General features: G+C 70.1%; 41 protein-coding genes (2 of these 41 only partly in view). 17 read left to right on the forward strand and 24 right to left on the reverse strand.

Annotated features, from left to right (window positions below):
* The 4 genes from alaS to ACQP2E_RS29335 form a co-directional block, all read right to left on the reverse strand.
* Positions 1–856: the 5' portion of an alanine--tRNA ligase gene (alaS, locus tag ACQP2E_RS29320; protein WP_433826173.1), read on the reverse strand. The gene continues 1,826 nt to the left of window position 1, outside the view; the window shows 856 of its 2,682 coding nt (coding positions 1–856); it begins with the start codon at positions 854–856; its stop codon lies off the left edge, out of view.
* The gene (locus ACQP2E_RS29325) at positions 853–1,143 is read right to left on the reverse strand and encodes a hypothetical protein (RefSeq protein WP_111654508.1); all 291 of its coding nucleotides are present in this window, start codon (positions 1,141–1,143) and stop codon (positions 853–855) included. Before ACQP2E_RS29325 ends, alaS begins: the two co-directional genes overlap by 4 nt.
* Positions 1,144–1,187: 44 nt before the next feature.
* Positions 1,188–1,637 (reverse strand): DUF948 domain-containing protein, encoded by a 450-nt coding sequence (locus ACQP2E_RS29330; protein ID WP_433826174.1) that lies wholly within the window; start codon positions 1,635–1,637, stop codon positions 1,188–1,190.
* Between the two features lie 79 nt (positions 1,638–1,716).
* Positions 1,717–2,331: a hypothetical protein gene (locus ACQP2E_RS29335; RefSeq protein ID WP_433826175.1), complete on the reverse strand. Its 615-nt coding sequence runs from the start codon at positions 2,329–2,331 to the stop codon at positions 1,717–1,719.
* Positions 2,332–2,526: 195 nt separating this feature from the next.
* Between ACQP2E_RS29335 and ACQP2E_RS29340 the strand changes: the two genes are divergently transcribed.
* A complete protein-coding gene (locus ACQP2E_RS29340) occupies positions 2,527–3,597 on the forward strand; it encodes a hypothetical protein (RefSeq protein ID WP_433826176.1) in 1,071 nt (356 codons plus the stop codon).
* Positions 3,598–3,876: 279 nt separating this feature from the next.
* A complete protein-coding gene (locus tag ACQP2E_RS29345) occupies positions 3,877–5,136 on the forward strand; it encodes a hypothetical protein (protein WP_433826177.1) in 1,260 nt (419 codons plus the stop codon).
* A gap of 488 nt (positions 5,137–5,624) precedes the next feature.
* On the opposite strand, the gene ACQP2E_RS29350 is transcribed toward ACQP2E_RS29345, so the two are convergent.
* From ACQP2E_RS29350 to ACQP2E_RS29390, 9 genes are all read right to left on the reverse strand, one after another.
* Positions 5,625–7,214 carry a replication-associated recombination protein A gene (locus ACQP2E_RS29350; protein WP_433826178.1) on the reverse strand — a complete coding sequence of 530 codons (1,590 nt, stop codon included), beginning with the start codon at positions 7,212–7,214 and terminating at the stop codon, positions 5,625–5,627.
* A 129-nt stretch (positions 7,215–7,343) separates the two neighbouring features.
* Positions 7,344–7,568, reverse strand: a complete 225-nt coding sequence (locus tag ACQP2E_RS29355) for a hypothetical protein (RefSeq protein ID WP_433826179.1) — start codon at positions 7,566–7,568, stop codon at positions 7,344–7,346.
* Between the two features lie 17 nt (positions 7,569–7,585).
* Complete coding sequence (locus tag ACQP2E_RS29360) at positions 7,586–8,848, reverse strand: MFS transporter (RefSeq protein WP_433826180.1); 1,263 nt, start codon at positions 8,846–8,848, stop codon at positions 7,586–7,588.
* Positions 8,845–9,432, reverse strand: a complete 588-nt coding sequence (locus ACQP2E_RS29365) for an ArsR/SmtB family transcription factor (RefSeq protein ID WP_433826181.1) — start codon at positions 9,430–9,432, stop codon at positions 8,845–8,847. The genes ACQP2E_RS29360 and ACQP2E_RS29365 overlap by 4 nt, the downstream gene beginning before the upstream one ends.
* A gap of 60 nt (positions 9,433–9,492) precedes the next feature.
* Positions 9,493–9,981 (reverse strand): GyrI-like domain-containing protein, encoded by a 489-nt coding sequence (locus tag ACQP2E_RS29370; RefSeq protein ID WP_433826182.1) that lies wholly within the window; start codon positions 9,979–9,981, stop codon positions 9,493–9,495.
* A gap of 169 nt (positions 9,982–10,150) precedes the next feature.
* Positions 10,151–11,953: an aspartate--tRNA ligase gene (aspS, locus tag ACQP2E_RS29375; RefSeq protein WP_433826183.1), complete on the reverse strand. Its 1,803-nt coding sequence runs from the start codon at positions 11,951–11,953 to the stop codon at positions 10,151–10,153.
* Positions 11,954–12,110: 157 nt separating this feature from the next.
* Positions 12,111–12,638 (reverse strand): hypothetical protein, encoded by a 528-nt coding sequence (locus ACQP2E_RS29380; protein WP_433826184.1) that lies wholly within the window; start codon positions 12,636–12,638, stop codon positions 12,111–12,113.
* A gap of 1,136 nt (positions 12,639–13,774) precedes the next feature.
* Positions 13,775–14,758 (reverse strand): 2-phosphosulfolactate phosphatase, encoded by a 984-nt coding sequence (locus tag ACQP2E_RS29385; protein WP_433826185.1) that lies wholly within the window; start codon positions 14,756–14,758, stop codon positions 13,775–13,777.
* 35 nt (positions 14,759–14,793) lie between these two features.
* Positions 14,794–15,984: an alanine racemase gene (locus ACQP2E_RS29390; protein ID WP_433826186.1), complete on the reverse strand. Its 1,191-nt coding sequence runs from the start codon at positions 15,982–15,984 to the stop codon at positions 14,794–14,796.
* A gap of 59 nt (positions 15,985–16,043) precedes the next feature.
* On the opposite strand from ACQP2E_RS29390, the gene ACQP2E_RS29395 reads away from it, so the two are divergent.
* Entirely contained in the window at positions 16,044–16,964 is a 921-nt protein-coding gene (locus ACQP2E_RS29395; RefSeq protein ID WP_433826187.1) for an aminoglycoside phosphotransferase family protein, read from the forward strand.
* Positions 16,965–16,981: 17 nt separating this feature from the next.
* On the opposite strand, the gene ACQP2E_RS29400 is transcribed toward ACQP2E_RS29395, so the two are convergent.
* Positions 16,982–18,616 carry a beta-N-acetylhexosaminidase gene (locus tag ACQP2E_RS29400; protein ID WP_433826188.1) on the reverse strand — a complete coding sequence of 545 codons (1,635 nt, stop codon included), beginning with the start codon at positions 18,614–18,616 and terminating at the stop codon, positions 16,982–16,984.
* 74 nt (positions 18,617–18,690) lie between these two features.
* Between ACQP2E_RS29400 and ACQP2E_RS29405 the strand changes: the two genes are divergently transcribed.
* From ACQP2E_RS29405 to ACQP2E_RS29415, 3 genes are read left to right on the forward strand one after another with little or no spacing between them, the layout of a single operon-like run.
* Positions 18,691–20,001 (forward strand): MarR family transcriptional regulator, encoded by a 1,311-nt coding sequence (locus ACQP2E_RS29405; RefSeq protein WP_433826189.1) that lies wholly within the window; start codon positions 18,691–18,693, stop codon positions 19,999–20,001.
* Positions 19,998–21,224, forward strand: coding sequence for an amidohydrolase family protein (locus ACQP2E_RS29410; RefSeq protein ID WP_433826190.1), 1,227 nt, complete (start codon positions 19,998–20,000; stop codon positions 21,222–21,224). Before ACQP2E_RS29405 ends, ACQP2E_RS29410 begins: the two co-directional genes overlap by 4 nt.
* The gene (locus ACQP2E_RS29415; RefSeq protein ID WP_433826191.1) at positions 21,224–21,604 is read left to right on the forward strand and encodes a RidA family protein; all 381 of its coding nucleotides are present in this window, start codon (positions 21,224–21,226) and stop codon (positions 21,602–21,604) included. Before ACQP2E_RS29410 ends, ACQP2E_RS29415 begins: the two co-directional genes overlap by 1 nt.
* A gap of 66 nt (positions 21,605–21,670) precedes the next feature.
* On the opposite strand, the gene ACQP2E_RS29420 is transcribed toward ACQP2E_RS29415, so the two are convergent.
* Both ACQP2E_RS29420 and ACQP2E_RS29425 read right to left on the reverse strand, forming a co-directional pair.
* Positions 21,671–22,057 (reverse strand): hypothetical protein, encoded by a 387-nt coding sequence (locus ACQP2E_RS29420; protein ID WP_433826192.1) that lies wholly within the window; start codon positions 22,055–22,057, stop codon positions 21,671–21,673.
* A gap of 2 nt (positions 22,058–22,059) precedes the next feature.
* On the reverse strand, positions 22,060–29,823 hold the full coding sequence (locus ACQP2E_RS29425) for a ricin-type beta-trefoil lectin domain protein (protein ID WP_433826193.1): 7,764 nt from the start codon (positions 29,821–29,823) through the stop codon (positions 22,060–22,062).
* Positions 29,824–30,281: 458 nt separating this feature from the next.
* Here ACQP2E_RS29425 and ACQP2E_RS29430 point away from each other — a divergent pair, with 458 nt between their 5' ends.
* The 3 genes from ACQP2E_RS29430 (at position 30,282) to ACQP2E_RS29440 (ending at position 37,064) form a co-directional block, all read left to right on the forward strand.
* Complete coding sequence (locus ACQP2E_RS29430; protein WP_433826194.1) at positions 30,282–33,401, forward strand: hypothetical protein; 3,120 nt, start codon at positions 30,282–30,284, stop codon at positions 33,399–33,401.
* A gap of 83 nt (positions 33,402–33,484) precedes the next feature.
* Positions 33,485–34,912, forward strand: a complete 1,428-nt coding sequence (locus ACQP2E_RS29435; RefSeq protein ID WP_433826195.1) for a serine/threonine-protein kinase — start codon at positions 33,485–33,487, stop codon at positions 34,910–34,912.
* A gap of 10 nt (positions 34,913–34,922) precedes the next feature.
* Positions 34,923–37,064, forward strand: coding sequence for an SGNH hydrolase domain-containing protein (locus ACQP2E_RS29440; protein ID WP_433826196.1), 2,142 nt, complete (start codon positions 34,923–34,925; stop codon positions 37,062–37,064).
* 87 nt (positions 37,065–37,151) lie between these two features.
* Here the strand turns inward: ACQP2E_RS29440 and ACQP2E_RS29445 are convergent, their stop codons facing one another.
* Positions 37,152–40,316 carry a bifunctional cytochrome P450/NADPH--P450 reductase gene (locus ACQP2E_RS29445; RefSeq protein ID WP_433826197.1) on the reverse strand — a complete coding sequence of 1,055 codons (3,165 nt, stop codon included), beginning with the start codon at positions 40,314–40,316 and terminating at the stop codon, positions 37,152–37,154.
* Between the two features lie 135 nt (positions 40,317–40,451).
* Here ACQP2E_RS29445 and ACQP2E_RS29450 point away from each other — a divergent pair, with 135 nt between their 5' ends.
* From ACQP2E_RS29450 to ACQP2E_RS29480, 7 genes are all read left to right on the forward strand, one after another.
* Entirely contained in the window at positions 40,452–40,934 is a 483-nt protein-coding gene (locus ACQP2E_RS29450) for a TetR/AcrR family transcriptional regulator C-terminal domain-containing protein (RefSeq protein ID WP_433826198.1), read from the forward strand.
* Positions 40,935–41,103: 169 nt separating this feature from the next.
* On the forward strand, positions 41,104–41,406 hold the full coding sequence (locus ACQP2E_RS29455; protein ID WP_433826199.1) for an urease subunit gamma: 303 nt from the start codon (positions 41,104–41,106) through the stop codon (positions 41,404–41,406).
* Entirely contained in the window at positions 41,403–41,822 is a 420-nt protein-coding gene (locus ACQP2E_RS29460; RefSeq protein WP_433826200.1) for an urease subunit beta, read from the forward strand. The genes ACQP2E_RS29455 and ACQP2E_RS29460 overlap by 4 nt, the downstream gene beginning before the upstream one ends.
* 55 nt (positions 41,823–41,877) lie before the next feature.
* Complete coding sequence (locus tag ACQP2E_RS29465) at positions 41,878–43,596, forward strand: urease subunit alpha (RefSeq protein WP_433826201.1); 1,719 nt, start codon at positions 41,878–41,880, stop codon at positions 43,594–43,596.
* A 49-nt stretch (positions 43,597–43,645) separates the two neighbouring features.
* Complete coding sequence (locus ACQP2E_RS29470) at positions 43,646–44,293, forward strand: urease accessory protein UreF (RefSeq protein WP_433826202.1); 648 nt, start codon at positions 43,646–43,648, stop codon at positions 44,291–44,293.
* On the forward strand, positions 44,283–44,996 hold the full coding sequence (ureG, locus tag ACQP2E_RS29475; protein WP_433826203.1) for an urease accessory protein UreG: 714 nt from the start codon (positions 44,283–44,285) through the stop codon (positions 44,994–44,996). Before ACQP2E_RS29470 ends, ureG begins: the two co-directional genes overlap by 11 nt.
* 267 nt (positions 44,997–45,263) lie before the next feature.
* Positions 45,264–46,199, forward strand: a complete 936-nt coding sequence (locus tag ACQP2E_RS29480; RefSeq protein WP_433826204.1) for an urease accessory protein UreD — start codon at positions 45,264–45,266, stop codon at positions 46,197–46,199.
* Between the two features lie 1,197 nt (positions 46,200–47,396).
* On the opposite strand, the gene ACQP2E_RS29485 is transcribed toward ACQP2E_RS29480, so the two are convergent.
* The 6 genes from ACQP2E_RS29485 to ACQP2E_RS29510 all read right to left on the reverse strand — a co-directional run bounded on the left by ACQP2E_RS29485 (position 47,397) and on the right by ACQP2E_RS29510 (position 56,559).
* On the reverse strand, positions 47,397–48,299 hold the full coding sequence (locus ACQP2E_RS29485; protein ID WP_433826205.1) for a sigma-70 family RNA polymerase sigma factor: 903 nt from the start codon (positions 48,297–48,299) through the stop codon (positions 47,397–47,399).
* A 180-nt stretch (positions 48,300–48,479) separates the two neighbouring features.
* On the reverse strand, positions 48,480–48,731 hold the full coding sequence (locus ACQP2E_RS29490; protein ID WP_433826206.1) for a hypothetical protein: 252 nt from the start codon (positions 48,729–48,731) through the stop codon (positions 48,480–48,482).
* Positions 48,732–48,897: 166 nt separating this feature from the next.
* Complete coding sequence (locus ACQP2E_RS29495) at positions 48,898–50,886, reverse strand: serine/threonine-protein kinase (RefSeq protein ID WP_433826207.1); 1,989 nt, start codon at positions 50,884–50,886, stop codon at positions 48,898–48,900.
* 531 nt (positions 50,887–51,417) lie between these two features.
* Complete coding sequence (gene cphA / locus ACQP2E_RS29500) at positions 51,418–54,213, reverse strand: cyanophycin synthetase (RefSeq protein WP_433826208.1); 2,796 nt, start codon at positions 54,211–54,213, stop codon at positions 51,418–51,420.
* Between the two features lie 257 nt (positions 54,214–54,470).
* Entirely contained in the window at positions 54,471–56,045 is a 1,575-nt protein-coding gene (locus ACQP2E_RS29505; protein WP_433826209.1) for an MFS transporter, read from the reverse strand.
* Between the two features lie 28 nt (positions 56,046–56,073).
* Positions 56,074–56,559, reverse strand: coding sequence for a winged helix-turn-helix transcriptional regulator (locus tag ACQP2E_RS29510; protein WP_433826210.1), 486 nt, complete (start codon positions 56,557–56,559; stop codon positions 56,074–56,076).
* Positions 56,560–56,615: 56 nt separating this feature from the next.
* On the opposite strand from ACQP2E_RS29510, the gene ACQP2E_RS29515 reads away from it, so the two are divergent.
* Entirely contained in the window at positions 56,616–57,134 is a 519-nt protein-coding gene (locus tag ACQP2E_RS29515) for a PaaI family thioesterase (protein ID WP_433826211.1), read from the forward strand.
* A 157-nt stretch (positions 57,135–57,291) separates the two neighbouring features.
* Here the strand turns inward: ACQP2E_RS29515 and hisS are convergent, their stop codons facing one another.
* A protein-coding gene (gene hisS, locus ACQP2E_RS29520; RefSeq protein ID WP_433834083.1) for a histidine--tRNA ligase crosses the window boundary here: on the reverse strand, positions 57,292–57,671 show its end. 892 nt of this gene lie beyond the right edge of the window; only the last 380 of its 1,272 coding nucleotides appear in the window; the start codon falls outside the window, past its right edge; its stop codon occupies positions 57,292–57,294.

A 57,671-nucleotide genomic window follows, 5' to 3' on the forward strand; every position in this document is an offset into this window, starting at 1 on the left:
GCCGCACGTCGTCCGGGTGCGAGGTGCCCGCCTCGTGACCCGAGTGCGCGCCGTACACCTTGCCGGCCAGCTCCGCCGCCTTGGCCAGGATCGGCTTGACCTCGTCGATCTCGTACAGGTTGTCGACACCCTGCAGGATCGACGCGACCCGCTCCAGGCCCATGCCCGTGTCGATGTTCTTCTTCGGCAGATCACTGACGATCGTGAAGTTCTCCTTGCTCTTCACGTCGGTGATCTCGTACTGCATGAAGACGAGGTTCCAGTACTCCATGTACCGGTCCTCGTCGACCTCCGGGCCGCCCTCCTTGCCGTACTCGGGGCCACGGTCGTAGAAGAGCTCGGAACAGGTGCCACCCGGGCCGGGGATGCCCATGTGCCACCAGTTGTCCTTCTTGCCCCGCCGGACGATCCGTTCGGCCGGCACGCCGATGGCGCGCCACATCTCGAACGCCTCGTCGTCGTCGAGGTACACGGTCGGCCAGATGCGCGACGGGTCGAGGCCGAAGCCGCCCTTCTCGACCGGGTTCGTCGACAGCTCCCAGGCGAGGCGGATCGCCTCTTCCTTGAAGTAGTCACCGAACGAGAAGTTGCCGTTCATCTGGAAGAACGTGCCGTGCCGGCTGGTCTTGCCGACCTCGTCGATGTCCGGTGTGCGGATGCACTTCTGCACGCTGACCGCGCGGGAGTACGGCGGCGTCTGCTGGCCCAGGAAGAACGGCACGAACTGCACCATGCCGGCGTTGATGAACAGCAGGTTCGGGTCGTCGATAGCCGGCAGCGGGGCACTCGGGACCACGGTGTGCCCGTTCGCCTCGAAATGCGCCAGATAGCGCCGCTTGATCTCCGCCGTCTTCATCGGTTCCCCTCCTGCGTGCCGTACTCCGCGTCCTCGCGCAGGTCGGCGAACTTGTCCTCGTAAAGCTCACCGGCGGCAAACGCCTGGTGGATCTGTTCTTCCCGCTCGGCCATACCGTCGCGGACGTCATCAACGAAGCTACGCAGTGACTCGACGAGCCCGCCAGCGGATTCCGACAGTGACGTCGCGATCCCGGTCGGGGTGAACTCGTTGGCCTTCTGGTTGAGCTTGCGGACGACGATGGCGCCGACGGCCAGGCCGACACCGAGCCAGAGCAGGCGCTTCATGACGGCATTCCCCTATCTTTCTTGCTCTTGCGGAGGGACGGAGCTCAGCGTCCGGCTTTGCGGCGCTGCTTCAGGGTGGCGCGGACCTCACGGTCCTCCTCGGCGGACCGGCGGGCGGCGGCGGCCTTACGGATTCCGTACCCGAAGGACGCGACCTTGACCAGCGGGTTGGCCGCGGCGGCGGACACGACGGTGACCAGGTTCGCGATGTTCGCGGTGACGTTCTGCGCGTGCTCGGTCATCGTGTCGACCTTGGCGAGCTGCACGTTCACGCCGTCCAATGAGACCTGAACCTGACCGAGCGCGGTGTTCACGTTCTCCACGGTCGTGTTCACATTGGTCAGCAGCGGGCCGGTGCGGTCCACCACATCGTTGATCGCACGCGTTGCGGCGTCGACCGTCCGTCCCAGCTTGAGAATCGGTACGGCCAGCACGAGCACGAGCATCAGGAAGGCACCCGCCGCGATCAGGCCTGCGACTTCTCCGGGTTCCATGTAGCGCGTCTCCTCTTCGGGTGGTCACGGTTCGGCGGGACAACGCAGGTGACCCTACCGTCCGTGACCACCACGCGCGTCACGACGCCTCGGGTGTCGGATCCAAGAGGGGATCATCGGTCGGCAGCACCGCGTCCGGCTGCACCCCGACGAGCCCCGGATTGGTGTCCGCCTTGCCGCGCTGATCCATGACCGTGTTCTGCACCTTGATGCTGACGGTCGATCCGTCGCACTCCCCCGGAGCGGCGTCCTCGGTCCCCTCGGCCAGCGTGACCTGCTCCACGGCACAGCCCGGCAGGCTCACGTAGAGGTCCAGAGTCAACTCGTCCCGCCGCCAGCAGGTGTAGGAGCCCTCTTCTTTGTCGATCGCCGTCTCCGGGCAGTCGGCCACCTTCCACTGCTTCCAGCCGGCGGCGGTCAGCGCACCGGTGTAAGCCTTGGCGGTCTCCGCGAACGGCTTCTCCGACACGGCCATCCGCTCCCGGAACCGGCAGTCCAGGAAGCACCAGCGGCTGTTGCTCGCCTGGTCCTCCACATCCTGCGCGGCCCACCCGGGCACGCTCAGCTTGTCGAGCGACGCGAACACCGGATCGCTGCTGATCGCCCGGATTCCAAAGAATGCCGGAAGCACCAGCAACACCACAGCCGCCAGCGTCGACAGCACACCGACTCGCAGACGCCGTTGCGTACGCATCCTGTGCCGAAGCTCGGAAAGCCCACCCTCACTCGCGGCCCCTGCGGCGCCTTCTTCACCCCCATGGGGTACGCCCAATGCCCCGCTTCTGGCACCGGAGGACGCCCGCCCAGCGGCGCCAGAAGCTGTCGCGTCGGCGCCACCCCTGACCGCACCCGTCCCGTCGGGGCCACCTCCGGGCCTGAGTGGTCCGGTGTGGTCGGGTCCGGTGCGGCCGGGCACGGCGACGCCAGCTCGGGCCGAGCCCATGGCCGGGCCGTTGCCCGCTCCCGGACCGGCTGGTCCCGGACCGGCCTGTCCCAGCGTTTCGGGGCCGACACTCGCGCGGCCGGGCACAGCGGCACCGGCCCGGATCGGCCCGGTCCCCTCAGGTCCGGCGCCGGGGCGTCCGGGCACGGCAGCACCGGGTCGTCCGGGCACGGCAGCACCGGGTCGTCCGGGCACGGCAGCACCGGGTCGTCCGGGCACGGCCGCGCCGCCCCGAGCCGGGCCCACATCCGGACCCGGAACCTCGGGATTGACGACTGCCCGTCCAGGAGCCGCCACTCCCGCACGAGCCTGTCCCGCATCGGGACCAGCCGGCCCGGAACCATCCGGACCGGCACCAGGCCGGCCGGGCATCATGGCCCCTGCCCTGGCCTGGACAACCTGCGGACCAGCAGCACCGCGCGCCTGCGGGCCGGTGCCACCCGCCACGCCAGCACGTGCCGGAGCCGCGTCCGGTCCCTGTGGGCCGCGCCCAGGCGCCGCGCCACGTGCCGCGCCACTGACCGGGCGCGCCTTGCCGGCCCCGGGCCTACCGGCAGCGGCCCCGGCAGGAGCGCCGACCGCTCCCGCGGCAGCCGCGCCCATCACTCCGGGCACGCCGGCCGCAGCTCCAGGTCCACCCTGGCGTCCGGGCCCGCCCTGAACTCCGGGCCCGCCCTGAACTCCGGGCCCGCCCTGAACTCCGGGCCCGCCCTGAACTCCCGGACCGCCCTGAACTCCCGGACCGGCCTGGGCGGCTCCGGGCCCAGCAGCGCCGCCCCGGGGCGTGCCGGGGCGTTGACCGCGGCGTCCCGGCACGGTGCGGGCGCGGTCGTTGTCGTCCGCCCAGTTGTCGGTTTCCGGGCCGTCCGGCGTGCTCGCGCGGCCCGGCCGGCGAACCGCTCCCGGCTGACCGGGAGCGGCCGTAACGGCTGCGCCCCCGTCCGGGCCGGCCTGCGGCGGAACTCCGGCGGCGCCGCGCTGGACCCGAGCCGTACCCGGGCGCTGGATCACACCTGACGTGCTGTCGGCCATCGCGCCGGCCCGGCCCGGAAGCGCCGGGGTACGGGCGCCCTCGGGACCCGGAACCACCGGCGGAACCACAGCGGCCGCACCGGCTCGCACCGGCCGGCCGTCACCGGGTCCCAGCCGTCGCGGCCCGGTCACACCGCCGGCGCCGGGCTGGTCCCCGGCGTCCTCGGGGCCGGCGCCACGCCGTCCCGGGCGGACGAATCCGCGCGTACCGGAGTCCGGCCCGCCCTCCGGCTCGGCCGCACGATGGCCGGACCGGATGAACCCTTGCGTACCGGGATCCTGCTCCGGCTCGGCGGCCCGATGCCCGGGTCGCATGAAGCCGTGCGTGCCGGTGTCCGGCTCGGGTTCCGGCCCGCCTCGGCGGCGTACGAAACGCTGCGCGCCCGTCTCGGTGCCGACCTGTGCGGACGCGCGCCGGGCACCCCGGCTGCGCGGTTCCTCACCGGGCGCCACGATGCCGTAGGCGCCACTGTCCGTACCCGTGTTGACGTAGCTGCCCGTGTCGGTGCCGGCCTGCGCACCGTGGCGGCCGCGCGGCTCACCAGGCCCCGCAACGCCCGGCCCCGCAACACCCGGCCCCGCAACACCCGGCCCCGCAACACCCGGCCCCGCAACACCGGGCCCCGCAGCACCCGGCCCCGCAACACCGGGACCTGCAGCGCCTGGACCTGCAGCGCCTGGTCCCGCGACACGGCCGGCAGTGCCTGCACCCGGGCCGCCGCTCACCGGGGTGGTCCGTCCCGGCGCTGCGACACGGCCGTGACGGCCGGTCGGCTCTTCGACGTACCCGTCTGCTTCGACCCGCGCCCGCCGTCCCCGGGCCGGCCCCTGACCTGGCCCCTGAGCCTGGCCCGGCCCTTGGGGAATCGCACCGGACTGGTGCACGGCGGGGTCGACCGGGGCAACACCCGCTCGGCCGACCCGCGGCACGGGTCCGGTCTGGTAGACGGCCGGGTCGACCGGCGCCGCACCGGCCCGGCCGGGAGCGCCGCCCGCGCGGCCCGCGCCGGCGTCGAAGTTACGCGGAATCGGACCCGACTGGTCGGCGCCCGCACGCCCGGCAGCCCCGTCGAAGCCACGCGGAATCGGACCCGACTGGTGCACGGCGGGATCACCGCCCGGCCCGAAACCGCGCGGGATGGCACCGGACTGGTGCACGGCGGGGTCGATCGGAGCGGCGCCGGCCTCGTGCCCACGGAAACGATCACGAGCCGGACCGGCCGGCGAGGTGGGCCGGACACCCGGCTGGGTTCCGCGCGGATCGGGTACGCCCGGACGGCCACCGGGAGCGACGCCTCGCTGCGAGGGCCGGGCGCCGGGGATCTCCGGCGCATTGCCGGACGCCGGAACGGGAGCACCGGGTGCGCCGCCCTCACCATCGATCTGCCGGCGACCGTGACCGGGCTCCGGCACGGCACCCGGGCGAGCGCCCGGCGCACCGGGCCCGCCCCGGCGCGCGCCCGCCGGCAGATGTCCCGGCGGCAGGTGCCCTTGCGTCATCGGTCCGGGCGGCATTTGTCCTGAAGGTCCAGGCTGGCCCGGCATCGGACCACCGGAGACCGGGCGCGGCCCACCCAGCACGGGACCGCCCGACACCGGGCGCGGCCCACCTGGCACAGGACCGCCGGAGACCGGGCGCGGCCCACCCAGCACGGGACCGCCCGACACCGGGCGCGGCCCACCTGGCACAGGACCGCCGGAGACTGGGCGCGGCCCACCCGGCATCGCGCCACCGGCGGGGTCCTCGTCGTGGCCGGGCAGGAAGATGTCGTCGGAGGGAGCGTCGTCCGGGCCGGGAGCGACACGGCCGGACTTGCTGATCCGCCCCTCGCCGGGAAGCGTGCCCGGGCCGATCGCCGAGCGCTCTTCCTTGGCGGTACGCAGATCGTCGAGCCAGCCGGTCTCCTCCTGGGGAGGCGCGGACTCCGGCTCGGCGGGGCGGCCTCGACCGAAGCGCCGGCCTTTCTTACCGCCCACGCCGGCGTCGTCGGGCCGATCGGCACCCCGCGCTGTCACGGCTGTTCCTCCCCGGCGTCGCCGCCGCTGTCGTCCATCCGTATGTCATCGTTTCCGGGACCGTCAGGAGCCGGATCGGAGTCCGCCGACGACTGTGACTCATCGGCGGCTCGATCACCACCCGCCGCGCGGTCCGGCGTACCCGACGAAGCGGTGACCGGCCTGGTCACGCCCCGGGTCACGGGTTCGCCGGCGCTCGTGCGCGGACCGGGACCGAGACCGCGCACGATCCTGCGCAGACGCGGCACCCGCTCCCCCACGGCCCGTTCGGCGCCGTGGTCGGTCGGCCGATAGTAGTCGGTGCCCACGAGATCGTCCGGCGCGTACTGCTGGCGGACCACGCCGCGCGGATCGTCGTGCGGGTAGCGGTAGCCGCGGCCGTGCCCGAGCCCTTTCGAGCCCTGGTAGTGCGCGTCGCGCAGATGCGCCGGAACCGAACCGCCACGCCCGGCCCGCACATCGGTCATGGCCTCGCCGAGCGCGGTGGTCACGCTGTTCGATTTCGGCGCTGTCGCGTTGTGAACCACTGACTGCGCCAAATTCAGACCCGCTTCGGGCAGACCCACATTCTGTACGGCCGACATGGCCGCCGTGGCGACGAGCAGCGCCTGCGGATCGGCCATCCCGACGTCCTCACTCGCGAAGATCACCAGCCGCCGGGCGATGAACCTCGGGTCCTCACCGGCCACCAGCATCCGGGCGAGGTAGTGCAGTGCCGCGTCCGGGTCGCTGCCCCGCATGCTCTTGATGAACGCGCTGATCACGTCGTAGTGCGCGTCGCCGTCCCGGTCGTAACGGACCGCTGCCACGTCCACCGCGCGCTCGGCGGTGGCGAGGTCGATCTCTTTCACGTCCTGGGCGAGTGCCGACCCCGCCGCGGCTTCGAGGGCGGTCAGAGCTTTGCGGACGTCGCCTGACGCCAGGCGTACCACATGCTCCTCGGCCTCGGCAGAAAGGGTGACGGCGCCGCCCAGCCCGCGCTCGTCGGTGGTCGCGCGCCGGACGAGGCCGCGCACGTCGTCGTCGGTGAGCGCCTGGAGCGTGAGCAGCACGCAGCGCGACAGCAGCGGGGAAATGACCGAGAAGTACGGGTTCTCGGTGGTCGCCGCAAGCAGCGTGACGGTACGGTCCTCGACCGCCGCGAGCAGCGAGTCCTGCTGCGTTTTGCTGAAACGGTGAACCTCGTCGATGAAGAGGACCGTCGGCGGACCGCCGTAGCGGCGCTCTCGTTTCGCCGTGTCGATCACCGCGCGCACGTCCTTGACGCCGGCGGTGAGCGCGGACATCGCGACGAATTTCCGATCGGTGGCGTGCGCCACGAGATGCGCGATCGTGGTCTTGCCGGTGCCCGGCGGACCCCAGAGGATCACCGACATCGGGCTGGCGCCGGTGACCAGCTGCCGCAGCGGAGCGCCGGGCGCGAGCAGGTGCTCCTGCCCGACGAGCTCATCCAGCGTCGCGGGCCGCATGCGCACCGGCAGAGGCGCGTCAGCGGCGGGCCTCCCGAAACCGGCAGCGTCGCCGCCGGCCGGGGCCGAAGCCGGCGCGCCCGGTGGCGCGAGTGAGAAAAGCCCGTCCGTGTCCATCGTCATCGACAGTACCGGCCCCCATGACCCAATCCGAAACTCGCGGACGGCCGGCCGGACAGCCGACAGCCCGGGTCTCGCCGGTGGAACCAGCTGGACCCGGGCTGTGAGCGGAGCGTGCTGACGGCGTCAGCCGCGGCCGGGGCGGCGGCCGTAGAAACGGCGGCCGGACGAGCCGGTGCCGGAGCCGGCGCGCGGGCCGCTGCCGATGCCGGCCAGGTAGAGCGAGAGCAGCAGCAGGCCGAGGGAAGCCATCGTGGGGAAGTTGAACAGGTCGGGAGCGCCGAAGTTCGTATCCAGCAGATCAGCGAGCAGCCAGATGCCGAAGACAACGGCGGCAGCGATGGCGAGCATCAAGTACCTCCGGGGGATCAGAGAGCCAGTGGCCTGCTGGTACCCGCCGGGGAGTGCTCCCGAAACACGTCTTTCGATCTAATCAGATAGAGAGGTGCCGCGATGGCCAGAACCACGCCGCCGGTGACGATCGCGGCCGGGGTCCCGGCGCTGGCAGCGATGGCGGTCAACACGATCGCGCCGATCGAGAATCCCGGCTGGCCGACCATCGAATTCAGCGAGAGCAGACTCGTCCGGAACTCGCCCTCCGCCTGCCGATGCAGCAGGCCGGCGTGCACCGGGTTCGCCGCGCCGTGCACGGCGTAACAGAGCAGGAACGCGCCGATCAGGCCGATCGGACCGGCGAACAGTCCCATCCCGATGATCGTGACGCCCTGAACGATCTTCAACGTGAACCCGGCCCAGGCCGGACCGACCCGGCGGGCGAGCAGCGGAACGAGCGCGGCGCCGGCCGCCGATGCCGCCCAGGCCACTGAGTTGACCGGGCCGAGCAGCGCGCCGGCCGCGTCCGGATCGGTGACCTCACTGAGCCGGACCGCCATCAGCTTCTCGAAAGTCACCATGCCGAAGCTCCAGAAGATCTCGACCGCCATGAGCGCGAGCACCACACGGGAGCCACGAGCCAGCCTGAGCGCCCCGCCGATCGCCGCCGGCACACCACGGACCGATGCGGCGAACGCCGCGACACCGCGCGCCGGCCGCTCCTCCGTCATCAGCAGCGCCACCGCCAGGGTGCTGACCGCACTCAGCCCGAGAGCGGCGACCACCGGCACGGTCAGCGCGCTCACCGGCCCGATCGGGCCGATCCACACCAGACCACCGCTGATCAGCGCGGCCCCTGCGACGGCGAGTCCCAGCACCACCCCGCTGCGGGACAGGCCGCCCTCGATGTCCGCTTGCGGATCGGCCGCCAGCGCATGATCGACGTACCACGCCTCCAGCGGCCCGCTGTCGAGCGCGCGGTAGATGCCCTGCAACAGGTACGCCACGGCGAACAGCGCCACCGAGCCGGCGACCGTCCAGATCGCCAGCGAACCGATGTTGACGACGCCGGCGATCAGCAGCACCGGCCGTCGGCCGACCGCGTCGGAGAGGCCACCGGTCGGCAGCTCCAGGACCAGGACCGTGATCCCCTGGATCGCCGCGACCGCGCCGACCTGGGCGATGCTGAGCCCGCGCTCCAGCGGCAGCAGCACCAGGACCGGAATCGTCAGCCCGACCGGGAACCAGCGCAGCCCGAGCAACAACAGGAAGCGGAAACGCGCCTGCTCGACGGTCATCTCGATCCCTCCTCCACCGGTGTTGCCGGTTTCGGCAGCGCGGCCAGATAGAGGCTGACCGGCTTGGCGCCCGGACCGGGCTCATGCCGGGCGTGCCGCTCGACAACGGCCTCGATCTCGTCCATCAGGGCGCGCACCTGGGTGGGATCGAGCTTCAGCATGTAGTCGGAGAGCCCGCCGGCGTCGCGCCACTCCTGGCGCTCCGTGGACACCGCGCGCTGCCAGGCCTCGGCCTGCTCGACGAAACGGTTGACCTGGAACGTCTCCAGCCACACCACGGCGGCCCGGGCGTCCGGATCGTCGTCGTACCCGGTGCGGCTCCAGCTCGACATCTCGTGCACGGCTCGCCACCAGCGCTGCCGGCCGCCGCCCGACCGGTCCTCCTCGGCGACCAGCCCGACCTCGGCGAGCTGTCGCAGGTGATAGCTGGTCGCGCCGGTGTTGGTGTCGAGGATCTCGGCCAGCTGGGTGGCGGTTTTCGGGCCCTCGCCGCGCAGCCGGCCGAGCAGTTGGATCCGCAGCGGATGAGCCAGCACGCGGATCTGCCGGTGGGTGAGTTGAACGTGACTGAGTTCGTCGGCCATGCATGCACAATACTTATGCATAGAGTCTGTGCACAAGTTCTGTGGATAGCCTTCGGTGAACTAATCGGCCAGCTTGAAGAGCAGCACCGTCTCCCACTTGTGCATGTCCGGCTGCTCGACCGGATTGGTCATGAGCATCTCCAGCCGGCAGCCCCAGACCTCACCGGTCGGGGTCGGCGTCATGTCCCAGGCGAGACTCCGGTCCTGTGCCCAGCCGAGGAGACGCGCGGTGACGGCCATCAACTCGTCGGGGTGCCCGATGTGGGCGACCGTCACATACCGCCCGGCCGGCAACGTGTCGGCGAATCCGGGCCCGTCCACCTCGACCGCGGACGCGACCGGGACGCCGGCCTCGACCACCAGCTCGGCGGCCATGTCGATCACCCGGTACCGGAAGAACGGCGCGCCGGTGACCGGGACACCACGGTCCGCCAGGTCGGCGAACATGACCGGGAGATGATCAGCGACCCGGGCGAACTCGGTCATCGTGATCGACTCGCGACGGCCGATGTAGGGCTGTTCAGGGCGGTTGACAATCGTCGGCTCCACCCGGCCAGTCTCACAGGAGCCGTGGGTGGCCGCACTTCACCCGTACCCACTGGCCTGGCTCTTGATCTGGCTCTTGATCCCCCGACACGAAGCCGGAAAAGAAAGCCGGACCAGCTCGGGCAGCGAGCTGGTCCGGCGTCCCGGTCGGCCGGGAATCAGATCGGGAACATCAGTTGGAGTGCTGGACCGGAGCGGCCTGGCCGTCCGTGCCCGGTGTGCCGGCGGCGGCCTTCGGCTTGGCGTCGATGCCGGCCTCGAGCCGCTGCTGCGTGGTGATCGGCGTCGGCGCGGTGGTCAGCGGGTCGAAACCGCCGCGGGTCTTCGGGAACGCGATGACCTCACGGATCGACTCGTTGCCGGAGAGCAGCATGCAGGTCCGGTCCCAGCCGAGCGCGATGCCGGCGTGCGGCGGCGGGCCGTACTTGAAGGCCTCCAGCAGGAAGCCGAACTTGTCGGCGGCCTCTTCCGGCGTGATGCCGAGCAGCTCGAAGACGCGGCTCTGCACGTCGGCGCGGTGGATACGGACCGAGCCGCCACCGATCTCGTTGCCGTTCACGACGATGTCGTAGGCGTACGCCAGTGCCCGATCCGGCGCGGTCTCGAAGTTGTCGATCCACTCGTCGTTCGGCGACGTGAAGGGGTGGTGGACAGCGGTCCAGCCGCCGTCGTCGGTCTTTTCGAACATCGGAGCGTCGACCACCCAGCAGAACGCCCAGGCGCTCTCGTCGATCAGCTTGGCACGCTTGGCGATCTCGATCCGGGCCGCGCCGAGGAGTTCCTGCGCCTCGCGACGCTCGTTCGCGGCGGCGAAGAAGACGGCGTCGCCCGGCTTCGCGCCGACCGCGTCCGCCAGGCCGGACAGGTGCTCGGGCGACAGGTTCTTGGCGACCGGGCCCTTCGGCTCACCGGTCTCGGCGTCGAGCACCACGTACGCGAGACCGCGCGCACCGCGGGCCTTCGCCCAGTCCTGCCAGCCGTCCAGCTCCTTGCGGGTCTGCGACGCGCCGCCCGGCATGACGACCGCACCGACGTAACCGCCGGCGTCGATCGCGCCCGCGAACACCCGGAACGCGGTGCCACGGAGGTATTCGGTCAGCTCGACGAGTTCGACCCCGTACCGCAGGTCGGGCTTGTCGGAACCGTAGCGGTTCATCGCGTCGGTCCAGGTGATCCGCGGGATCGGCAGCTGCACCTGGTAGCCGGCGAGCTCGCTCCACAGCTTGGCGACGATCTCCTCGCCGAGCGCGATGATGTCGTCCTGCGTGACGAACGACATCTCGATGTCGAGCTGGGTGAACTCCGGCTGGCGGTCGGCGCGGAAGTCCTCGTCGCGGTAACAACGGGCGATCTGGTAGTACCGCTCCATGCCGGCGACCATCAGCAGCTGTTTGAACAGCTGCGGGGACTGCGGCAACGCGTACCACGTGCCGGGCTGGAGGCGGACCGGGACCAGGAAGTCGCGGGCGCCCTCAGGCGTCGACCGGGTCAGGGTCGGCGTCTCGATCTCGTTGAAGTCGCGGGCGTGCAGGATCTCACGCGCGATCTGGTTGGCGCGGCTGCGCAGGCGCAGAGCGTTCGACGGGCCGGACCGGCGCAGGTCGAGGTACCGGTACTTCAGCCGCAGGTCGTCGGCAGCGGTGATCGTGTCGTCGATCGGCAGCGGCAGCGGCGCCGCCTCGGAGAGGACGACCAGCTCGCTGGCGACCACCTCGATCGCACCGGTGGCCAGCTCAGGGTTCTCGTTGCCGTCCGGGCGGGCGTTGACCTCGCCGACGACCTTCACGCAGAACTCGTTGCGCAGGGCGTGTGCGTCTTCCTCACGGAACACGACCTGGACCACGCCGGAGGCGTCACGGAGGTCGACGAAGATGACACCGCCGTGGTCGCGCCGGCGGGCAACCCACCCGGCGAGCGTCACCGTTGTGCCGGCGTCACTGGCGCGCAGTGTGCCGGCGTCATGGGTACGGATCACGGAAATGTCTCCTTACAGAGTTCGCGGGGCGCACCCGACATTCTGTCAGGCACGCCCCGCGCTGCGCGCCACGGGTTAGTCCCCGGTCAGGCCGGGACGTCGGTCCGGGCTTTGGCCGGGACGTCGGTCCGGGTCCAGAGCGGACGTCAGTCCGCGGTCAGGCCGGGACCTTCCATGAGGTGGCTCGCAGGCCGGCGGTGCCGGTGCCGCCGACGTCGATGATCTCCACAAGTGCGAGCACCGCCGGCACTCCCGCGGTCAGCACGCACAACGCCGTACCCCTCTTCACCTCCACGTCGGCGCCCGGCCCGAGCGGGCTCGTCCGGATCGCCCGCAGGCAACCGGCCGCGTCCGCGTCGGCGTTGTTCCGCTGGCTGCCGCCCTGCGCCCCGGCTCCCAGGCTCAACCGGGGCGGCTCGTCACCGCACCGGCTGTCGTACCGCAGGTCAGCCACCGCCTCCTGAGCGTCGGCCCGCGGCTCGTCCAGATCCAGAAAGATCACCGCCGAGCAGCCGACCTGCACCCGGAGCGGCTCCTTGGCGTAGGCGACCGGGTATTCCTCGGGCTCCGGAGGCCGATCGACCGGCACGGTGGCGACCGGCGCCGGCTGGTGGGCTTTGCTCTGGGCCGTCAGGGAAAAGTAGCCAGCCACCGCGGAGACCAGCAGCGCGAGCACGCTGATCACAACGGCGACAACGACGGCTGCGCCGCCGCGTCGCTCAGCGGTGGGTTGCGGTTTGATCGCATTGAGCGGCTCGGTGGGCCCTTCCGGGAAGAGAGATTCACGGGTACGGGCATCGGTGTCACGCGTCCGCCAAGGCCGATCGTGACTGGTGTAATTTCCAGGGTTTCCCGGGTTTCGTGGCGTATTCGAGTGCTCGGGGGTCACCGGCGTCCCCTGATTCGGCGCGTGTCGGACAGGAACATGCTGGTGGGGCGCGTGGGCGCGGTTTTGCTGGAGGGGGGCGTGCACGGGGGCGTGCAGGCCGGGCGCTTGCTGGACGGGCGCTTGCTGAAGGGGCGTTTGCTGGACGGGCGCTTGCTGAGTCGGCGGGCCTTGGGCCGGCGGGCCCTGGACCGAGGTTCCCTGGATCACGGTGTGCCGCTGGGGGTAGGGCGTGTTCTCCGCAGAGAGGTACGTGGAGCGTGGGGACGGCCGGCGCCCACCCGTGTCATGCATGGGCTGCTCCCCCGGCCGGCCAACCGGCAGGGCAGGAAGCCGGCCGGCCGACGGGTTGCCAGGGCTGACCGACAAGTTTCCCTGGTTCGGCAAGGTGTTGACGGGATTCGCAGGAGGGTTGATGGGTTTAGCGGGCTGGTTGTCGGCTGCACGGAAAACGGGCATGGCGGACTCCGGCGGCGCATAGGGGAAAGTCTCATCGACGCCTGACCAGCGTAAACAGGCATGATCTCGATGAACCATCCCCCGCCGAGGCGACCCACCGCATGGATGATTTCCAATCCCCGCTCCGTCACCCGGCCCAGCGGCGCAACCGACGCCGCCGTCATCCACAAGCAGGAAAATCCACCACCGCCAACACAGACACCCCTCGCCGCCGACGCCCCGAACACCTACCCTGCGGATCGATCACCATCAAGTCATGGCCGACCGGGTCGGGCCGCAGACGCGCTCTGCCCAGACATCCCTGCCCGGGCGCTGCAGCTCAGCCCCACGCCGCAGCTCAGCCGCAGCGCGACACGGCCCGGACAGCGCGGCGCGACACGGCCCGGACAGCGCGGCGCGACACGGCCCGGACAGCGCGGCGCGACACGGCCCGGACAGCGCGGCCTGGCGCGGCGCGGCCTGGCGTTTGCCCTCCTCTATGAGGCCGCGCGGAACCAGCCCTCGCTCAGGACCGGCACCGCTGTGCTCACGCCGGCCGCAGCGGCCACTTCCACATCAGCTCGGAAGCCGCCGGCGATCAATTCCCGCCCAGAAGCCGTCTCTTCCAAAGCACCCGGCAGATCACCGGCAACCGCGCGATAGGCCGCGACCGCCGCACCCGCCTCAGGCGAGAAACCGGCCGCCGGCTCACCGGTCCCGTTGAGGAAATGCAGGAACGCCCCAGCTCCCCACAGGTCCTCGACCGCCGGACGCAGGGAACCATCCGGCCACCGCTCCCCCGCCGCGACGACAGCCACCGGCCACCCGCCCGTTGTCCACCCGGTCGCTGGCAGCCCGCCTCCCGGCAGCCCCACCGGCGGCAGCCCCACCGACGGCAGCCCCACCGACGGCGGCCCGGCAGATGGCGGCCCGGGCGCTTGCGGCGGCCCGAGCGCTTGCGGCGGCCCGAGCGCTTGCGGCGGCGCCTCTGGCAGCCCCGCAGATCGCAGCCCCGCGTTTGGCAGCCACGCCTGTGGCGGCCCGGCTGCTTGCTTCCGCACCCACGCGGCGGCCGCGGCCGCGTTTCGGAGGCTGACCCCGACGACTGTGGCGCCCGTCGCGGCGAGGCCCGCCGAGATCGCGGAGCCGTTCGGCGACGGCAGCACCAGTCGATCGATCCGATGCCGGGAAGCAGCCTGCACGATCGTCGCCGGCGACAGGCTCACCTGCCCCGGTCCCGCCACCGAGCGGCCCACCGCCAGAACCGCCTGATGTCGTGCCGCCGCCTCGGCCGCCGAGTCGTCCCGCCACGGGTACGGCAACACGGCGGCCCCGTGCTCGACCGCCACCGTCAGCGCGGTCGTGAACGAGAGCACGTCCACTACCGCGACCAGAGCCGCCCCCGGCGCGATCGCCCCAGCCCCGACCGGCCCCCAGTCGAATCGAACCTCGTAGCCACCCTGCCCGAACACCATGATCATCGACCTCAGGAGAAATCAGAAGAACTCAGAAGAACTCAGAAATACGTGTGCAGGACGTCCACCACTCGCCGGTCCTCGTCCACGACCGGGATGTCACGCCACTTGTCGAACGCCGTGCACGGATGCGAGATCCCGAATCGGATCAGGTCACCGGGCACGAGCCCAGCCCCGTCCAGCTCCAGGTACGTGTGATGGTCGTTCAGCTTCGTGACCCGGACCCCGGCCGCCGTCCGCACCGCCCCGCCGGCCGCGCGGACCTCGAGCGGCACCGGCAGCCCTTCGTCGAACGGGGCGTCCCGCTTACCCATGCCCGCGATGGCTAGCCCCGGCTCAGGCGCCGACACCACCTGCGCCCAGATCTCCAGCGCCGCGTCGAGCGGGCCTTCTTCCGGCACTCGGACGAACGGAGTCCGTTCCCGGTAGAACCCGTCGTCGTGAGTCACCGACGCCCCGCTCCTCACGATCACCCGGACCTGGGGGCCGAGCCGGCCGAAGCGGTCGATCACCCGGTCGAACCAGGCGCTGCCGCCGGCCGAGACCCATGGTCGCTCCGCGAGCAGACCCGCTTTAGCCAGGCGCTCGACCCCGTCGACAAGCCGGTCGAGGTACGCGTCAACCCCAGCCTGATCGGGCAGCTGCCCTTCGTAACCCGTGACACCGACCAGCTCAAGACCCGGCGCCGCCGCAACCGCCTGAGCCACCGCCTCCAACTCGTCCAGACTGCGCACCCCGGTACGCCCACCCGCGTGCCCCAGCTCGACAAAGATCCGCAACGGCCCGCCGGTCACGGCCGCCGCCTCGACCCCGGCGACCGAGTCGGCCTGGAAGTAGACCTCCCACCCCGCGCCGGACTCCCGTGCCAGCCAGGACAACGCCACCGGATCGAGAACCTCGTTGGCGATCAGAACCCGCTCGACCCCGAGCCGCCGCAGCACCAGAGCCTGATTGGGCGTGGCCACCGTCATCCCCCACGCGCCCGCCCGAAGCTGAGCATCGAGCAGACCCGGTGCCATCGTCGTCTTGGCGTGCGGCGCGAAGTCCACCCCGTGCCGCCGGCAGTACGCCGCCATCGTGGCGATGTTCGCCTCCACCGCCGCGCGCCTGACCACCAGGAGCGGCCAGGTGAATCCGCCGCCGAAGATGCTCGGCTGCTCCTGCGCGAACCGCTCGGCGCTCCAGGTCTCGTCCGGCGACCAGAATCCTTTGCTCCGCCAGTCGATCGTCACCGTGGCCTCCACTCGCTCGTCGGCGCCGGTCGTTGTCGCCGGCTGCGAAACTGCACCCCGTGGTCGAAATTCCGCTCCCCGCATCCTTCACCCGTGCGGTCGAACAGTCCTGGGGTCCGGCCGGCCGGCGCTGGCTGGCCGCGCTTCCCACGCTTGCCGAGCAGGTCGCCCGGGACTGGGAGCTGACGCTCGGCGACCGGCTCCCGCTGAGCATGAACTGGGTGACCCGGGCACGCCGGGCGGACGGCACTGCGGCGGTGCTCAAGATGGGCGTACCGGAAGGTGGCCATCTGGCCGACGAGGCCGCCGCCCTGGGGTTTTTCGCCGGGCGCGGCGCCGTCACGGTGCTGGCGCGCGACGACGCCCGTGGCGCGCTCCTGCTGGAGGAGGCCCGGCCGGGCACACCGGCGACCGCGCTGGTGCCGGCTGACGACGAGGCGGCGACCGCCGCGCTGATCAGCGTGATCCGCAGGCTGCACCGGCCCGCGCCCGAGAGCATCGCCCTGCCCGAGCTGGCCGGCCGGGTCGCGTCGTTCGAGCAGCACCTGGACCGGTTTCCCGGCGACGATCCACTGCCGAGGCACCTGGTGGAGCGGGGCGCCCGAGTTTTCGCCGAGCTCTGCGCCACCGCCACCGAGCGGGTGGTGCTGCACGGCGACCTGCACCACGACAACGTGCTCGCTGCGGATCGGGAGCGGTGGCTGGCGATCGACCCGCACGGTGTCGTCGGCGACCCCGGTTACGAGATCGGGGCGCTGCTGTACAACCCGGACCCGCAGAGCCCCGACGACAGCGTGCTCGACCTGCTCCCGGCCCGGATCGAGCAGCTCGCCGACGGTCTCGGCATGCCGGCCGAGCGGGTGATCGGGTGGGGTTTCGCCCAGGCGGTCCTGTCCGAGGTGTGGACGTTCGAAGGCTCCGGGAAAGACCACATGCGCTCGCTTCGCGTGGCGCACCGGCTGCTGCCGCTGCTGCCCTGAGCCGGCCATACTCCTGGTCATTGCTGATCCGTCCCGCGGAGGGCGGCGGTCATCTCGTGCAGCTCGGCCTGGCGATCCGCTCGGGTACGCGGATTGCCAGGCGCATCCGGCCGCCCGTCCCAGGGCCGGGAACCGGAGAGCGGCCGGTAGTTCACCCCGAGCGCCTCCAACCGGGCCAGATGCGCCGGAAGCCGCGCCGAGAAGCCGGCGAAGTCGCGCTCGGCCGGCCCCCACACCGCCTCGGCGAACGCGCACAGCCGGGGAAAGACCTGGTAGTCGACTCGCCGGGCGGACTCCATGTGCTCGGTCCAGACGTTGGCCTGCCCGCCGAGGACCAGGGCGGCCTGCTCCGGGGTCAGGCCGCCGGGCACCGGCTCGAAGGCGTAGACCTCTTCGAGCGTCAGGCGGGTGCCGACCGGCGTCGGCTCACCCGGGTCGTCGGACTGGCGATAGTCCAGGTAGACCGAGGTGTCCGGACAGGCGACCACCTGATGGCCGGCGCGAGCCGCCCACACCGTGGGCTCGACCCCGCGCCAGGCCGCGATGACCGAACCCGGGGGAGCACCGCCGGCCAGGATCTCGTCCCAGCCGTAGAGCCGTCGGCCACGCCTCGCGAGGTGCCGGGCGAGCCGCTCGGTGAACCATTTCTGCAGCTGGTGCGGGCCCTCCAGCCCCGCCTCTTTCATCCGGGCCTCGGCCACCGGGGAGTCCTGCCACTCGGTGGCCGGGCACTCGTCGCCACCGATCCCGATCACCTCGCCCGGGAAGATGTCGCAGAGGTGGTCGAGCACGTCACGGCAGAAGCCCAGCGCCTCGTCGCCGACGTTGAGCACGTGCGAAGAAATGCCCCACGACGTCCGGACCGGGCCGGCGAAGCCGTTGCCGAGCTCCGGGTACGCGGCGATGGCGGCCTGCATGTGGCCGGGCATGTCGACCTCAGGGACGACGGTGATGAAGCGGGCTGCCGCGTACGCCACGATCTCCCGCAGGTCGTCATCGGTGTAGAAGCCGCCGTGCGGCCGCTTGTCGAACCGCTCGTGGCCGCGGGCGCCGAGCATCGACTCCGGCCGCCAGGCGCCCACCGACGTCAGGCGGGGCCGGCCCGGCACCTCGACCCGCCAGCCCTGGTCGTCGGTGAGGTGCAGGTGCAGGACGTTGAGCTTGTGGAACGCCGCGAGATCGATGAAACGCAGCACGTCGGCCACCGGCATGAAGTGCCGGGCCACGTCGAGCATGACGCCACGCCAGGCGAAACGCGGCACGTCGGTGATCCGGCAGGTGGGGATCTGCCACGGACCCTCGGCCACGCGGGCCCGGCGTAACGTGGCTGGCGGAAGCAGCTGCCGCAGCGTCTGCGTGCCGTGGAAGACGCCCGCCGGCGATCCGCCCTCCACACTGATCCCCTCGGGCGTGACCGTCAGCTCGTAGGCGCCGGCGGGAATCCGGGTGTCGAGACTCAGCAGAATGCCGCCGCTCCCGTCTCGCAGCTCGCAGCCGGTGGCCGGCCCGAGGGAGGCGCGAAGCCCCGCGGCGATCGCGCCCAGACCGGGTCCGGCGTCGAGAAGCGTGCCGGCGTCGAGCACGAAGAACCCGCCATCAGCCGCCGTGACGCCGGCTGGCCGAGGAATCAGGTTCGGAAGTGGTTCGATCATGACGCCTCCTTGACCAGGCGAGCGCTTTGGGCCACGATACAACGAACCACTTACGAACCACCAGGGGGCAGGCGATGGTGATCGGACTAGTGCTCCACACCGGCCACCGCGCACGATTCGCCGAGGCGGCACGCACGCTGACCGGCGTCGAGTTCACCTGGGCTGTCTACGAGCACGAGGAGCAGATCCGCGACCGGGTCCGCGACCTCCTCGCCGCCGAGGAGCTGGACGGTCTGCTGCTCGGCCTGGTCCCCTTCGCCCGCTCCCGCGACCTTATTCCCGCGGGCCTGCCCGTGGCCGTCACCCGCTCGGCCGCGCTCGACCTGGCGCTGGCCTGGGCACGAGCCCGGGGCAACGGCTGGCCGGCCACCCCCGTCAGCATCGACACCTTCACCCACGAGACCGTTGCCGAGGTCGCGTCCGCGCTCGGGCTCGACCGCTCGGCCGTCGCCACCCTGCCGTTCGACGCGGACCAGCCGGTCGACGAGGTCGTGGCCTTCCATCAGGAGCACCTGGCCCGCACCGGCGCGCGCTACGTGATCACCGTCCGGACCGGGGTGGCCGCCGCTCTGGACGGCCGGGCCGCCGTCCTGCACGCCCTCGCCACCCCCGGCACCATCCGCGCCGACCTGTACGACCTGGTCCTGCGCGTCCGCCGCCGCCGCGCCGACGAGCAACGGTTCGCGGCCGCCGTCTTCCGTGCTCCCGAGGCCGGCACACGCGCCGCGCTCCAGCGAGCCCTGCAAAGTGTTCCCGAGCTGGCCGACGCGTGGATAGAGGAGCACGGTCCACGGGGTGTCGTCGCCTTCGCGCCCGCCGCCGTCTTCGAGACCCTCACCGAGCACTGGGTCACCACACCCGTGCGCTGGCACAACAGCCCCGACGACGAGACCGGCGACCTCGATGCGGTGGCCGGTTTCGGCATCGGTCCCTCCGCGCGAGGCAGCGTCGCACTCGCGGAGCAGGCCGCCGACCGCGCCGAGCAGGACGGCGCGGCCTCGGCTTACCTGATCACCGACGACGGCGTGATGATCGGCCCGATGGGCTCCGGCGGCACTCCACTGGCCTACACCTATCGCGGGCACGGCGGCCTCGAGACACTGGCCGGCCGGGCCGGCCTCAGCCCGGCGACCCTGTCCCGGCTGGCCGCGCTGGAACGCTCGCTCGGCGGCCGGTCGATCTCCCCGGGCGACCTCGCGGAGGCTCTCGGCATCACCGATCCGAGCGGGCGCCGCCTGATCCGCAAACTGAGCGACGCGGGCCTCGTGGTGGCCGGCGGGAGCACCCAACCGCATCCCAAGGGGCGGCCCGCTCGCCTCTACCGCCTGGCGATCGCCCAGGCCCTCGCCACCGGCGACGACCAACCGGGAGGTGACCCGGCATGACCTGGGACCTACTGATCACCGGTGGAGAGCACGACGGCAAGCAAGCCGACCTCGCGATCCACAACGGCCGCATCGCCGCGATCGGCCCCGACCTCCCCCGCGACGCCCGCCACATCACCGACGTCACCGGCCGGCTCGTCACCCCCGGCCTGATCGACCTGCACACCCACGTCGGACCGGGCTACTGGAGCATCGACCCCGACCCGATCGCGTGGTACTCCGGAGTCACCACCTGGGTGGACGCCGGCTCCGCGGGGGCGTACACACTCGCCGGGCTGCGCCGTGTGTCCACCGAGGCCACGGTCCGGGTGCCGGCCCTGCTCAACATCTCGGCGGTCGGCCTGGCCGGGCGCACCGGCGAGTGCCGCGACCTGGCGAACTGCGACGTCGCCCTGGCCATCGACACCATCGCGGCCAACCGCGACCTGATCCACGGCATCAAGGTCCGCATCGACACGGAAACCGTCGGCGCCAACGGCATCGAGCCGCTCCGGCGAGGGCTGGCCGCCGCCGACGCGTGCGGAGTCCCGGTCATGGTTCACATCGGCACGGTGCCGCCCGCACTCGACGAGGTGCTCGACCTGCTGCGTCCCGGCGACATCGTGACACACTGCGCGAGCGGCATCGCGGCGCCGCTCGGCCCGGCCGTGCGCGCGGCCTCCGAGCGCGGCGTCCTGCTCGACCTCGGGCACGGCTCGGGCGGCTTCGCCTTCGACATCCTGGAGGCCCAGCTCGACGCCGGCCTCCGGCCGTACACGATCTCCACCGACCTGCACGCCCGCTCGTTGCACGGCCCGGTCTTCGACCTGCCGACCACGATGGCGAAACTCCTGGCCGTCGGGGTGCCGCTGCCCGAGGTGATCGCTGCGGCGACAACCCATCCGGCCGCGGCGCTGGGCCTGCCGGGCGGGAAACTCACGGTGGGCACCCCCGCCGACGTGGCGATCTTCGATGTACGCGTGGAGGACTTCCCGGTCACCGACGCGCATCGTCAGGTTCGAGTGTCCCCGATAAGGCTGATCAACCAGGCGACCTATGTCGGCGGCCGCCTGCTGACCCCGCGGCTGCCCGGCCCGCCCGCGCCGTGGATCCCGCTCACCGACGCCCAGCGCGAGGCCCTGGCCCGTCGCGAGCGCCACATCCGTGACCTGCTCGCCACCCCGTTGATCGGGGTGGACGGGCTGGCCGAACAGTTCCCGAGAACCGAACCGAGGAGTTCCTGATGCCCAAGCGCGCTGTGATCACCGACAAGGCGGCACCCGCCGGCGGCCCGTACTCACACGCTGTCGTGGCCGGCGACACCATCTATCTGGCCGGCGCCATCCCGGCCCTGCCGGACGGCACCCGGGTGACCGGCAGTTTCGAGGAGCAGGCGCACTCGGCGTTCCGCAACCTGGCGGCCGTGGCGGAGGCAGCCGGCTCCAGCCTCGACCAGGCGGTCCGGGTCGGCGTCTACCTGCGTGACTTCGCCGACTTCCCGGCGATGAACGAGATCTACAAGCAGTACATCAAGGGCGACAACCTGCCAGTGCGGACGACCCTGCCGGTCCCGCTCGTTGGCTTCGACATCGAGATCGACGCCGTCCTCTACACCGGCGCCTGACCACCTGCCACAGACGAAACGCCCGCCCGGAAAAATCCGGGCGGGCGCTTACGTCGTAAAACCGCACTATCCGCGGGCTCGACGCTCGATCTCCTGGTAAAGCCGGTCGACATCGCCGTCGTCAAAGATGAACGGACGCATCTGGGCTTCCAGAGCCTGCCTCTTCACTGTCTCGGACTTGATGCCGGACCACATCGGCGAAAAATAACCGATGATGCTCTGGATCTCGAGGCCACGAGACGCGAAGACCCGCCATTGCTCCCAGGACGCGACTTTGCCGTCTTCCCCTGAACGCCGATGGTGATCGATCAGCTCATCGATGAGACGCGAATGCAGGTCCGCGAGGGGCGCACTGCCCCGGAGGGCGACGTCGATGTCGCCCCCCAGGAAACGAACTTCCATCAGCGCTTTGTTCAGCGCCAGCATCTCGTAATACTTCTCGACCGACAGCATGGCTATGACGTGAACGGATTCGGGCCATGGTAGAGAACCATTTCCGGTGTGAACCGGAAGGACCCCACATGAACTACCTCATTGGCCTGTGTCCCCACTTGCAGCAAACCCTTCGGCATCTTGAAGGCGATTACATGCGTACCGCGGTTGAGGTAGAACGGGTTGCCCGCGAAGAGCACACCATTTGCATCCTCAGGAGACACCATGTCCTGGGTGAAGTAGGCGACGTTCTTACTGTTCGAAACCACCACTCCCCCATTCATGATCGAATTGATTCCGTCCTCGTCGCCATAATGGAAGTACGTGTCCTCGTCGAGCGAACTCGCCAGGTTGTCGACATCGTGCTTCGTTGAATCGCCACAGTTGTGAACGAGCACCGACGCACTGCCAGCCATCACATGATACGTGTGAACATTACTGACGGTGAGGTTATGGACGGTGGCACGAGGGACGCTCCACCGTTCGATCGCCGTGATCTGAACGAACGAGCCACCGCCGGTCTGCAACCACTGACCCTCGCGAAGATCAGTCGCAACGATCCACTCGCTCAGCGATGGAACCCAGAACGGGTGCCCCTCCGTGGCGGTGACTTCGGCCGCCTGCGAGCCGGCCGTGGCGATGGTCAGCTTGACCAGGTGCTTGACGCCGTCACCTTGGATGGCCGCCGTGACTGTCTCGGCGCGGGTGTCCCCAGTTTCGGTATCCGTTGCCTTGACCCGGTCACCCGGCTTGACGTCCTCGATCGCCTTGGTCGAGCCGTCCGCCATGAGAACCGGCGTGCCCGGGGTGAAGCTGTTGTTGATCGGGCACGACTCTCCGTCGCCGCCGCTGCGGTCACCGCCACCGTCGGCCTTGTCCCCGCCGCCACCGGACGTGCCACCGTCGCCGCGGGCAGTTCCTCCGGATGATCCGCCCGGCTTGGACTCATCGCTCTTTCCGCCGCCGCCCTTTCCGCCGCTCGATGCGGACGAACTCTTCGGCGCGGCTTCAGATTGAGCCTGCCGCTGGGCGTCGTTGCCTGTCTTCTTGGTAGCTGTCGATGCTTTGTTGCTTGTGGTGTTTACCTTGTCGGCGGCTTTCTTCTTCGCCGCCTGTGCTGCCTTTTTCGCTCTTTCGATAGCGAGCTTCTTGGCGTTGAGTGCTGCTGCTTCCGCCGCTCGCGCGGCGGCCAAGACCGCTTCTGCCGCCTTCTTGGCGGTTTTCCACGCCGAGATCGCAGCGATCGTACGGTCGATGGCCTTGAGCACCGCCGGGATCTTCCCGAGTTTCGCCCAGGGGATCGCGCCGATGATGAGGCTGCCGCAGGCCCACATGTCACCGCCGAAGCAGTTCATCGCGTCGGTGATGCCGATGAAGTCCTTGAGCATCGACCAGGCGGCCGACAGGATCACATCGGTCAGTGAACGGTTCGCGTTGGCCTGCGCCTCGGCGATCTGCGCCGCGGAGAGACCGGCGCCGGCCAGTGCCGACGCCAGCTCGGACGCGGTCAGGGTGATCGACAGACCGGTCGGGTCCGAATGGGTGACCGGGTTGTTGTGGGCGTACGCGTACCCGTTCTGCTGCTGCGGGTCGGCGATGTCCAGCACCGGGTCGGCGGAAAGGAACCGGCCCACCACCGGGTCGTACAGACGGGCACCGAGTGGCGTGAAGCCGGAGGTGTCGTCCCGCATGGTGCCGAGGAATCCGGCGTTCGTGCGCATGTTCAGCGCGAGCGGTGCGGTGCCGCGCTCGTTGCCGAACGCGTCCTGCTTGCGGATCCGGAAGCCCATTCCGCTGCTGAGGTTCACCTCGGCGTACGGCGAACCTTGGTGATCTGCGGTGAGCGCGTGCAACGTGGACGCCGCACCGCCCTGGGCGTGCCGGAGTACCGAGCCACCCGGCACGGCGTACGCACGCTGGGTGTTGACCAGCCCACCGCCCGGCTGAACGGTGATCTGCGATTCACCGAGGTTCAGCGTGGCCTGCTTGCCTTGAATCGTGAGCAGGCGGGAGCCGTCAGGACCGTAGATGTAGGTGCTCTGGTCCTGCGCCGCCCATACCTGGCCGGCGTTGCCGGTGGCGCAAGCGACCAAAGAGACCCCGGTGTTGTCGGCGGTCGCCGTGATGCACAACCCGGACGCCACGTGGGTCAGCTGACCGGTGGTGGAGCGACGAAGCTGCTGGGCGGCCGAGCCGTCACACTTCTGCAATGCCACGGCCGACCCGGCGGTGTTCGCTGCCGGCTGGGCACACCAGGCACCGTTGTGCTGTGACAGCGTGCCGAGGTTCGCATCGTTCTGGCTCGCCGACGGTTTGAAGCTCCACTTCTGCGCCGGGGTGCCGTTGCAGCCCCAGAGCTGGATCTTCGTGCCGGCGGCGGCCGCACCACCGCTCACGTCGAGGCAGGCGTTGTTCAGGCCGATGTACGACGCTTTGCCGGTACCGCCCTGGCCGGAGATCCGCTCGATCTTGCCGTCGAACGTCCAGGACAGTTCCTGCTTGTCACCGTTCTGCACCGAGGTGACCGAGGTGGTGTCACCGGTCAGCGAGTACAGACGGTCCGCCTCGGCGGTGACCTGAGCGCCGGCCGGAGTGGTGTACTTCTTGGCCACCTTGGTCAGCGTGCCGGGCTGGCTGCCATCGGCCTTGCCGTAGGTGTAGGTGCTGGTGGCGTCCTTGGCGGTCGCCCCGGTGATGTCCTTCTCGACCAGCTTGGTGCGGTTGCCGAGCAGGTCGTACTCGTACTCCTGCCAGTAACCGGCGTTGTCCTTACCGGCGGCGACGTTGACCGCGCCGTCGGTACCGACCGGACCGGCCGCACAGGACGTCTGGTCCTTGGAGGTCCACGCCTTCGAGAGCTGACCGATCGGGTCGTACGTGAAGCACTGCCGCTCCTCGATCCCGACGGACTTCTCCTGGATCGCGGTGACGTTGCCGGTGGCGTCGTAGCCGTAGGAACGGTTGGACACCAGCACGCCGCCGACGAGCACCTTGTCACCGGTGTTCTCCCGGTAGACCTGCTGGTCCTTGAGAGCGCCGTCGGCCTCGTCGTAGTTGTTGAGCGCCCAGACCCGGTACGGCTGCGCACCCAGCGTGGAGCGCATCAGCTGGCCGTACGGCGAGTAGCTGGTCTCGGCGCCGTACCAGTCCTGACCGGACACCGAGAGCGGCAGGCCCTCGGCGTTGTACCGGGCGACGATCTTCTCGCTCGGAAGGTTGCCGATCGCGGGCAGCGTGACCGCATCCGGCAGACCGGTGTCGGTGTAGCTGTAGTTGTAGCTGTACGAGGTCTTGAGACCCCAGGCGGTGGCGATGTCCGCCGGCAGCGACAGGGTCGTGGTCGTCGGCTGGTAATCGCTGGTGTACCCGGCGATCGATTGTTTGTAGGGCTTGCCGTCGGTGTACCGGGTCGCCGTCGCCGGCATGCCCTTGCCGCCGGGCGCCGTGTCGTACGTGAACTCGGCACGTAGGTCGGTCAGGTCCCACCCGAGGTACTGCTTGGACGGGCGGGAGAGTTCGTCGTACTCGGTGACGACCGTGCTGCCGTGCGCGTTAGTGGTGGAGATGACCCGGTCGCGGTGGTCATAGGTATTGTCGATCGTGCCGCTGTCGGGATCCTTCGACTGCACCAGACGGCCGCGCTGGTCATAGGTCCAAGACCAGGCGTTGCCAGTCTTGGCCGCGGAGTTGGTGGCCTTCACCAACTGCCCGGCTTTGCTGTACTCGTACCGCATCGACGTGAAGCCGGCGGTGGCCGCCGGGTTGAAATTGTCGACCCGGCTGGTTCGGCCGAGCGCGTCCGTGAAGATCCGGTACGACGCGGCGCCCGTGGGGTTGCGGACGATCGACCAGTCTTCGCCGTACTCGTACTTCGTTGCCCTGGCGGGCGTTTCGGCGCCGCGCAGGATCGGCAGCTCCTGGAGGACTCGGCCGAGGCCGTCGTAGGTGTAGCGGGTCGCGTTGGGAACCGCGATCTCGGAGTCCGGCGTGAACAGGTTGCCGGACGGGTTGCCCTCGGTGAAGTAGGCGTTGTTGGTCTGCCACACCTCGCCGGAGCTGTTGTAGAGGGTGTCAGTGATCAGCCTGCCGCCACCGGTGGCCGGCTGCTGTGACTGCCGTTCCCGGCCGAGACCGTCGTAGATTGTGATGGACGTTTCGATGCGGTTCTCGTGACCCCGCGCCTTCGTCGTCACGTACGGCGGCTTGCGAATGCCCTCGGCGTCCGGCTTCGGGATCGTGTAGGCGGCCTCGAAGTCCGGAATCGTCGCACCCGCACGACCCGGCGCCCAGCCCTTGACGAGCCGGCCGAGGGGGTCGTACTCAGCGGTGCTGACATGCCCGTTGGCATCGGTCGTCTTGACCGCGACCGCGCGGCCCGGCTCCAGCTCCTGAACCTGCTTGTGCCCGAGCCCGTTCTCCTCGGTCACCTTGAACGGCTGGCCGGTGGCCGGCTCGTAGGTGATCTTGGAGGTCTGCATGTCCGGGTCGAGGAATTCCTTGACCCGGCCCAGGTCGTCGAAGCCGTGGTTGCCGTTCCACTCGTACCCGGTGCCGTCACCCTTCAACGACCACGACTGGGTCGCCAGGCCACGGGTGTAGGACGGCAGCGCCGCACCGAAGTCGGTCCAGTCGTAGGCGACCCGGGTCGCCGCGCTCAGCGACTTCAGGTTGTCCCACGTCGCGGCGGCACAGGTCGTCGGGCTGGACCTGGTCTGCTTGGTCAGGCCGATCAGGTTCTTACCGGTGTGGTGCAGGTATTCGAGGTTGGTGCACGCCTCGTCACCGGTCTTGCCGGTGTCACCCGACGTCTCCACATAGGTCGGCAGACCGTAGGTGTTGTCGTAGGTGGTCCGGGTCTCGGTCACGCGCAGCTTGCGGTCGTCGTCGCCGGTGCCCGAAGACTTGGTGTACGTCCTCTGCGACGCGTCGTTGACACGCCAGGCACGCAGCGGGCTGATCCCGCCTTCACGCACCCGCTCGGCGATCTTGGTCGCCACCGGAACCGTGACACTCCGGGTCAGCCACTCGGTGTCGGCATCCCCGGCGCTGGCATACGTCAGCTCCTCGGCGATGCGACCGGCGAACGGCTCGGAGTCCTTCGCGATTTCCGTACCGACGATGTCCTTGACCGAAACCGTGTCGCCGAGGCCGCGGAAGTAACGGGTCACCGCCTTGGTCCGCTTGCTGCCGATCGACGCGTCATCCACACCGGTGATCACCGTGGTCTGTGCGAAGCCCGCGAAGTTCGAGTACGTGCGGGTCGACTTCTTGGTGAACTCGGCCTCGGCGATCTTCCACGCCGCGTCCGCGTAGGTGTAGTTCGTCGTGGTGCCGACCGCTCCGTCGACCGCGGGGAGTTCTTCGATGCTCTCCACCACGTACTTGTGGAACCAGTCGATGTCCTCGGCTGACGGGTCCGGGTGCCAGAACGCCGGGTAACACAGCCGGGTGTTGGATTTGAGGTCGGCGGTGTCCGCTTTGCCGGGCAGCCCGGTGCCGGTGGCGCAGTCGCCGGTCGGCTTCTTGTAGTTGACGACGGTCTCGCCGCCGTACTCGTTGATGACCCGGCCGACACGCAGGCGGGAGAACCCGGGCCGCGGGTCCTTGGCACCGCGCAGCACGCGGTTGGGCATGTCGTCCATGTTGGCTTCGAACCGCACCGGCTGCAGCTCAGCGGTGGTGCCGTTGACAGCGGAACCGGTACGCGTCACCGACTCCAGCCACAGAGCCGTGTTCGGGCCGGTCCGCGTCTTCGGGAACGACTGCTTCAGCTGGTACGTGTCGACCGTCTGACGGGTGGTGCTGCCCGCGACCCGCTGCGCCGACGTGGTGATCTTGTCGAGGCGCTTACGGGTGAAGAACGACGGGCCCGCGTTCCAGCACTTCTTCGCCGACTCACACCGCAGGTCAGCCGGAGTGTCGTACCAGATCCGGTATTTGCCGGGGTCCTTGCTGGCGAAGTTGGTGTCGGTGCAGCTGACCCCGCCTTCGGCGAAGCATCGCTCGGCGACGGTGAACGTCACCCGGCCCGGCGCCGGCGTGGAGAACACGCTGCCGGCGCGCTGGCCGTAGTCGATGTGGGTGAGGTATCCGGCACGGTCGTACTTGACCGGCGACTTGAAGTCGAAGTTGCGGGCGTAGTAGTTCTCCTCCTTCGCCCACCACAGACTCATCGCGTTGCCGTGCACATCCTCGACATAGTCGAGCTGCCAGCGCCAGCCCTCGGTACAGAACGACTTCTTGAAGTCCTCGATCGTCGAACCCTTGTAGCAGGGCTCGTCGGCGTGGTTGCTGTAGACCGGAACGGTCAGCACCGAGTTCGTCACCGGGTCGTCGGCGGCGGTGCCGTTGTCCGACCAGCCCGGCAGCCGGTTCATCCCGAAGTGGTACTTCGTGCCGTCCCGGGTCGTGACGACCCAGTACTCGCCGTCCTTGTCCTTGTTGTCCCTGGTGGTGTCCTTGATCAGATCGATCTTCGAACCGTCGCCGTTCGCGGTCGTCCACGTGTTGTCGTCCCAGACCAGCTCGGTGGTGCTGCCGCCGAGCGAGAGCGTGGCGTTCTTCGAACCCCAGCACATGTCCGCGGTCCGGTGCTTGGCGTTGCTCGAACCCTCCCGGGTCGAGTCCTGCCGGCAATTCGCATAGGTACGCGTGATCGACCCGGCCGCATAGTCCCAGCCGTCACCGATCCAGGAAGCCTGGTTGTTCGTTGCCGACGTGCGACCGTCGACCGACTGCGACGAATAGCCGAGGGCGACCTTCGGCGTCAGACCGCCGGCGCTCTCCGGGACCTGCACCTGGTAGGAGTAGGTGAACGCACCCGACGACGACCCGGAGGCCCAGGAGCCGGACGACTGCAGCGGGGTCGCGGTGAAGTCACCGGACGCCGAGGCACCGGTGTCCAGCGCGCCGACAACACCGGAACCGCTGGCCGTGGCCGCACGCGCCATCACGCCGCCACCCGCACCACCGGTGCCGGCATCGGCGAGCAGCTGCCCGATCGGCACGACACCTGTGACGATCCGGCGCGCCTTGGTGGCCGTGTCATCAGTGTTGGCAGCCAGCGTCCGCAGAGCCGCGGTGCCGGCCTGGACGATCTCGACCTCACTGGGAACCGCCTGCGCGGTTGCCGTCACTGCGGCCGGCTCTTCTTCTTCCGCCGGGACCGGGGCACAGTCACCCGTCCCGGGCGAGGTGTACACGCAGTCCGGCAGCGTCATCAGACCGAACCGGTCCGCCGCCTGCGGGCCGTACAGATCCGCGAACGCCGTGTAATCCACGCTCAGCGCGATCTCCGCGGCCGGATCAACCGTCGCCGGCGGCGTGACCTTCATGATCATGCCGGCCACGTCGGCGTCCTGCGACGACTCCGGAGCAGCCAGGTCCACCGTCCACTCACCAGCGACCGCCGCCGGGTCACCGCCCTCGGGAACACCGAGCGCGATCGGCAGGTCGTCGACCGGGAGCGGATCTGCACCGGCCACCGCACCGGTCAGGTCCACCGCACCAGTACCCGCGTCCCACGCGTCAACCGCGGTCGGCAGGTACTCCTCGGTCGGCACCTCCGGCGCCGTCGTCAAGTTCGGATCGGAGCTCTCGTCCTCGACCAGAGAGGTGTTCTCCGGCAGGTCAGGCAGCTCGAGGGCGATGTCGTCGCGATCCATACCAGCGCCCGGGACCGCGTACGCGCCGGTGGGCATCATCGTGACGGCCAGGGTCGTCGTCAGAGCGAAGATGACTGCCGCTCTACCGCGGCGACGCCATCTCCTCCCTCCCGAATCGGTCAAGACCGGAACTGAAACACGCATACGCGTCGACTCCCCCACCAGGCGCGAAGTACGAAGAGAGTGGTGCGGAGGCACCAGAAGGCACACGCCGACCAAAAGGCGCGTGCCGGGGCACTCTGCGATAGGCGTTCAGCTATATTCAAGATCACCGACAGTGATCAATAGGGATAAACGGTGACCTGCGTCACAGGATGTAATCCCGCAAAGACTGACGCGGCGGGCGCACTAGGCATAAGCCTCGAATACGCCTCTTAATAGTCTTTTCACGCGACATCGCGTATGAAAAACTTTTAAATCGGGCATTACCTAAAAGAAACCTTGATAGCTGGTAACAATCTTGTAACCACGCACATCGATGGTTGTTGTGCGATCGTGTGGCCGCCTTCTGCCCCTCGGTACGCCGATCGGGGCCGTTTGTGCTGCCCATTCCGCCTCGGTCCCCACGGGAGTAGACCGCCGTGACCGCGCCTCGCTTACTCAGCCCGTTCGTGCGTACGCGCACCCGGCTGGGCGTCACCATCGGCCTTGTCATGGCCGCTGCCCTGACCGCCGCTTCCCTACCCCTGATCCCGGACAACGACGAGAAACCGATCGCCGCACAGGACGAGCCCGTCGCGGCTGTTCCGGCCGGCATCGGCCCCAAGGACGAGGCCACGGCCCTGCAAGAGGCCCGCCGCACCGGCAAGGACGTCCTCGTCGACCGCGCCACCACCGCCTTCAGCCAACTGTTCGCCCGCCCCGACGGCCAGCTACGCGACGTCACCAGCGCCCTGCCCCAGCGGGCGAAGGACGCCAACGGCCAGTGGGCGCCGATCGACAACACCCTCAGCCTCGACCCGGCCGCCACCGATGGCCTCGGCGTGATCCCGGCGAACCCGCCGGAAAAGGTCCGCTTCAGCAACGGCGGCAAGACTGCGAGCGCCGGTGCGGAGGCCGGCGCCACCGTCCTCGCCGAAGCCGAGGCCAAGGGCCACACCATCACCTACACCTGGCCGGGCACCCTGCCCGAACCAGTGCTCGACGGCTCCCGCGCCCTCTACCCCGAGGTCTCCGCCGGCGTCGACCTGCTCCTGGTCGCCCGCCAGGAAGGCGGCCTCGGCCTGCTGCTGATCATCAAGAACCGCGAAGCTGCCGCCACGGTCAAAACCCTGACCTACGGCCTGCGCGCCGACGGCGCGATCTTCCGGCACAACGCCGAGACCGGCGGCCTGAGCGTCCTGGACGCCACCACCCAGGCCGAGATCGCCAACATCCCGACCTCGATGGCCTGGGACTCGGCCGGCAAGGACCCGGAATCGCCGGAGAAGCCGAACCTTTCCACCGCCACCACGGCCGACGTTCTCAAGCTCAGCGGCCTGAGCGGCATCGAACCCGGCACGAAGAGCGCACCGATGCCCGCCACCGTCGACGGTGACGGCACCGGCGACATCCAGCTGCACCTGGACGCCGCCGCGACCGGCCTGCTCACCGGCGCCGGCGTCACGTTCCCGGTCTACCTCGACCCGAACCTGAACACCGGCGAAGCCGCCTGGCTGTTCGTCAGCAAATCCCACGCCAACAGCAACTTCTGGAACGGCACCGGATACAACGGCGGCACCAGCGACGCCCGCGTCGGCCACGAGGACGACACCGGCGTGACCGCCCGCTCCTTCTGGCGGATGACCTTCAAGAACATCAAGGGCGCTACGGTCAGCTCGTCGGCGTTCAAGGTGCTGAACAACCACTCGTGGTCGTGCACCGCGCGGGAGTTCCAGCTCTACTACACCGGCGCGATCTCGACCGGCACCACCTGGAACAAGCAGCCCGCGTGGACCGCCCTGCAGCAGAAGGTCTCGTTCGCCAAGGGCTACTCCAGCTCCTGCAAGGACGACTACGTCGCCTTCAACGCCAAGGACGGCGCGCAGCGGGCGGCCACCGCCGGCGCCACCACCGTCACCTTCGGCATGCGGGCCTCCACCGAGACCGACACCCTGACCTGGCGCAAGTTCCAGGCCAACACCGCGGTCCTGGAAACGGTCTACAACACCACGCCGGCCGAGCCCACCAGCGTCACCACCACCCCCGGTGGTGCCTGCGTACCCGGACCCGGCGCCGGGCGTACCGTCGCCAAGACCAACATCACCCTCGCCGCGGTGGGCAAGGATGCCGACGGCAACCTGTCCAAGCTCCGCTTCCGCTGGTGGCCGACCGGCGGCACCGTCCCGGCCGGCACCGTGGTCACCCCGGACAGCGCGGGCAAGGCAACGCTGCTGATCCCGACCACCTCACTGACCGACAAGACCACGTACTCATGGGACGTCCGGTCCGAGGACACCTCCAGCGCCGAATCCACCTGGGCGCCGGCCGGCACCGAACCCTGCCGGATCACGATCGACGCCTCCGCACCGCCGGCGCCGGACGTGACGAGCGACGTCTTCCTCGAAGCCACGGCGGACGGCGCCACCTGGGCCACCGTGAAGTTCGGCCAGACCGGCCCGGTCACCTTCGAGTCCACCGGCGCGGTGAAGTTCACGTTCTCGTTCTCCGGCCAGGAGCCGCGGACGCTGAACGCCACCGCCGGCAAGCTCACGGTGACCGACCTGAAGCCCCGCAACGCCGGTCCGAACGCCCTGTGGGTCAAGGCCTTCGACGCGGTCGGCAACCCCAGCCCGCAGACCAGCTACGTCACGTACGTGATGCCGAGCGACGTCGCGGACCAGCCGCACGACCTGACCGGCGACAAGATGCCGGACCTGCTCGTCATCAACGCCGAGGGCCGGCTGCGGACCTGTCCCAGCCAGCCCAACGGCGGCATCCACCCGTGTCTGGTCTCGTCGTACAGCACCGGGAACAAGCTGGACCCGACCGGCCACTGGTTCGATCCGGCCAGCGGCAAGACGTCGCTGATCACGAAGTACGCCGACACCTACCCGGGTGACGGCACCACCGACCTGTTCGTCCGGCACTACGACGGCAGCTTCTGGCTCTACCCCGGCGACGGCTACGGCAGCTTCAACGTCGATCAGCGGCTGAAGGTCATGCTGCCGTCGAACGCCCCGGCCACCTCCACCTGGACGCAGATCAAGGCGGTCGGTGACATCACCGGCGACAAGCTGCCTGATCTGGCCATTCGGGCCGGCTCCGCGTTCTGGCTGCTGTCCGGTTACACCGGCGCCAGCTTCCAGACCGCGACGCTGATGGAGGGGACCGCCTGGTCCACCGCCGAGATCGTCAACATCGCTGACGTCAACCTCGACGGCACGCCGGACATGACGTTCCGCAAGCCGGACACCGGCGTCATGTATCTCCGGCAGGGCAAGCCGGGCACGGTCGCGGGCAGCGTCACCCTGGACTCGCTCAAGACCGCCGCCGCCTCGCTCAAGGGCAGCGACGCCCAGTACGGCACCGGCTGGACCACCGCCAACGTCCCGGTCGTGGTGGGCATCCCGGACGTGAACGGCGACCAGATCCCGGACATCTGGACCCGTCGTGGCGACACCGGCATCATCAAGGTCTACTGGCCGAGCGCCACCGACACCGGCACCTTCAAGGACGCCATCATCACGGTCAACTGGTCGACGATGAAGGCATTCGGTTAGAACAGAGGCAACACAGGAACGGCGGGCCGGGTCACCCCGGCCCGCCGTTTTTTCGACGGCGATAAATGGGTAGGGGTAGACCCATGCCTCAGCCTGGAGAGTTGCTCGGTGGCCGTTACCGCCTCGACGACCGGATAGCGGCCGGCGGCATGGGCGAGGTCTGGCGGGCCTCGGACATGGTGCTCGGCCGGCCCGTCGCGGTGAAGACGCTGCTCGCCGGTTACGCCGGCGACGCCGGGTTCCGGAGCAGATTCCAGCACGAGGCGCGGGCCATGGCATCGCTGCGGCACGCCAGCGTGGTGCCGGTCTACGACTTCGGTGACACCGGCGAGGGCGCGGCCTATCTGGTGATGGCGCGCGTCGACGGTCAGCCGCTGGACCGGCAGATCGCCGAGCGCGGACCCCTGAGCCCCGCCGACACCATGTCCATCGTGGCCCAGGCCGCACGAGCGCTGGCCGCCGCGCACGAGGCCGGGATCGTCCACCGCGACGTCAAGCCCGGCAACCTGATCATCGAACCGGACGGCACTGTCGTCCTGGTGGACTTCGGCGTTGCCCGCTCGGCCAGCTCGCTCACGCTGACCGGCGCGAAAGAAGTGGTCGGCACCGCTCTCTACATTGCACCGGAGCAGGTGTCCAAACAGACCACCGGACCGCACGCCGACATCTACGCGCTGGGCGCGGTGGCCTATCACTGCCTGGCCGGCAAGCCGCCGTTCCTCGGCGACAACCCCCTCGCCGTCGCGCTCCAGCACGTCAGCGAGGAGCCGGCGCCTCTGCCCGGCAACGTTCCCGATTCGGTACGCCAGCTCGTCGCCACCGCGATGGCCAAGAACCCGGACGACCGCTTCGCGTCAGCCTCCGCCATGGCCGACACAGCAAGCAACCTGCTGCTCAGCGACGCCGACGCAGCCCCCGACCCGGACGCGACAAGCATCCTGGCAGTAGCGGCCCCGGCACCCCCTTCACCCACCGTGACCAAAACGGCGGCCTGGGTCATGCCCGACGAGCCACCGCCGCCGATCGCCAACCCGCCCGCCGGCGGCAATCGCCGTAACCTGGTATTCCTCTCGGTCCTGCTCCTGGCCCTGATCGCCACCGGCACCATCCTCGCCGTCGCCAACCCGTTCGGCTCCTCCCCCACCGATGCCCCGGCCGGCACCACCGGCAGCGAGGCACCGCTCAGCGAACCAAGCGCCACCAAGAACGGCAACGGCGGCAAGAACACCACCGGAAACAACGGCAAGATCGCTACCACCAGCGACAACGATCAAAAGCAGCAGACCTCACCGAGCCCGGCGGCACGGCCGTCGCAGCGGACCACCGCCCCGGCGGCACCGGCCACCACCGAACCCGAGACCACGACCGAACCCACCACGCCGGCCACCGAGGCCCCGGCGACCGCGACAACCGAGCCGGAGACGACAACGGCACCGACCGGCGGGTCCGAGGAGGACGAGGACGACGAAGGCGCCGAGGAGAGCGAACAGGAGACCGGGAACACCGCATAGATGCCACGCGGTGCCGGCCGATCGGCCACGTCCGCACCTCGGCTTCCGTCCGGACATCGAGGGCATGCGTGCCGTCGCGGTCACACTCGTGGTCCTGTCGCACGCGGGCCTCGCATCGCTGGCCGGCGGATACATCGGCGTCGACGTCTTCTTCGTGATCTCCGGTTTCCTGATCACCACGCTGCTCCGGAAAGAGCTGGACCGCACCGGCACCGTCTCACTCACCAGCTTCTACGCGCGCCGGGCGATGCGCCTGCTGCCGGCCTCGGCCGTCGTCCTGGTCGCCACCCTCGCCGGCGCCTGGTTCTGGCTGCCGTCCACCCGATTTCACGCGATCAGCCTGGACGCGCTTTTCGCCACGTTCTACGGCATCAACTGGCGCCTCGCCGGCGAGGGCGTCCAATACCTCAACGCCGACGCCGCGCCGTCCCCGCTCCAGCACTTCTGGTCGCTGGCCGTCGAGGAGCAGTTCTACCTGCTCTGGCCGCTGCTCCTGCTCACCTACGCGATCTCGCGCGCCCGCCGCCGCACTGCCGCGATCCCGGCGCAGCGCGCCGGCAAGACCGAGGCGAGGGTACGCGCGAAGCACCTCCCTCTCACCGTAGTGCTCGTCCTGATCACCGTGACCTCGCTGGCCGCCGGCGTGGTGCAGACCCGGTCGGCGGCGCCGTGGGCGTACTTCGGCGCACACACCCGCGCGTGGGAGCTCGCGATCGGCGCGCTCGTGGCCGTCGCCGCCTCCCGCCTCGCGGGCCTGCACGGACGCTTCGCCGCCGTGCTCACCTGGCTCGGCCTGGCCGCCGTGATCGGCTCGGCGTTCCTCTACGACGAGCACACCCCGTTCCCGGGAACTGCCGCGCTGCTGCCGGTCCTCGGCACCGCCGCGATCATCGCGGCCGGGTGCGCGGCGCCCCGGGGTGGCGCCGCCGTGCTGCTGGGCACCCGCCCGTTCCAGCTGATCGGGCGTTACTCGTACAGCTGGTATCTGTGGCACTGGCCGGCGCTGATGATCGGGCCGGCGGCGCTCGGGATCGAGCCGTCGCTGGGCCTCGGCCTGGCCCTGGCCGCGGGGTCGGTGATCCTCGCGATCGGGTCGTACCACCTGGTGGAGAACCCGGCCCGGAACCGACCGTGGCTCAAGGCCCCGGCCCGGCGTGGCCTCGTCGCCGGCCTGGCCCTGTCGATCGTGACGGCCGGGCTCGCGCTGGGCGCCGGCCGTTTCACCCCGGCCGTCGCGACCGGTGCGGCCGTGGCGGACACCGGCAGCCGGCTCGCCGAGGCGGCCGACGCTCAGGCGCGCCTGCGTACCCTGCTGGCCGAGGCGTCGCAGCAGCTCACGCTGCCGGCCAACCTACGGCCCGCACCGCAGACCGCGGCGGCGGACCAGCCGGTGGTCTATCAGGATCACTGCCACATCGACTATCCGTACCTGGTGGCGGACAACCCCTGCGTGTACGGCGACCCGGCCGGAACAGAGGAGATCTTCCTGCTCGGCGACTCGCACGCTGCCCACTGGTTCCCGGCGGTCGACTCCATCGCGCGGGAACGCGGGCTCAAGCTGTTCTCGCGGACGAAGAGCGCCTGCCAGGCCGCCTCGGTGCTGGTCTTCAACAAGACGATGAAACGGCCGTACCAGGAGTGCGCCGACTGGCGTGAGGGTGTCCTCGCGGAGATCGCCGAGCAGCGCCCGAAGTTCGTGGTGCTCTCGTCGAACGGCGGTGACAGCGGCGGCCTGGTCGCGCCGGACGGCAGCCGGATCGACCAGGGACCGGACCGGGACCAGCTCTGGGTGCAGGGGTGGACGCGGACGTTCGACCGGATCGTGCAGACCGGCGCCGTACCCGTGCTGTTGCTGGACACGCCGTGGCCGGCCGGATCCGCCCCGGAGTGCCTGGTCACGCATCCGGACGCGGTGAACCTGTGTGCCCGGCCGACGCGGGACGCGTTCGTGGAGCCGGGCCGCCGGGAGATGGTCGCGGCGGCCGCGCAGGCCATGGGGGTCACCGTGATCGACACCCGGGACTGGTTCTGCACCTTCCAGAGTTGCCCGGCCGTGGTCGGCAACCTGCTGGTCTGGAAGGACGCCAGCCACATCACCACGGAGTACGCCGCGATGCTGGCGCCGCTACTCAACGCGCGCCTGCCGGAGTAGAACGCCGCGAAATTTCCTGCCTGAACCCGGCCCCGAGGACTTGAGTCGTCCCTTGGGGCCGGGTTTAGCGTCATCGCCATGTCAGGGTCAGGCGAATACGTCCTGCTGGTAACGGCCGGACGACTCGAGCGAGCGCAGCCACACCTCCGCCTGTTCGACGGTCGAGCCGGTGTGCCGGCGATACAGCGCGAGCAGCTCACCACGCACGGCCGGCGCCATCCGGGCGCCGTCGCCACAGAGATAGATGTGGGCGCCCGCTTCCAGCAGCTCCCACACCTCGTCGCCCGCCGCTGCCAGCGCCTCCTGGACGAAACGGTGCGGATGATCCGCCACCGCGGAGAACGCGAGGTGCAGATCGGTCACCCCGTCCGCCGCCCACTGCTCCATCTCGGCGCGATAAAGCCAGTCGTGATCCGGGTGCCGGCAGCCGTAAAACAGCTTGGCCGCGCCTCGCCCGTCGACCAGCGCACGCTCCTGGAGGAAACCGCGCAGCGGGGCGAAACCGGTGCCCGGCCCGATCAGGATCATCGGCGTGGCCGGGTCCGCCGGCGGCCGGAACGGCGGCGCCGGCACCCGGACATGTCCGTAAAAGACGTCGCCGGGTTCGAGCCGCGCGAGGTACTGCGAACACATTCCGCGATACCGCCCGTTGCCGGTGCGAGCGGGTCCGTCGACCAGGCCCACCGTGATGGTGACCAGCGCCGGGTCGACCATCGGCGACGACGAGATGGAGTAAAAGCGGGGCCGGATCGTGCCCACCAGCTCCAGGAAGACGCCGAACGGCAACTCGATCGCGGGGAACCGTTCGAGCAGGCTCAGCAGCGAGATCCGCTTCGCGAGGACCTCGTCGGCGTACGCCGCACTGGCCTGCTCCGAGTCCTCGGTCCAGGCCGTCAGCTGCCGGGTCGTCCACGGGCACTGGGTGTGCGCCGCGAGCGTGGCGATCTGCCCACGCGTGGCCGGCTCCTGGAGTTCGACGAAATCGGTGAGCAGCAGACCCGCGGTGACCGGCACCCCGATCGGCAGCCCGGTGGGGCGTTCGCCGTCCTGGCTCAGCCGCACCACCAGGTCGCGCGAGACCCGCAGCGTGTGCAGCGCCCACTCGACCAGCTCACTGTCGTTCTTGGCGTAAACGGCGAGGTGGTCGCCCGCTTCGTACGAGACGCCCTCGGGCAGCCGCACGGTGATCGCCTTGACGCCGGGCCGCGGCGCTTCCCGGCTGAAATCCCAGAGCCCGTCCGGGTCGCCGACCAGCTCGTCCTTGGCGAAAACCATGATCGGGTACGCCTGGCCGGAAACCACGGCCGGCCTGATCTGGTCCTCGCCGAGCACCTCCAGCGAGTACCGGGGACCCGCCGACGCCACCGCCGAGGCTCCGAAGGACGCGGCGAGCGCCGTCCATAGGCCCTCGAGCCAGCTCGTGGCCATCCCGTCGAAATCACCGGCCGCGTCGGTCTCGCCGCGCGCCACAATCGGGGTGGCGCCGGCATTCGCCAGCTTCGCCTCGACCCGCTTGGGAAACGCCTGATAGGTGGCCCACTGCGTGTTGCCGTTGCCCAGGACGGCATACGAGATGCCGTTCAGAGCGCCGGGCTCGATCTCCAGGTCCTCGAAAAGCTGCGCGTTGTCCGGCGCCTTCCCGTTGTAACTGGAGGTGACCACGGCGAGCAGACCCTCGGTGGGCAGGTCGCCGGCCAGCTGGTCGAGGCTCTGCACGCTCACGTCGAAACCGGAGCGCCGGGCACGATCGGCCAGCTGCTGCGCCAGGTCCTCGGAGGTTCCCAGGTTCGAGCCGTACGCCACGCGCAGGCGTACCCCGGCGGCCTGGACCTGGGCCACCTCGGTGGCCGGGGCCGCGGCAGCGAGGTCTCCGCCCGCGGCGATGCGTTCGTGGTCCTGGCGCACCCGGATCCGCAGGCGGAAATCGTCGGGCTTGATCGTCAGGGTCTGCTTGATGTTCAGCTGGTGACCGTCCGGGTCCGCGACCGCGAAACGCTGGAGAACCATGGCGAGCGCGAGCCGGGCCTCGGTCAGGGCGAACTGCCGCCCGATGCAGGCCCGCTCGCCGTTGCCGAACGGCTTGTAAGCGTGCGGGTGGTGCTCGGCCTTGCGCTCCGGCAGCCACCTGTCGATGTCGAAGGCCTCCGGGTCCGGCCAGGCCACCGGGTTGATGTGCAACGGCCTCATCAGCACACCGATCTTCTGGTGTGCCGGGATCTCGTACTTTCCGCCGAGCGTGGTCGCCTCGCGGGAAGCCAGTCCGATGAACGGGATCGGCGAGAGCAGCCGCAGCGTCTCGTCGAGGATCCGCGGGATCACGTCCAGCTTCATGATCGCTTCATAAGTCGGCACGGTGTTCCCGGGCAGCACCCGGTCGACCTCGGCATATGCCTGTGCCAGCACGTGCGGGTTGCGCAGCAACAGGTGCAGGGCGAACGAGAGGGTGCCGCTTGTCGTCTCGTGACCCGCGATGAGGAACGTGAGGACCTGGTTGCGGATGTTCTCGTCGGAGAGCTGTCCACCGGACACCGGGTCGGCCGCGTCCAGCATCAGCCCGAGGAGGTCGTTCGACTTCTCCCCGCTGGCGCGCCGCGCGCGGATCACCTCGTCGACCGTCTCCTGCATGACCGCGATGTCCGAGCGGTACTTACCGTCCGCCTCGCGCTTGAGCCGGGTGACCAGCGGCAACTGGCGGGCGCGGTGCATCACCTCGGTCAGCGCGTTGCCCATCGCCTGAAGGAACGGGTGCAGCTCGACCTGCTCGTACGACTTGAACGACTGCCCGAAACCGGCGAGCGCGATGGTGTCCAGGGTCAGCCGGGTCATGTCGTCGGTCACGTCGACGACGGTCCGGCCCTCCCATGCCCCGATCAGGTCCTGTGCTACCTCCAGCATCTGCGGGAAATACGCCTTCATCGACCGCTGGCTGAACGCCGGGAGCAGGATCCGGTGGGCCTGGCCCCAGACCTCCTCGTCCTCCCGGGCAGTGAAAAGACCGTCGCCGGCGAAATCGCGGACGTCGCCGAGCGGTCCGTCGACCGGCTTGTAGAAGCGCGACTCGTCGCACACCTCGGCCACCAGATCGGGGTCGTAAACGAAGACCACGTGCCGCCCGGCCAGGTTCAGCTTGAACAGGCCTCCGGGGTGCTGTGCTGCCAGGTCCGCGAAGAACTGGTGGGTGCCTTCCACCGGGACCTGCAGTCCATTGCCGACGATCGGCAGGCCGCGCGGGGCGGGAATGGCGGCGGTCAAGGGAGATCCTCCTCAGCCATACAGTGTATGGCGGGTACCATACGGCGTATGGGAGAAACCGGAAAGTCAGGTGATCAACGTTTAACAAAGGACATCATCCTGAGATCTGCACTGAGGATCATCGATGCCGACGGCGTGCAGTCGCTCAGCATGCGCAAGCTCGCCGCCGACCTGGGCGTCAACCCGATGTCGATCTACCACCACGTGGCCAACAAGGCGGCTCTGCTCGACGGCGTGACCCGGCTGGTCACCGACGGCGCGCGGCATATCGAGGTGGCCGGGGGCACCTGGCAGGAGCAGTTGCGGCGGCTGGCCTACGAGTTCCGCGCCCTCAGCCTGGCGCACAGCAACCTGATCCGGCACGCGTTCTCGGTCGACGACGTGATCCAGCGGGACGGGCCGATGTGGCGCACGCTCTGCGCCGTGCTCCGTGGCGCCGGCCTCCCCGAGCCCGAGGTGGAACGCACCGGGGCGGTCCTCGCGGTGCTGGTGGGCGGCCTGTTGCACACCGAGGTGAACGGCACCATGCGGCGGCTGATCGGCGAGGGCGAGGCCGACGACACCGGGTTCTCCCTGGCGGTCGACCTCCTGATCGACGGAGTGGCAGCCCGGGTCTGAGCCACGGGCGGGCGTGTTTCCCGAGAATTTGCCTGGCAAACCGGGCAGACGCGGGATTTTGGGCAACCGGCAGACGATCATCAGAATCGGACGGCGGGTCGCAGATGGACGGGTAACACGTCCGAAACTTCCAGCTGCGAGCATTCCGGGGCGCGATCAGGAGGTCCCTTTGTTCCTCAGCCAGCACGAGCAGGAAAGACTGCTCATTCATGTGGCGGCAGATGTCGCCCGGCGGCGCCGCGAGCGCGGTCTGCGGCTCAACTACCCGGAGGCTACCGCAATCATCACAGCCTTCCTGCTGGAAGGCGCCCGTGACGGCCGAACCGTCGCGGAGCTGATGGACGCCGGCCGGCGGGTGCTGACCCGGGACGACGTCATGGACGGTGTTCCCGAGATGCTTGCCGAAGTGCAGGTCGAGGCCACCTTCCCGGACGGGACGAAACTCGTCACGGTGCACGGGCCGATCTCATGACGATCCCCGGCGAAATCCTGCACGGCGACGGCGACATCGAGATCAACCCGGGTCGTCAGACGCTTGAGCTCACCGTCCGCAACACCGGTGACCGGCCTGTCCAGGTCGGCTCGCACTTCCACTTCTCCGAGTCCAACGCGGCCCTGGAGTTCGACCGCAAGGCCGCCTGGGGTTACCGCCTCGGTGTGCCGGCCGGCACCTCGGTCCGCTTCGAACCCGGCATCCCCCGTGACGTGACGCTTGTCGCGCTCGCCGGGCGGCGCATCGTGCCGGGCCTGCGTGGCCTGGCCGGCGGTCCGCTCGACGCCGGCGCACCGGCGCTCGCGGCCGACCCGTCGGACATCGAGCCGGCCGGGTCCCTCGACGAGGACACCGGCGAGAGCCAGCACAACGGCGACAACGGGAGCCCCCGTTGAGCCATGGCACCAACCGGACGAGCATGAACAGCCTGGCGTGGACTGGAGAACCGGCATGACCTCACTGGACCGCGGCCGGTACACCGCTCTCTACGGACCCACCGCCGGGGACCGGATCCGGCTCGCCGACACGAACCTGCTGATCGAGATCGAAGAGGACCGCAGCTCCGGGCCGGCGCCCGGCGACGAGGTCGTCTTCGGCGGCGGCAAGGTCATCCGCGAGTCGATGGGCCAGTCCCGCGCCACCCGCGCCGAGGGCACCCCGGACACCGTGATCACCGGTGTGGTCGTTCTCGACCACTGGGGGATCGTCAAGGCGGACGTCGGCATCCGGGACGGGCGGATCGTGGCGATCGGCAAGGCCGGCAACCCGGACACCATGGACGGCGTGCACCCCGACCTGGTGATCGGCGCCAGCACCGAGATCATCGCGGGCAACGGCAAGATCCTCACGGCCGGCGCGATCGACAGCCACGTGCACCTGATCAGCCCGACGATCCTGGACACGGCTCTCGCGTCCGGCATCACCACGATCATCGGCGGCGGCACCGGGCCGGCTGAGGGCACCAAGGCCACCACGGTCACGCCGAACGCGTGGCACCTGGCTCGGATGCTCGAGGCGCTCGACACCTTCCCGATCAACGTGCTGCTGCTCGGCAAGGGCAACACGATGTCGACCGAGTCGATGTGGGAGCAGCTGCGCGGCGGCGCCGGCGGCTTCAAGCTGCACGAGGACTGGGGCACCACGCCGGCCGCGATCGACGCCTGCCTGAGCGTGGCGGACGCCTCCGGTGTGCAGGTGGCGATCCACACCGACACGCTGAACGAGGCCGGCTTCGTCGAGGAGACGCTGCGGGCCATCGCCGGGCGATCGATCCACGCCTATCACACCGAGGGCGCCGGCGGTGGGCACGCGCCGGACATCATCACCGTGGCCTCGCAGCCGAACATCCTGCCGTCGTCGACGAACCCGACCCGGCCGTACACCCGCAACACCCTCAGCGAGCACCTCGACATGCTGATGGTCTGCCACCACTTGAACTCGGCGGTGCCGGAGGACCTGGCGTTCGCCGAGAGCCGGATCCGGCCGTCCACGATGGCCGCCGAGGACTTCCTGCACGACCTGGGCGCGATCTCGATGATCGGCTCGGACTCGCAGGCGATGGGCCGGGTCGGTGAGGTCGTCACGCGTACCTGGCAGACCGCGCACGTCATGAAGGCGCGCGTCGGATCCCTGCCCGGCGACGGCGCCGCGGACAACGAGCGGGCCAAGCGGTACGTCGCGAAGTACACGATCTGCCCGGCCATCGCGCACGGCATGTCCGAACAGGTCGGCTCGATCGAACCCGGCAAGCTCGCCGACCTGGTGCTCTGGGACCCGGCGTTCTTCGGGGTACGCCCGGCGCTGGTGATCAAGGGCGGAATGATCGCGTCAGCGCAGATGGGCGACGCGAACGCGTCCATCCCCACACCTCAGCCGATGCTGCCCCGGCCGATGTTCGGCTCCTACGGGGTGGTTCCGGCGCAGACGTCCGTGGCGTTCGTCGCCCCGGCCGCCATCGACGCGCTGCTCTCCGACCGGATCGGGGTGAAACGGGCGCTCGTCCCGGTCGCCGACACCCGCTCGGTCGGCAAGGCCGACATGGTGCGCAACGACGCCATGCCCCGGATCGAGGTCCAGGCGGACACCTTCGAGGTACGCATCGACGGCCAGGTCGTCGAACCCGCCCCGGTCAGCGAGCTGCCCATGGCCCAGCGGTACTTCCTCTTCTGATGTCTGCCGAGCACGAGCGGGACCGCTGCCGCCGGACGGAGGTGGCGGCTTGAGTCTCGCGACCTTGCTGCTGCTCGCGGACGGGCGGCTGCCCTCCGGCGGGCACGCACACTCCGGCGGGCTGGAGGCGCAGATCGCCGCCGGCCGGGTGAAGGACGTCGCCGGGCTGGACGGGTTCCTCCGTGGCAAACTCGCCACCGGAGGACTCGTCTCGGCGGCGTTCACGGCCGCCACCTGCGGTGATGTCAGCCGGTGCGCCGAGCTCGACGCCGGCCTCGACGCCCGGACGCCGTCACCCGCGCTCCGAAAGGCTTCCCGGGCACAAGGACGTGCTCTGCTCCGCGCCGGCCGAGCCATGTGGCGGCTGACCGGCCCGGCCGGCCGGGACCCGCATCAGCCGATCGCGCTGGGTGTGCTGGCCGCCGCCGCCGGGTTGACGCCCGGCGAGTCCGCTGTCGCCGCGGCGCACGGCATCATCACCGGACCGGCCAGCGCGGCGGTCCGGCTCCTCGGGCTTGATCCGTACGCGGTACACGCGCTACTGGCTCGCCTAGCTCCTGAATGTGACCGGATCGCGGCCGTGGCCGCGGGACGGTACCGCGACCCGGTCGACGATCTGCCGTCCGCGGGCGCTCCACTGCTCGACATCGGCGCCGAGCACCATGCCACCTGGGAGGTGCGTCTCTTTGCATCCTGAACTGCACGAACACGGCCCCGATGAGGTTCCGCACACGCACCCTGAGGCGGGCGTCGACCCGCACGAGCCGCTTGCCGTCGGAGCCCGCGCGCTCCGCATCGGCATCGGCGGACCGGTCGGCTCCGGCAAGACGGCGCTCGTCGCCGCCCTGTGCCGGGCCCTCGGCTCCGAGCTGCGGCTCGCCGTGGTGACGAACGACATCTACACCACTGAGGACGCCGACTTCTTGCTGCGCAACGGCGTTCTGCCGGCCGAGCGCATCCGGGCCGTCGAGACCGGGTGCTGCCCGCACACGGCGATCCGCGACGACATCTCGGCGAACCTGGACGCGGTCGAGGACCTCGAGGAGAAGCTCGGACCCCTCGACCTGGTGCTGGTGGAGAGCGGCGGCGACAACCTGACCGCGACGTTCAGCAAGGGCCTGATCGACCAGCAGATCTTCGTGGTCGACGTCTCCGGCGGCGACAAGGTGCCCCGCAAGGGCGGCCCTGGCGTCACCACCTCCGACCTCCTGGTCATCAACAAGACGGACCTGGCCCCGCTGGTCGGCGCCGACCTGTCGGTGATGGAACGAGACGCGGGCGCACGCCGCGGCGAGCTCCCGACCGTCTTCCTCTCCCTAGCCGAGGACAAGCAGGCCACCCCGGTGGCGGACTGGATCCGCTCCCTGGTCACCGCCCGCACCGCCCATGCCACAGCCTGACCGCCCCGCCCCACGACCAACCCCGCCCCGGCCGAGCCCAGCAACACCAGGCCTGCTGCGTGCGGACCCAACAACGCAGGGCACGGGCGACCCGGGCACGGGCAACCCTGGCGCGGGCCACCCAGACCCAGCCACGGGCCACCCAGCCACGGGCGCGGGTCACCCGGGCGCGGGCCAACTCGGCGCGGGCCAACTCGGCGCGGGCCAACTCGGCGCGGGCCAGCCGGGTGCGGTGCATGCGGGCACACGCGGCGCGGGGGTGGGCTGATGCGCGCCGAGGCGAGGGTTGTCGCCGAGTCCGACGGGCTCGGCGGTACCCGGCTTCCGGTGTTGCGGGGTGAGTCGCCGCTGCTGTTGCGGCGTACCGGGCCGCGGACCGGCACTGGCGTCACCGTTCATCTGGTCGGTGGCGCTGCCGGGCCGTTGCGGGGCGACGAGCTCCGGCTGGAGATCGAGGTCGGGCCGGGGGCGTGGCTGGAGTTCCGAAGCGTGGCGGCGTCGCTCGCCCTGCCGGGACGGTCGTTCCTGCCTGCGTCGCGGCTCACCGTGGTCGCGACCGTCGCGGCCGGCGGGACGCTGCGATACCTTCCGGAGCCGCTGATCGCGGCGGCCGGGTGCGACCACGTGGCCGTCACCCGGGTGGACGTGGAGGAGGGTGGCGCGCTGCTCTGGCGCGACGAACTGGTCTGCGGCCGCCACGGCGAGCAGTCCGGCGACGTACGGGCCGACATGACGGTTCGATACGCCGGCACGACCATCTACCGGCACGAACTCTCGGTCGGCCCGGCGGCACCCGGATGGTCCGGGGCGGCGGTGCTCGGCAACGGCCGCGCCGCCGGCACGGTCATCTCAGCCGGCCCCGGCACAGCCACACCAGCCAACCCGGGCACAGTCGTGTCAGCCGGCCGGGGCACAGTTACGCCGGCCAGCCCCGGCACGGTTGCGCCTGTCAGCCCGGGCACGGTTGCTCCGGCCAGCCCGGGCACGGTTGCGCCTGTCAGCCCGAGCACGGTTGCGCCGGCCAGTCTGGGGGCCTATTCGATGTCCGCCGTGCCGGGCTCGGATGCGGCCGCCATGCCTCTGGCAGCGGGCGGTCTGCTCCTCAGTGCGATCGGCCAGGATGTCCGGCAGGTCAGCGCGATACTCGACGCCTACTGCATGACCCACCCGACAGCCCACCCTCGAACACTGACACCCGTCTAACCGAGCACCCGAGCGCTCCCGGCGTGTGGTTTGCTGCGACCAATCCGCGATCTTGGCATCGTCTGCCTCCGGCGAATGATCCGTGCCCGCCAAGAGCTTGATGCCGGCAGCAAACGAAAGCTGATTTATCCGTTTTGACGGACAGACCAGCCGGTGTCGAGCGGCGTCCCGCCCGCCAGAGCAGGATCCCGCCTGCCCGAGCGGAATCCACGGTCCACGACCACTCGGCCAGGGCCCAACGTGTCGACTTAAGGCCCACTGTGTTGATTTAGGGTGCAATCCACACCCGATACCGACACCCACGCCACGAAACGGCTGCCCGTGTGGACTTTGGGTTTGAATCGCACCCTAAGTCAACACGCATTGGGAGCGCGGCGGCGGAGCCGAGCTGCAGACCCCCGCAGCGCGGCGGCTCGCGGGTTGCCGGTGACCGACATTGGTTGCGCTGCGTGTCGTGCTGGCGGGCATCACGGGCTGATCTTGGTAACTGACGGTGCCTGGAGGCACCACCATGCTCCATAGATGCGCGGCCGGCTCGCCTCGCCGTGACAGTAAGTGACACTCCGCGACCGGACGACTCCAAGATCGCGGAATGGCCGGCTTGTGCCACCCGGCCGGCTTGTGCCACCCGGGCGGTTGGTGCCACTCGGGCGGTTGGTGCCACTCGGCCGGTTGGTGCCACTCGGCCGGTTGGTGCCACTCGGCCGGGTGCTGGTGGCGGCTTGCGGGGATGCCGGCCTCTTTAGCCAGCAGGGTCAGTGCTGGCTGGTCGCCGGTCGGTGGGCCGTCGTTCTGATAGGTCATCGCGGCGGATGACCTATCGGAACTACGGCCCGGCCGCTGGGCGAGGCGGTTTGCTGCCCGTCGTGAGCGAAGCCCCGTTGCGTGTGGACATTGGGCGCGGATCGCACCCTAAATCCACACGCTCGGGGCTTCGCCCATGCCGCACCCCAGCTGCTGCGAAGGACGGCGGCTCGGGTGGGGTTGGAGCTTGGCGTTGCACCGGTCGCCGTAGCGCGCGCAGCGGCCTTGGCGGGGCAGCCAGGTCGCGGTGTAGCCACGGGGCTCTGCGCTGACGCGTACCAAAAGCTGAGGCGTACCAAACGCTGACGCGTACCAAAAGCTGACGCGTACGAAAAAGGGAGCGTGAGAAAGGCAGTGGGGGCGACCGAACGCGTCGCCCCCACCGGGATGTGATTAAGCCGCCACGGCTATCGGGACACCGTGGGCGTCGGTCAGGGCGAGCCTCGTGTGCAGGCTGCCTTGTTGGGCGACCTTGGCGAAGTACTCCGTGCGGCGGCGTTGCAGGCAGCCCTTGCGGGTGCGGGGGCCTCCTGCCGCGACGACCAGGAGCTCCGGGGCGAGGGAGCTGTTGAGGCCCTCGCGGAGCAGGCGCAGCGCCTCGGTGCGCAGCTGCGATATTCGTGATTCGGTGACGCCCAGCCTGGCCGCTACCTCGCTCAGCGGCTGTTCCTGCAAGAAGGATTCCTGCACGACCTGGCGAAGCCGTTCGGGCAGCGCCTGGATGGCCTGGTGCAGATAACCGAGCCGTTCCCGCTTCAGCAGCAGATCCTCCGGGCCCTCCGACGTCTCCGGCACCATCTCCTCGGCCGCCCCGGTCGGAAAACCCTGGAGGCTGAGCAGCGACGCCTTCTGCACGTCGTCCTCGACGCTGGCGAGCTCGGAGACGCCGATGCCGAGCACCTCGGCGACCTCGGCGTCGCTGGGTGTGCGGCCAAGCGCTGCGGTGAGCTCCTGACGGGCGGTGGCCGCTCGCCGAGCTCTGGCCCGCACCGATCGGCTGGCCCAGTCCTGTCCGCGGAGTTCGTCCAGCAGCGCGCCGCGTATCCGGACAGCGGCGAAGCGATGGAACGGGATGCCCCGCGTCACGTCGAAGGAGCGGGCGGCTCCTAGGAGCGCCGCGAACCCGGCGGAGGAGAGATCATCTGCGTGGACATGGCCGGGTACTCGGTTGAGCAGTTCCCGGACCAGATGGCCAACCATCGGCATGTTCTCGCGGATCAAGTCCTCGATGTCGCGCGCGGAGGGCGCGTCGTGGGTGGTTCCGATGGTGGCGGGGACTTCGATCGTGGTGGTCACGTAGTCCTCCTCGCTCGTACGAACCGGCAGGTGAACACCGGCTGACGAGAAGAACTTTGACCATCGCGAGGTGCAGCGGAGGCCGAACTCGGTTGCTTTTATGGAGTTTTTTCATGAAAAACCTCAGGCCTGAAAGGTTTGAGGCAGGACTGAAGCACGAGACGGCTCAGAAAAGCCTGTTCAGCGCAGTACTGAAACCCGCGGCACCAGAACCTCGGTCAGCTCCGAGCGGGCCCACGTCATCCGCTGCACCGCGACGTCCGGATGGTCGCCGAACTCGAGGGCGACGCCGGCCGCGCAGCCGTCACTGCCGTACCGCAGGATCATCGTCGTGATCGCGTCCTCGACGGTCTCCCGGCTCGGACGCTCCGACGGCTGGAGGCACGAGACGAAGAGCGCCTCGGCGGCCAGATCCTTCACTGTGCTGATCATGCCGAACTCCCGATGTCGACCAACTCCGTTATCCCACCCGCGCGGGCCTTGGCCCATCTTCCTCGCGAGTGGCAGGCCGGCCGGCAGCCACGCCGTGCGAAAGTGCCGCAATACGGGCTAATGCCCGCCAGTCGGTATCACCTTCACCGTACCTCCGAGTACCCGATCACTCCGATGTAACGGGTTCCGGGCACTCCCCTGGCACATCCGGATCGCAGTCGTCCTCGACGCCCGTGCCGGGCTCCGGCGGTGGGGAGGCCGACGAGGCGGCCGGCGACGGCGATGACGCGGCCGGCGACGCGGAGTCGCTCGGGAAGTCCGGAAGCGACGGCGGGACCGGCGACGACGGCGTGTCGTCGCTGGGAACCACCACGACCGGTTTCGTCGACGTCGAGGTGCTGGGCAGGGGGTTCACCACCACTGGGTTACCCGAGGTCGACGACGACGGCGCCGCGACCGTGGGGGTGATGTGGACGTTGCCACCCGGGTCGATCGAGATGCCGGCGGACGGCGTGGCCGGGTCACCGAGCCGGGCATCGCCGTTGGAGAGGTGCTCGACCGGGCGGGACGGCTCGCCGGGCTCGGCCGAGACGTAGGCCTCGCACTTCTGCCCGTTGAGCTTGAAGACCATCGGGGCCGCGTTGCTCTCGATGTAGCGCCCGCTGATCTGCACCGTCGTGGTCTTCTGGCCGGCCAGCGGTCCGACCGACTTGACCGTGACCCCGTTGCCGTCCTGGGTCAGCACGGTCTTGCCATTTCCGGAAACGACCTGGTCGCCGGGCATGAGGAACCAGAGGCTCCACTTGTCGACCGCTGCCTCCGCCCGGTTCGCCAGGGTCACCTGGGCCTTGAACCGCTTCTTGTCGTCGGACCAGACGGCGTAGCTGACCACGCAGTTGCCGGAGGCCGGCACGACGCTGGGCAGCGGGGCCGCGGTGCCGCCTGCGGCCTCTTTCGGCCGCTCGCCGAGGCCGGTCCAGCCATAGGCCAGCCCGGTGAGCAGCGCGACCATGCCGGTCAGCACCACCGCACGGCGGATGTGCACCTGCTTGCGGCTGGACGTGGGCTTGTCCGGAGGCGAGCCGCTCACCGGCCCCTGAGCGGCGCTGGGACGCAGCGGCGGCGGGGGCGGAGGGGGCGAATAGGGCGACGGCATGGGCGGCTGCTCGGTGGCGGCCGAGCCCATGATCGGGTCGGTGGGGCCGGCGGCCGCGGCGGCCGGGCCGAAACCCGCGTACGGGTAACCGGACGGCAGGATGAAGGTGTCCTCACCGTCCGCCCAGTGCGCGTCGAACCCGGAGGTCACGAGCGGCGCACCGGCCGAGATGCCGGCGAGCACGTGGGCCACCTCGGCGGTGGGCGGCCGGTCCTCGGGACGCTTCTCCAGGCAGCGGGCGATGAGCGCTTCGACGGCGGGCGGAAGCCCTTCGACGGGCGGCATGGGTTCGGGCTCGGTGTACTGATGGGCGCGCAGCAGGGCCGTGGTGGTGCCCACGTCCCACGGCAGCTGGCCGATCAGCATGCGGTAGATCAGCAGGCCGACGGCGTAGACGTCGGTGGCGGGGCTGACCTGGCCGCCCTCGAGCCGTTCGGGAGCGAGGTATGCCGGGGTGCCGAGCAGGCTGCCGTCCGGGTCGACGTCGTTCTCCCCGATCAGGGCGGAGATGCCGAAGTCGACGACCTTGGCGCCGGCCGGGGTCAGCATGACATTGGCCGGGGTGACGTCGCGGTGCACGATGCCCCGGGCGTGCGCGGAGGCCAGAGCGGCGGCGACCTCGGCACTGAGCCGCACGGCGGTGGGCCACGGCAGCATCCGGACCCGGGCCAGCACGGCGGCCAGGGACTCGCCGTCGACGAGTTCCATCACGACGTACGGCACCGGTTCGCCGTCGACGGTGGTCGCCTCGCCGTAGTCGTACACATTGGTGATGTGTGGATGCGTGAGCCGGGCGGCGGCCTGAGCCTCCGCGCGCAGCCTGCGCCGGAAGGAGGGATCGGCGCTCGTCGAGGGAGGCAGGACCTTGACCGCGACCTGTCGCCCCAGAACTTCGTCGAACCCTCGCCAAACCACAGACATCCCGCCGGCACCGAGACGCTCGACCAGTCGATATCGACCAGCGAGCAGCCCCGAACCGGGCAGGTCCGTCGTGCTCATGTGCCCCCACATGCGCGCTTCGAGATCAACACCGGACCGCACCGCCATGCAGTCTGATGCCGGGCGAGTCAGGCCCACCATCGGACTCTGAGCATCCCCCATCAGCGGCGAGGATGTTAGTCCCTATCGGTCACCAGTTCGACTCGGCGAAGTGCGATCTAGCAGGCACTCGTTACGGTCAGTTCGCCCGTTGATGCCCGTCGTGCGGGGGTGAAAATGGCGCTCCGGTACCGGGTGGCCACGTAGCGCCACGACAACGCTACGGGATTGCCCGCTTCGTCGGAACTTGCGCTTTCAACGAACGGGTGTGTCCACTCACGATTGGTCAGCCAGAGACTACGGAGAGAGATCGACTCTGTCCAAGATCTGTCATCTTGGTCACGCCCGAAAAGCGGTCACGCCCGAAAAGCGGTCACCCCCGAAAAGCCGTCACCCCCGAAAAGCCGTCACCCCCGAAAAGCCGTCACCCCCGAAAAGCCGTCACCCCCGAAAAGCCGTCACCCCCGAAAAGCCGTCACCCCCGAAAAGCCGTCACCCCCGAAAAGCCGTCACCCCCGAAAGAGAAGTGAGGCCCCGCGCCACCCCCGGCTTAAAACTCAGCGCCGGCTTCATCAGCGGCAATCCCGCCACCGCCCCCAGACCCGCCAGGAACTCCCGGGTCGGCGCCCACTTCTCGTAGATCACCAGAACCACCTCACCCGGAGAAGCCAGGGCCAGCGCCTTGGTGATCGCGTCCTGACACCCGTCCGCCCGGACCGCTCGCAGATCGGACCGCCGGGCCCGCATCTCCCGCTCCACCAGACCGGCCACCTCGCCGGGATCACGCCCGCGCAGGTCCGAGTCCTCGTACAGCACCACCCGGGTCAGCCCGTCCGCCAGCACCTGCGCCGACGCGGCCAGCAGATCGTCGCGCCGGTCACCGGGCAGCGTCACGGCGGCCACGCAGCGCCGGGCGCCCCACAGCAGGTGCAGGGTCCGCAGCGTCGCCGCAAGAGCCGCCGGGTTGTGCGCGTAGTCGACGAAGACCGACACGTCGCCGACGCGCAGCAGCGTGCCCCGGCCCGGATTCGCCAGGCTCGGGTCGAACTCGGCGAGCCGGTCGGCAAGCATCTCCGGGCGGGCGCCCAGGGCCCGGGCCGCGGCGATGGCGGCCAGGGTGTTCGCGGCAACGTGCAGGGCGGCCCCTCCGAAGGCGCCGGGCACGTCGGCGAGCCGCAGGAGCGGGGTACGCCGGGCACCGGTCGCCTGCACCAGCCAGCCGTCGTGCAGGACGTACGCCGTCGACCCGCGGGCCAGGTGCTCGGTGACCACCGGGTTCTCCGCGTCGAGGCCGAACCAGACGAGGCGCTTGCGGTCCGCGCGTACCCGGGGGCGGGTGGCGAGACTGCGTACCCACGGGTCGTCGGCGTTGAGGATCAGGGTGCCGCCGTCGCGTACGCGTTCCGCGACGACCGCCTTCACGTGCGCGAGGTCCTCGATCGAGTCGAGGCCGTCCTGCCCGAGATGGTCGGCGGTGATGTTGGTGATCACGCCGACGTCGCTCCAGTCGTACCCGAGTCCGCGCCGCATCAGCCCGCCCCGCGCGGTCTCCAGCACAGCGGCCTCGACCTGCGGGTCGCCGAGCACCATCTGCGCCGATCGCGGCCCGGTCGCGTCGGCCACCAGCACGGTGCGCCCGTCGATCGCCACGCCGTCGGTCGCGGCCGTGCCGACCCGCATCCCGCTGCCGCTGAGCAGGTGTGCGGTGAGCTTGACGACCGAGGTCTTGCCGTTCGTGCCGGTGATCGCGACGGTCGGGATCCGCCCGTCCGACCCGCTGGGGAACATCGACCGCACGATCACGTCGCCCACGTCGCGGGCCCGGCCGCGTACCGGGGACAGGTGCATCCGCAGGCCGGGCGCGGCGTTCACCTCGATCACGCCGGCCGTCACCTCGTCCGGCTCACCGACCGGCGGCAGCGGGGCGCCGATGTCCGGCAGCCTCAGGTCGATCCCGGCGATGTCCAGCCCGATCAGGCCGGCCACCCGCTGGCAGAGCCGGGTCACGTCCGGATGCACCTGGTCGGTGACGTCGCTGCTGGTGCCGCCGGTGGAGAGGTTCGCGGTGTCCCGCAGCCAGACGGTCACGCCCTCGGCCGGCACGCTGCCCGGGGTGTGACCCTGCCGCCAGAGCAGCCGCTCGGTGGTCTCGTCCAGCTCGATCCGGGTCAGCTCACGGGAGTGTCCAACCCCTCGGCGCGGATCCGTGTTGGCCACCGTGACCAGCTCGGTCACCGTGGCGCGGCCGTCACCGACCACGTGCGCCGCGACCCGCTCGGCCGCCGCGACCACTTCGCCGCCGACCACGAGCACCCGGTAGTCGCGCCCGCCGAGCTGCCGTTCCACCACCACGTCGCGGTCCTTGACCGCGGCGAACGCCCGCTCGACCTCGTCCGGCGCGTTCAGGTTGAGGGTCACCCCTTCGCCCTGCCTGCCCCGCCGTGGCTTCAGCACGACCGGCGCGCCCAGCTCGCCGAGGAGCGCCACCGCCTCGGCCGGGGTCCGCGCCTCACCGCCCGGCGCCACCGGGATGCCCGCCTCGATCAGCAGCCGCCGGGTCATGTGCTTGTCACCGGCGACGTCGATGCCGATGCCGCTTGTCGCGTCGGTCATCGCGGCCCATGCGAACCGCCGCCGGTTGCCCCAGCCGAGACGGATCAGGCTGAGGTCGTCGAAACGTTCCACCGGGATGCCCCGGCGACGCGCCGCCGTGATGATCGCCCGCGTGCTCGGACCGGCCGCCTCCCGCTCGGCAAGGGCGGCGAGCTCAGCGAGACGTTGCTCCAGCGTGCCGCCCGCTCCGCTGGGCGTCCCACGACCAAGACCCAGGCGTACGCGCGAAGCACCACCCGGCACGGCCTGACCCCCGTGCACCGCGAGCACCAGGTCGATCGCCGCTTCAAGCAGTTCCCCGGGTACGCGTGACGCAGGCGACTCGTCCACCGGGCACTCGACGATCACGTCGTAGACGCCGGGCTCGCCGGTCGACACGGTCCGGCCGAAACTCACGTCCCGGCCGATCAGCTGGGAGAGTTCGAGGCAGACGTGCTCGGTGACGTGACCGAAGTACGTCCCGTTGCGCAGCCGGCTCACGAACCCGCCGGGCGACCCGGCCGCGCAGTGGTGCTCGGCCAGCTCGGGAAGCGACCGCAGCAGCCGCTCGGTGAACCCGGTGACGTCGGTGGTCTCCAGGCCGGCGAGCTCTTCCAGGCGCAGCCGGGCCACGACGGCGGGACGGGACACGTACACGTTGGGGCCGCGCAGGCGGCGCAGAAATTCGATCTTCATGCGGCTCGTTCCCGTTCTGCGGCGGGCGTGCCGGCGGGCCCGTGGGGTGTGACGATGGCCGGGCGGGCCCGCTGTCGGCCGGCAGTGCGGAAGCGCCTGCCATCGAGGCTAATCGGAACAAAACCGAAACATCCGGCTTATCAGATTTGTCGGGCAGGACCGCACCCCATCTGCCGGGCGGACCCAACCCAGCCTCCATGCGTGTTGACTGTGGGTGCGATTCCAACCTGAAGTCGACACGCAGCGGCCGTTCCTGGTCAGCCGGCGGCCAGCAGGTGGGTGATCGTCGGCGGGCCGGCTGCCAGGGCCGTGGCGTGCTGTTCGGCCTGTTCGTCGGTTTCGGTCAGGCGGCCCTCGTGCTGGCGCAGGTGCTCGTCCCAGGTGGGCACCAGGTAGACCTCGACGAACGTGTCCGGGGCCGCCCCGTCGCGGAACAGGCCCCACTGCGTCGCCCCAGTACGCAGCCGTGACCCGCGCACCCGCTGCATGGCGGCGGTGAAAGCGGCGACGTTCTCCTGCTGGACGCGGTACGCCGCCGAGATCAGGATCGGGCCGTCCTCCAGGCCGGGCTGGTACATCAGGTGCGGCTCCGGCCAGTAGACAGCCGGCGCGTTGTCGTCGTTCTCGTGGGTGTGTACGGGCCATACGCGTACCAGAAGGAGGCCCGCGAGCATCAGGGCCGAGGCCGTGGCAAAGGCGTGGCCGAGGCCGAAGGCCGAGGCGAACTGGCCCCAGAGCAGCGCGCCCGCTGCCTGACCGCCGGCGAAGACCAGCTGATAGATCGCGAGCGCCCGGGCGCGGACCCAGTTGGGCAGGAAGAGTTGCATGGCGGCGTTCATCCGGGAGACCAGCATCATCCAGCCCAGGCCGGCCAGGACCAGCGCGGGAATCACCGCGATCACGTGCGGGACGAACGCGACGACGAGCAGCGCGACGCCGTAGCCGAGGCCGGTCGAGACGATCATCTGGTTGGTGCTGAGCATCCGGCGTGCGCGCGGCATCAGCAGAGCGCCGGCGATCGCGCCGATGCCGAGCGCGGCGAGCAGGATGCCGTATCCCTGGGCGCCCAGGCCGAGCTCCTGCCGGGCCACCACCGGCAGCAGCGCCCAGATCACGCTGCCCGGCAGGACGAACAGCAGCACCCGGCCGAGGATCCGGCGCACCACGGGTGACCAGCGCACGTAGCGTTCGCCGGCGCGCAGCGCGGAACCGAACCGCTCGGCGTGGCCGGTCGGTGGCTGCGGCGGGCGGCGCCACCGCAGCAGGACCAGCGCGAAGATCGCGAAAGAGAGCGCGTTCAGTCCGAACACGACGGCCGAGCCGAACTGCGCCACCAGCAGACCGCCGGCCGCGGGACCGGCCGAGCGCGCCAGGTTCGTGTTGACCGCGCCGAGCGCGGACGCGGCCGGCAGTTGATCGTGCGGCACCACCTCGGGGATCACCGCCTGCCACGACGGCAGCGTGAGCGCCTGACCGACACCGAGAAGAAAAGTGAAGACCAGCAACAGCGGCGGATCGAGGTGGTCCAGCGCCGCGAACGCGGTCAAGGTCACTGCCACCACGAACAACCCCAGCTGTACGCCGAGCAGCAACCGCCTCCGGTCAAGCGCGTCGGCGATCGTCCCGGACGGCAACGCGAACAACAGCACCGGCAGGGTGGTGACGGCCTGCACGAGGCTGGTCCAGGTCACGGCGTCCGGTTCGTGGACGACAAGCCACTGCGCGCCGACGGTCTGCATCCAGGTGCCGGCGTTGCTCGCGAGAACGGCCAGCCAGAGCATCCGGAACACCGGGTTCCGCAGCGGCGTCCACGGTGTTTCTGTCACGGTCACGGTTGGCAAGGTACCCAGCCGGGCCCTCTCAGGTGCGTCGATGTGCTCCAGGTCCCGGCTGGGACAGGACGGCACGGTTGTCGTCGACGTCGTGCCCGCCGGCGCACCGCAACGTGACCTGGAGTTCGGCGCCGCAGCCGCGGTGGGCGTACTGGATCGGGGGGCCTTCCGGGTCGGCCAGGTACCGGTTGCCCCACGCGGCCGCCGCGATCAGCATCGGATAAAGGTCGAGTCCCTTCTCGGTCAGCCGATATTCGTGGCGGACCCGCGCGCCGGGCTCCTGGTACGGCTCGCGCCGCAGCACACCGTGCCTGACCAGCATGGCGAGCCGGTTCGTCAGCACCTGGCGGGGGATGCCGGTGCGGACCCGCATGTCGTCGAAGCGCCGGATGCCGGTGAAGACGTCGCGCAGGACGACGATCGTCCATTTCTCGCCGAGGATCTCCATGGCGCGGGCGAGCGTGCAGTTGTCGACAGACCACTCGAGCGCGGGGGGTGTGACATGTCCGACCATGCCGTCGAGGCTAAGTCTTGTTGACAGACGCAGCAAGCCGGTGCCAGCCTGAATCCATGACGCAGACTCAGGACCCGGCCGCGACCCGGACCCGGACGTTCGACTGGGCCGACCCCGCCGAGCACGCGAGCCAGCTCGGCCGGCGCAGCGGCATGGAGATCCTCCAGGCGATGGCCTCCGGCGAGCTCCCGCCGCCACCCATCATGAGCCTGATCGGCGCGGCCGGCCTGCACGCCTCGGAGGGCAGCGTCGCCATCGAGCTGGATCCGCAGGAGTTCCACTACAACCCGCTCGGCACCGTGCACGGCGGCATCATCTCGACGCTGCTCGACACGGCCGCCGCCTGCTCGGTGCACAGCACCCTGCCGGCCGGCGTGGGCTACACCAGCATGGATCTGAACGTGAAGTTCCTCCGCGCGGTGACAGTGGACTCGGGGCGGCTGGTCTGCACCGGAGTGGTGCTCCAGCGGGGGCGGCGTACCGCACTGGCCGAGGCCCGCCTGGTCGACGGGGCAGGCCGCCTGGTCGCCCACGCCACATCGAGTTGCCTGCTCTTCGAACTCCCCGGCGCATAACGCCCCGGCCGGGAACCCCCTGCCGCGTGTTGACTTCGGGTTCGAATCGCACCCTAAATCAACACGCTTTAGGGGGCGCCGGGGCCGGCGGCGGAGTGCGCCGGGGGGACGGACGGCAGGCGCCCCGGGATTCGGGGCGCCTGCGTCGTGCGTACTTTTAAAGGCCTTTGATCTGGGGTTTGAGGTCTTCGGTGGGTGGGGTCCAGGTGGCGGGGTCGGCTTCGGTCTGTTCGCCGGAGCGGATGTCCTTGACCTGGTGGCCTTCGGCGGTGGGGAACCAGACGAAGGGGATGCCGCGGCGGTCGGCGAACTGGATCTGCTTGCCGAATTTGGCGGCGGTGGGTGCGACCTCGGTGGGGATGCCGCGTTTGCGCAGGCCGGTGGCGATGCGTTCGCAGTTGGCGCGCTCGTCCTCGCTGGGGAGGGCGATCACGACGGCGGTGGGGACCGAGCGGGAGATGGTCAGCGCGTTCTGACCGAAGAGGATGCCGAGCATCCGGGAGACGCCGATCGAGATGCCGACGCCGGGGAAACGGG

The sequence above is a fragment of the Actinoplanes sp. CA-015351 genome (genome assembly GCF_050955685.1).
Classification (GTDB): Bacteria; Actinomycetota; Actinomycetes; order Mycobacteriales; family Micromonosporaceae; genus Actinoplanes.

Coding starts and splice junctions, on each gene's coding strand:
- ACQP2E_RS29325 (WP_111654508.1), bottom strand. CDS start 1,143: ATGAAGCGCCTGCTCTGGCTCGGTGTCGGCCTGGCCGTCGGCGCCATC.
- ACQP2E_RS29330 (WP_433826174.1), bottom strand. CDS start 1,637: ATGGAACCCGGAGAAGTCGCAGGCCTGATCGCGGCGGGTGCCTTCCTG.
- ACQP2E_RS29335 (WP_433826175.1), bottom strand. CDS start 2,331: ATGCGTACGCAACGGCGTCTGCGAGTCGGTGTGCTGTCGACGCTGGCG.
- ACQP2E_RS29350 (WP_433826178.1), bottom strand. CDS start 7,214: ATGGACACGGACGGGCTTTTCTCACTCGCGCCACCGGGCGCGCCGGCT.
- ACQP2E_RS29355 (WP_433826179.1), bottom strand. CDS start 7,568: ATGCTCGCCATCGCTGCCGCCGTTGTCTTCGGCATCTGGCTGCTCGCT.
- ACQP2E_RS29360 (WP_433826180.1), bottom strand. CDS start 8,848: ATGACCGTCGAGCAGGCGCGTTTCCGCTTCCTGTTGTTGCTCGGGCTG.
- ACQP2E_RS29365 (WP_433826181.1), bottom strand. CDS start 9,432: ATGGCCGACGAACTCAGTCACGTTCAACTCACCCACCGGCAGATCCGC.
- ACQP2E_RS29385 (WP_433826185.1), bottom strand. CDS start 14,758: ATGATCATGGTGTTCGGGCAGGGTGGCTACGAGGTTCGATTCGACTGG.
- ACQP2E_RS29400 (WP_433826188.1), bottom strand. CDS start 18,616: ATGATCGAACCACTTCCGAACCTGATTCCTCGGCCAGCCGGCGTCACG.
- ACQP2E_RS29405 (WP_433826189.1), top strand. CDS start 18,691: ATGGTGATCGGACTAGTGCTCCACACCGGCCACCGCGCACGATTCGCC.
- ACQP2E_RS29410 (WP_433826190.1), top strand. CDS start 19,998: ATGACCTGGGACCTACTGATCACCGGTGGAGAGCACGACGGCAAGCAA.
- ACQP2E_RS29415 (WP_433826191.1), top strand. CDS start 21,224: ATGCCCAAGCGCGCTGTGATCACCGACAAGGCGGCACCCGCCGGCGGC.
- ACQP2E_RS29420 (WP_433826192.1), bottom strand. CDS start 22,057: ATGCTGTCGGTCGAGAAGTATTACGAGATGCTGGCGCTGAACAAAGCG.
- ACQP2E_RS29435 (WP_433826195.1), top strand. CDS start 33,485: ATGCCTCAGCCTGGAGAGTTGCTCGGTGGCCGTTACCGCCTCGACGAC.
- ACQP2E_RS29460 (WP_433826200.1), top strand. CDS start 41,403: ATGACGATCCCCGGCGAAATCCTGCACGGCGACGGCGACATCGAGATC.
- ACQP2E_RS29465 (WP_433826201.1), top strand. CDS start 41,878: ATGACCTCACTGGACCGCGGCCGGTACACCGCTCTCTACGGACCCACC.
- ACQP2E_RS29480 (WP_433826204.1), top strand. CDS start 45,264: ATGCGCGCCGAGGCGAGGGTTGTCGCCGAGTCCGACGGGCTCGGCGGT.
- ACQP2E_RS29490 (WP_433826206.1), bottom strand. CDS start 48,731: ATGATCAGCACAGTGAAGGATCTGGCCGCCGAGGCGCTCTTCGTCTCG.
- ACQP2E_RS29495 (WP_433826207.1), bottom strand. CDS start 50,886: ATGAGCACGACGGACCTGCCCGGTTCGGGGCTGCTCGCTGGTCGATAT.
- cphA (WP_433826208.1), bottom strand. CDS start 54,213: ATGAAGATCGAATTTCTGCGCCGCCTGCGCGGCCCCAACGTGTACGTG.
- ACQP2E_RS29510 (WP_433826210.1), bottom strand. CDS start 56,559: ATGGTCGGACATGTCACACCCCCCGCGCTCGAGTGGTCTGTCGACAAC.
- ACQP2E_RS29515 (WP_433826211.1), top strand. CDS start 56,616: ATGACGCAGACTCAGGACCCGGCCGCGACCCGGACCCGGACGTTCGAC.